This is a genomic window from Cupriavidus sp. IK-TO18, assembly GCF_015549295.1.
In the GTDB taxonomy this organism is placed as follows: domain Bacteria; phylum Pseudomonadota; class Gammaproteobacteria; order Burkholderiales; family Burkholderiaceae; genus Cupriavidus; species Cupriavidus oxalaticus_A.
The window spans coordinates 1-57,671 of record NZ_JADGMP010000042.1; the positions used below are offsets into that span (position 1 = coordinate 1).

47 protein-coding genes and 8 pseudogenes (1 of these 55 running past the window's edge) are annotated in these 57,671 nt (G+C 61.3%); 35 read left to right on the forward strand and 20 right to left on the reverse strand.

Translation table 11 applies throughout. From position 1 onward, the window contains the following. The 4 genes and pseudogenes from IPF36_RS30130 to IPF36_RS30145 all read right to left on the reverse strand — a co-directional run. Positions 1-323 (reverse strand): annotated as a pseudogene (locus IPF36_RS30130) (ABC transporter substrate-binding protein); the annotation flags it as partial. Positions 324-396: 73 nt separating this feature from the next. Beyond that, complete coding sequence (locus IPF36_RS30135; RefSeq protein WP_133092902.1) at positions 397-1,686, reverse strand: FAD-binding oxidoreductase; 1,290 nt, start codon at positions 1,684-1,686, stop codon at positions 397-399. Between the two features lie 31 nt (positions 1,687-1,717). After that, positions 1,718-2,383: a haloacid dehalogenase type II gene (locus tag IPF36_RS30140; RefSeq protein ID WP_133092903.1), complete on the reverse strand. Its 666-nt coding sequence runs from the start codon at positions 2,381-2,383 to the stop codon at positions 1,718-1,720. Between the two features lie 231 nt (positions 2,384-2,614). Continuing rightward, on the reverse strand, positions 2,615-4,096 hold the full coding sequence (locus IPF36_RS30145) for an aldehyde dehydrogenase family protein (RefSeq protein ID WP_195431850.1): 1,482 nt from the start codon (positions 4,094-4,096) through the stop codon (positions 2,615-2,617). Between the two features lie 505 nt (positions 4,097-4,601). Here IPF36_RS30145 and IPF36_RS30150 point away from each other — a divergent pair. Genes IPF36_RS30150 through IPF36_RS30160 form a run of 3 tightly spaced genes read left to right on the forward strand, consistent with a single transcriptional unit; the run spans position 4,602 to position 7,536 of the window. Beyond that, complete coding sequence (locus IPF36_RS30150; RefSeq protein ID WP_133092905.1) at positions 4,602-4,976, forward strand: (2Fe-2S)-binding protein; 375 nt, start codon at positions 4,602-4,604, stop codon at positions 4,974-4,976. Then, positions 4,973-6,373, forward strand: a complete 1,401-nt coding sequence (locus IPF36_RS30155; RefSeq protein WP_133092906.1) for an NAD(P)/FAD-dependent oxidoreductase — start codon at positions 4,973-4,975, stop codon at positions 6,371-6,373. The genes IPF36_RS30150 and IPF36_RS30155 overlap by 4 nt, the downstream gene beginning before the upstream one ends. Next, positions 6,370-7,536 carry an FAD-binding oxidoreductase gene (locus IPF36_RS30160; protein WP_133092907.1) on the forward strand — a complete coding sequence of 389 codons (1,167 nt, stop codon included), beginning with the start codon at positions 6,370-6,372 and terminating at the stop codon, positions 7,534-7,536. The genes IPF36_RS30155 and IPF36_RS30160 overlap by 4 nt, the downstream gene beginning before the upstream one ends. Before the next feature lie 108 nt (positions 7,537-7,644). Here the strand turns inward: IPF36_RS30160 and IPF36_RS30165 are convergent, their stop codons facing one another. The 3 genes from IPF36_RS30165 to IPF36_RS30175 form a co-directional block, all read right to left on the reverse strand. After that, positions 7,645-9,066: an aspartate ammonia-lyase gene (locus IPF36_RS30165; RefSeq protein WP_195431851.1), complete on the reverse strand. Its 1,422-nt coding sequence runs from the start codon at positions 9,064-9,066 to the stop codon at positions 7,645-7,647. 123 nt (positions 9,067-9,189) lie between these two features. Beyond that, a complete protein-coding gene (locus tag IPF36_RS30170; protein ID WP_133092909.1) occupies positions 9,190-9,543 on the reverse strand; it encodes a cupin domain-containing protein in 354 nt (117 codons plus the stop codon). 34 nt (positions 9,544-9,577) lie between these two features. Next, entirely contained in the window at positions 9,578-10,759 is a 1,182-nt protein-coding gene (locus IPF36_RS30175) for an amidohydrolase (protein WP_133092910.1), read from the reverse strand. A gap of 383 nt (positions 10,760-11,142) precedes the next feature. Between IPF36_RS30175 and IPF36_RS30180 the strand changes: the two genes are divergently transcribed. Both IPF36_RS30180 and IPF36_RS30185 read left to right on the forward strand, forming a co-directional pair. Then, positions 11,143-13,266, forward strand: coding sequence for a TonB-dependent siderophore receptor (locus tag IPF36_RS30180; RefSeq protein WP_195431853.1), 2,124 nt, complete (start codon positions 11,143-11,145; stop codon positions 13,264-13,266). A 215-nt stretch (positions 13,267-13,481) separates the two neighbouring features. After that, positions 13,482-14,591 carry a tartrate dehydrogenase gene (locus IPF36_RS30185; RefSeq protein WP_133092912.1) on the forward strand — a complete coding sequence of 370 codons (1,110 nt, stop codon included), beginning with the start codon at positions 13,482-13,484 and terminating at the stop codon, positions 14,589-14,591. A 17-nt stretch (positions 14,592-14,608) separates the two neighbouring features. Here IPF36_RS30185 and IPF36_RS30190 read toward each other — a convergent pair whose 3' ends face one another. Next, a complete protein-coding gene (locus IPF36_RS30190; protein ID WP_195431855.1) occupies positions 14,609-18,022 on the reverse strand; it encodes an adenylate/guanylate cyclase domain-containing protein in 3,414 nt (1,137 codons plus the stop codon). Positions 18,023-18,407: 385 nt separating this feature from the next. On the opposite strand from IPF36_RS30190, the gene IPF36_RS30195 reads away from it, so the two are divergent. From IPF36_RS30195 to IPF36_RS30210, 4 genes are read left to right on the forward strand one after another with little or no spacing between them, the layout of a single operon-like run. Further along, on the forward strand, positions 18,408-19,103 hold the full coding sequence (locus IPF36_RS30195; protein ID WP_133093005.1) for a haloacid dehalogenase type II: 696 nt from the start codon (positions 18,408-18,410) through the stop codon (positions 19,101-19,103). A gap of 8 nt (positions 19,104-19,111) precedes the next feature. Beyond that, positions 19,112-20,167 carry a phosphotransferase gene (locus tag IPF36_RS30200; protein WP_195431857.1) on the forward strand — a complete coding sequence of 352 codons (1,056 nt, stop codon included), beginning with the start codon at positions 19,112-19,114 and terminating at the stop codon, positions 20,165-20,167. Between the two features lie 4 nt (positions 20,168-20,171). Continuing rightward, positions 20,172-21,527 carry an aspartate aminotransferase family protein gene (locus tag IPF36_RS30205; RefSeq protein ID WP_195431859.1) on the forward strand — a complete coding sequence of 452 codons (1,356 nt, stop codon included), beginning with the start codon at positions 20,172-20,174 and terminating at the stop codon, positions 21,525-21,527. A gap of 27 nt (positions 21,528-21,554) precedes the next feature. After that, positions 21,555-22,058 carry an Lrp/AsnC family transcriptional regulator gene (locus IPF36_RS30210; protein ID WP_133092916.1) on the forward strand — a complete coding sequence of 168 codons (504 nt, stop codon included), beginning with the start codon at positions 21,555-21,557 and terminating at the stop codon, positions 22,056-22,058. 140 nt (positions 22,059-22,198) lie between these two features. Here IPF36_RS30210 and IPF36_RS30215 read toward each other — a convergent pair whose 3' ends face one another. Beyond that, on the reverse strand, positions 22,199-23,119 hold the full coding sequence (locus IPF36_RS30215) for a LysR family transcriptional regulator (RefSeq protein ID WP_195431861.1): 921 nt from the start codon (positions 23,117-23,119) through the stop codon (positions 22,199-22,201). Between the two features lie 353 nt (positions 23,120-23,472). Here IPF36_RS30215 and IPF36_RS30220 point away from each other — a divergent pair, with 353 nt between their 5' ends. The 12 genes and pseudogenes from IPF36_RS30220 (at position 23,473) to IPF36_RS30270 (ending at position 31,734) form a co-directional block, all read left to right on the forward strand. Then, positions 23,473-24,750, forward strand: coding sequence for an FAD-binding oxidoreductase (locus IPF36_RS30220; RefSeq protein WP_195431863.1), 1,278 nt, complete (start codon positions 23,473-23,475; stop codon positions 24,748-24,750). Positions 24,751-24,845: 95 nt separating this feature from the next. After that, positions 24,846-25,838 carry an ornithine cyclodeaminase family protein gene (locus tag IPF36_RS30225; RefSeq protein ID WP_195431865.1) on the forward strand — a complete coding sequence of 331 codons (993 nt, stop codon included), beginning with the start codon at positions 24,846-24,848 and terminating at the stop codon, positions 25,836-25,838. Positions 25,839-25,872: 34 nt separating this feature from the next. After that, complete coding sequence (locus tag IPF36_RS30230; protein ID WP_133092920.1) at positions 25,873-26,844, forward strand: threonine/serine dehydratase; 972 nt, start codon at positions 25,873-25,875, stop codon at positions 26,842-26,844. A 519-nt stretch (positions 26,845-27,363) separates the two neighbouring features. Then, complete coding sequence (locus IPF36_RS30235; RefSeq protein WP_133092921.1) at positions 27,364-27,804, forward strand: Hsp20/alpha crystallin family protein; 441 nt, start codon at positions 27,364-27,366, stop codon at positions 27,802-27,804. Between the two features lie 15 nt (positions 27,805-27,819). After that, positions 27,820-28,227 carry an Hsp20/alpha crystallin family protein gene (locus IPF36_RS30240; protein WP_195431867.1) on the forward strand — a complete coding sequence of 136 codons (408 nt, stop codon included), beginning with the start codon at positions 27,820-27,822 and terminating at the stop codon, positions 28,225-28,227. Position 28,228: 1 nt separating this feature from the next. Further along, positions 28,229-28,393, forward strand: coding sequence for an Hsp20/alpha crystallin family protein (locus tag IPF36_RS30245; RefSeq protein ID WP_243736773.1), 165 nt, complete (start codon positions 28,229-28,231; stop codon positions 28,391-28,393). 98 nt (positions 28,394-28,491) lie between these two features. Continuing rightward, positions 28,492-28,872: a hypothetical protein gene (locus IPF36_RS30250; RefSeq protein WP_133092923.1), complete on the forward strand. Its 381-nt coding sequence runs from the start codon at positions 28,492-28,494 to the stop codon at positions 28,870-28,872. 148 nt (positions 28,873-29,020) lie between these two features. Then, positions 29,021-29,307, forward strand: a pseudogene (locus IPF36_RS30255) (co-chaperone GroES). A 41-nt stretch (positions 29,308-29,348) separates the two neighbouring features. Beyond that, positions 29,349-29,999, forward strand: a pseudogene (locus IPF36_RS30260) (TCP-1/cpn60 chaperonin family protein); the annotation flags it as partial. Continuing rightward, positions 29,998-30,903: pseudogene (locus IPF36_RS30265) on the forward strand (Hsp70 family protein); the annotation flags it as partial. The pseudogenes IPF36_RS30260 and IPF36_RS30265, both read left to right, overlap by 2 nt. A 60-nt stretch (positions 30,904-30,963) precedes the next feature. Next, positions 30,964-31,225 (forward strand): annotated as a pseudogene (locus tag IPF36_RS34895) (integrase); the annotation flags it as partial. Positions 31,226-31,305: 80 nt separating this feature from the next. After that, on the forward strand, positions 31,306-31,734 hold the full coding sequence (locus IPF36_RS30270) for a hypothetical protein (protein ID WP_133092925.1): 429 nt from the start codon (positions 31,306-31,308) through the stop codon (positions 31,732-31,734). A 25-nt stretch (positions 31,735-31,759) separates the two neighbouring features. Here IPF36_RS30270 and IPF36_RS34900 read toward each other — a convergent pair. Further along, positions 31,760-31,926 (reverse strand): annotated as a pseudogene (locus IPF36_RS34900) (type II toxin-antitoxin system VapB family antitoxin). A gap of 275 nt (positions 31,927-32,201) precedes the next feature. Here IPF36_RS34900 and IPF36_RS30275 point away from each other — a divergent pair. The 3 genes from IPF36_RS30275 to IPF36_RS30285 all read left to right on the forward strand — a co-directional run bounded on the left by IPF36_RS30275 (position 32,202) and on the right by IPF36_RS30285 (position 37,145). Further along, positions 32,202-33,464 carry an adenylate/guanylate cyclase domain-containing protein gene (locus IPF36_RS30275; RefSeq protein WP_195431869.1) on the forward strand — a complete coding sequence of 421 codons (1,263 nt, stop codon included), beginning with the start codon at positions 32,202-32,204 and terminating at the stop codon, positions 33,462-33,464. 757 nt (positions 33,465-34,221) lie between these two features. After that, the gene (locus IPF36_RS30280; RefSeq protein ID WP_133092927.1) at positions 34,222-35,775 is read left to right on the forward strand and encodes a phage integrase family protein; all 1,554 of its coding nucleotides are present in this window, start codon (positions 34,222-34,224) and stop codon (positions 35,773-35,775) included. 461 nt (positions 35,776-36,236) lie between these two features. Continuing rightward, entirely contained in the window at positions 36,237-37,145 is a 909-nt protein-coding gene (locus IPF36_RS30285; protein WP_255519950.1) for a site-specific integrase, read from the forward strand. 913 nt (positions 37,146-38,058) lie between these two features. Here the strand turns inward: IPF36_RS30285 and IPF36_RS30290 are convergent. Next, a complete protein-coding gene (locus IPF36_RS30290; protein WP_195431873.1) occupies positions 38,059-39,030 on the reverse strand; it encodes a ParB/RepB/Spo0J family partition protein in 972 nt (323 codons plus the stop codon). Continuing rightward, on the reverse strand, positions 39,027-40,238 hold the full coding sequence (locus IPF36_RS30295) for a ParA family protein (RefSeq protein WP_133092930.1): 1,212 nt from the start codon (positions 40,236-40,238) through the stop codon (positions 39,027-39,029). The genes IPF36_RS30290 and IPF36_RS30295 overlap by 4 nt, the downstream gene beginning before the upstream one ends. A gap of 1,335 nt (positions 40,239-41,573) precedes the next feature. On the opposite strand from IPF36_RS30295, the gene IPF36_RS30300 reads away from it, so the two are divergent. From IPF36_RS30300 to IPF36_RS30310, 3 genes are all read left to right on the forward strand, one after another. Continuing rightward, positions 41,574-42,971 carry a replication initiation protein gene (locus IPF36_RS30300; protein ID WP_133092931.1) on the forward strand — a complete coding sequence of 466 codons (1,398 nt, stop codon included), beginning with the start codon at positions 41,574-41,576 and terminating at the stop codon, positions 42,969-42,971. A gap of 583 nt (positions 42,972-43,554) precedes the next feature. Further along, positions 43,555-43,887 carry a YqjD family protein gene (locus IPF36_RS30305; RefSeq protein WP_195431874.1) on the forward strand — a complete coding sequence of 111 codons (333 nt, stop codon included), beginning with the start codon at positions 43,555-43,557 and terminating at the stop codon, positions 43,885-43,887. A gap of 236 nt (positions 43,888-44,123) precedes the next feature. Next, positions 44,124-44,522, forward strand: a complete 399-nt coding sequence (locus IPF36_RS30310; RefSeq protein WP_133092933.1) for a TraR/DksA family transcriptional regulator — start codon at positions 44,124-44,126, stop codon at positions 44,520-44,522. Between the two features lies 1 nt (position 44,523). Here the strand turns inward: IPF36_RS30310 and IPF36_RS30315 are convergent, their stop codons facing one another. From IPF36_RS30315 to IPF36_RS30330, 3 genes and pseudogenes are all read right to left on the reverse strand, one after another. Continuing rightward, positions 44,524-44,778 (reverse strand): hypothetical protein, encoded by a 255-nt coding sequence (locus IPF36_RS30315; protein WP_133092934.1) that lies wholly within the window; start codon positions 44,776-44,778, stop codon positions 44,524-44,526. 881 nt (positions 44,779-45,659) lie between these two features. Next, positions 45,660-45,855, reverse strand: a pseudogene (locus tag IPF36_RS30325) (tyrosine-type recombinase/integrase); the annotation flags it as partial. Positions 45,856-45,988: 133 nt separating this feature from the next. Then, a complete protein-coding gene (locus IPF36_RS30330; RefSeq protein WP_133092935.1) occupies positions 45,989-46,903 on the reverse strand; it encodes a LysR family transcriptional regulator in 915 nt (304 codons plus the stop codon). Positions 46,904-47,066: 163 nt separating this feature from the next. Here IPF36_RS30330 and IPF36_RS30335 point away from each other — a divergent pair, with 163 nt between their 5' ends. From IPF36_RS30335 to IPF36_RS30350, 4 genes and pseudogenes are all read left to right on the forward strand, one after another. Continuing rightward, positions 47,067-48,149 (forward strand): alkene reductase, encoded by a 1,083-nt coding sequence (locus IPF36_RS30335; protein WP_133092936.1) that lies wholly within the window; start codon positions 47,067-47,069, stop codon positions 48,147-48,149. A gap of 100 nt (positions 48,150-48,249) precedes the next feature. After that, positions 48,250-48,630, forward strand: a pseudogene (locus tag IPF36_RS30340) (transposase); the annotation flags it as partial. 29 nt (positions 48,631-48,659) lie between these two features. Then, the gene (gene tnpB / locus IPF36_RS35190) at positions 48,660-48,800 is read left to right on the forward strand and encodes an IS66 family insertion sequence element accessory protein TnpB (protein ID WP_218959756.1); all 141 of its coding nucleotides are present in this window, start codon (positions 48,660-48,662) and stop codon (positions 48,798-48,800) included. Positions 48,801-48,831: 31 nt separating this feature from the next. Continuing rightward, positions 48,832-49,188: a hypothetical protein gene (locus IPF36_RS30350; protein ID WP_195431875.1), complete on the forward strand. Its 357-nt coding sequence runs from the start codon at positions 48,832-48,834 to the stop codon at positions 49,186-49,188. A gap of 194 nt (positions 49,189-49,382) precedes the next feature. Here IPF36_RS30350 and IPF36_RS30355 read toward each other — a convergent pair whose 3' ends face one another. Next, a complete protein-coding gene (locus IPF36_RS30355; protein ID WP_195431877.1) occupies positions 49,383-49,877 on the reverse strand; it encodes a hypothetical protein in 495 nt (164 codons plus the stop codon). Next, entirely contained in the window at positions 49,855-50,064 is a 210-nt protein-coding gene (locus tag IPF36_RS30360) for a hypothetical protein (RefSeq protein WP_195431878.1), read from the reverse strand. Before IPF36_RS30360 ends, IPF36_RS30355 begins: the two co-directional genes overlap by 23 nt. Before the next feature lie 266 nt (positions 50,065-50,330). On the opposite strand from IPF36_RS30360, the gene IPF36_RS30365 reads away from it, so the two are divergent. Then, a complete protein-coding gene (locus IPF36_RS30365) occupies positions 50,331-50,543 on the forward strand; it encodes a hypothetical protein (RefSeq protein WP_133092944.1) in 213 nt (70 codons plus the stop codon). 86 nt (positions 50,544-50,629) lie between these two features. Here IPF36_RS30365 and IPF36_RS30370 read toward each other — a convergent pair whose 3' ends face one another. Both IPF36_RS30370 and IPF36_RS30375 read right to left on the reverse strand, forming a co-directional pair. Beyond that, positions 50,630-51,211: an NAD(P)H-dependent oxidoreductase gene (locus tag IPF36_RS30370; RefSeq protein ID WP_195431879.1), complete on the reverse strand. Its 582-nt coding sequence runs from the start codon at positions 51,209-51,211 to the stop codon at positions 50,630-50,632. Positions 51,212-51,252: 41 nt separating this feature from the next. Continuing rightward, positions 51,253-52,740, reverse strand: coding sequence for a carboxylesterase/lipase family protein (locus tag IPF36_RS30375; protein WP_133092946.1), 1,488 nt, complete (start codon positions 52,738-52,740; stop codon positions 51,253-51,255). Between the two features lie 402 nt (positions 52,741-53,142). On the opposite strand from IPF36_RS30375, the gene IPF36_RS30380 reads away from it, so the two are divergent. After that, positions 53,143-54,198, forward strand: coding sequence for a medium chain dehydrogenase/reductase family protein (locus IPF36_RS30380; RefSeq protein WP_133092947.1), 1,056 nt, complete (start codon positions 53,143-53,145; stop codon positions 54,196-54,198). 211 nt (positions 54,199-54,409) lie between these two features. Here IPF36_RS30380 and IPF36_RS30385 read toward each other — a convergent pair whose 3' ends face one another. Continuing rightward, entirely contained in the window at positions 54,410-54,976 is a 567-nt protein-coding gene (locus IPF36_RS30385) for a YSC84-related protein (RefSeq protein ID WP_195431880.1), read from the reverse strand. Between the two features lie 464 nt (positions 54,977-55,440). Between IPF36_RS30385 and IPF36_RS30390 the strand changes: the two genes are divergently transcribed. After that, positions 55,441-56,754, forward strand: a complete 1,314-nt coding sequence (locus IPF36_RS30390; protein ID WP_195431881.1) for an LssY C-terminal domain-containing protein — start codon at positions 55,441-55,443, stop codon at positions 56,752-56,754. After that, a protein-coding gene (locus IPF36_RS30395) for an LssY C-terminal domain-containing protein (RefSeq protein ID WP_195431882.1) crosses the window boundary here: on the forward strand, positions 56,751-57,671 show its 5' portion. It continues 351 nt past the right edge of the window; the window shows 921 of its 1,272 coding nt (coding positions 1-921); the start codon lies at positions 56,751-56,753; the stop codon falls past the right edge of the window. The genes IPF36_RS30390 and IPF36_RS30395 overlap by 4 nt, the downstream gene beginning before the upstream one ends.

A 57,671-nucleotide genomic window follows, 5' to 3' on the forward strand; every position in this document is an offset into this window, starting at 1 on the left:
CTTCGGTCCAGCGAAGTCAGTCCGTTGTACACCATGTTGCAGCGCACATAGTCGTTCTGATTCGATTGCTTCGCCGGATCGAGCGTATCGGAGGCGGCTGCCGTGCCCACCGCCACGCGGATGCGCCCGCCGCGCTTGGGGGTCTGCGCATGCGCGTCGAGCGCCGCGCCGGCCAGGCCGCCGGCCAGCGTGGCCTGCATGCCCCCCGCCAGCAGCATCTTCAGGACATCGCGCCGGGTGGCGCCGCCTTTGAGCGCTTCCATCATGCAAAGGCTTTCACCGGGACCGACAAAGTTTTCCAACTGGTTACGGCTATCGCTCATGGTTGTACTCCTGTGTATCGATTAGGAAAGGCATGCAAGTCGCGTTGTTGAATACAGGATCGGTTGGTATGGCTTAAGCCAGCCGATCCTTGAGCTGGTAGTACAGGCCAACGGCGGGCAAGAACCATGGCGCGCCGAAGTGTCCGGGAATGGCGGGCCATTCGCGCTCGCGCCATGGGTTGGCGGCTGCGTCGCCGGCCATCACAGCAGCCATGCGCTCACCCATGTAGACGGACATTTGAGTGCCGTGGCCGCTGTAACCCATCGAATAGAAGAGACCGTCACGCTCGCCGGCATGTGGCAGGCGGTCCTGGGTCATGTCAACCAGCCCGCCCCAGCAATAGTCCAGCCGGACATCGGCCAGCTGAGGAAAGATTTCGGCGAGGCCGGCACGCAGGATTTCGCCGCTGGCGGCGTCCTGCTGCGGACTGGAAACTGCAAAGCGCGCCCTGCCGCCGAAGACCAGCCGCTGGTCGGGGGTGAGACGGAAATAATGGTGGATGTTTGCCACCGTGACGTAGGTGCGGCGCTTGGCCAGCAGTGCAGTGGCGCGCTCTGCCCCCAGCGGCTCCGTGGTCACGATAAAGCTGCCGATCGGCACGATGCGCCGGCGCAGCCAGCCAAAGCTGCCATAGCCGCCATGGCGCGTCGCGCCGGTGGCAAGCAGCACCTGCCGGGCCAGCACGGTGCCGCGCGTGGTGTGCAGGCGGTGTACCTGGCCATGCATGCGCTCAACGCGCTGTACACACGTGCCGGTATGAATCTGTGCGCCATGGCGCTGCGCGGCCACGGCCAGGCCTTGGGCAAAGCGGCCCATATGCATCTGGCCGCTGCGTTTGTAGAGCAGGCCGCCGTGGAAGCGTTCGCTCTGGACCTCGGCACGCACGCGGTGCGCGTCGAGTATTTCCACATCGGTATCCACGCCATCGGCGATAAGCCTGTCCGCGCTGCGGCGCAGCGCATCCATCTGATGCGCACGGGTCGCGAGCTTGAGCTTGCCGTTGCGCTCGAAGTCGCAAGCGATGCCCTCGTCGCGGATGATGCGCGCCACCGTGTCGACCGCATCGTCGTAGGCGTGGTACCAGTCACGGGCCCGCTGCGCGCCAACCCTGGCAGCAACGTCGGCGTAATCCACCGCAAGGCCATTGTTGACATGTCCGCCGTTGCGCCCGGAAGCCTCCGGCGCAACGGTGGACCCCGCCTCAAGCACCACGACGCTCGCGCCCCGCCTGGCCAGCGCCAGCGCTGCCGACAGCCCGGTGAAGCCGCCGCCGACGATGGCGACATCGACCTGGGGCGGCAGATCGTACGCATTCAGAGCCAGCGGAGGCACTGAATCTTTCCAATAGGAATCGAGCTTCATAGTGATGTACGGGAGGGTCCGCTGAGGGTTTTCAGAGACCAACGACGGCAGGCAGGCCACCGATGTCCTGGATCTCGGTGTAGCGGTAAGCCGCGTTGCCCGGGCCGTGGCCGCGATTCACGAACACCTTGTTCACGATGCCGAGGTCATCGGCCGACATCAGGTCGTAGCGCAGGCTCGACGACACGTGCAGCACGTCTTCAGGATTGCAGCCCAGCGAGTCCAGCATGTACTCGAAGGCCTTCAGCCGCGGCTTGTAGGCCTGCGCCTGCTGCGCTGTGTAGACGCGGTGGAACGGCGCGCCCAGCTTCGCCACGTTCTTCTGGATCTGGTCGTCCGAGGCGTTCGACAGGATCACCAGCGGAATCTCCTTGGCCACCTTGGCCAGGCCCGCCGGTACATCTTCGTGCGGGCCCCAGGTCGGCACCGCGTCGTAGTACGACTGGCCATCGCTGTCCAGGTACTGGATCTTCCACTTCTTGCACAGGCGGCGCACGGCGTTCTTCAGCACCACTTCATACGGCTGCCAGTCGCCCAGCACCTCGTCGAAGCGATAGGCGCTGAAGTCGGCGATGAATTGCTCCATTTGCTCAGGGGCAATCCGATCGGCGAACAGCTCGCGCGTCATCTCGCCCATGCGGAATCGCGTGAGCGTGCCATAGCAGTCAAAAGTCACGTACTTGGGTCGGAAGGTCATGTTTTCTGATCCTCAGGGGTTACCGGTCCTCGACCGGGGTGGAACTGCGCGTTGACCGCCGCAGATGACAGCGTGATTGCGGGGGATTAGAGCATGCGAGCTCTTTACGGTTATTGGGAAATTCAGCCGCGTCACGCGGCGAAAATGCGGTTATTTAAGTTGCGACGGCAGGTCGTGCGGCCTGCACCGCGGCTGTGCGTCCACAGGCCCCTGTCCTGCCGGCATGCATGGCTACCGCGGCTCGGAAAAATCGATCAGCACGCTCTTGAAGCGCAGGTTCGCCTCGACCGCCTGCCGGCCAAGATCCTTGCCGATGCCCGACTGGTGGTAGCCTCCGGTCGGAATCACAAAGTCGGCGCTGCGCCCATAACGGTTGATCCATACCGTGCCGGCCGAGATGCCGCGCATCGCCCGTAACGCCCGCCCGATGTCCGCCGTATGCACGCCCGCGGCGAGGCCGTAGTTCGCGTGCCCGGCCAGCTCCAGGCCTTCTTCTTCATCGCCGAAGGTCTGCACGGTCAGCACGGGGCCGAATATCTCCTCCTGCACGGCAGCGTTGTCTGCGGCCACACCGGAGATCAGCGTGGGCTGGAAGTACGCGCCGCCCGGGCCACCGTCGAACAGGCCGCCGCCGCAGCGCAATTCCGCGCCGGTCTGCCTGGACCGCTCGACGATGTCCAGGATGCGCGACGCCTGCCCTGCCGAGATGATGGGTGCCAGCGTGGTTGCGTCGTCCCAGGTCGCACCCGGGCGCAGGGCTGCGAAGCGCGCCACGATGCGCTCGACCAGCGCCTTGGCGACGCCCCGCTGCACAATCAGGCGCGAACCGGCGACGCACACTTGCCCGGCATTTCCGGTAATGGCCCCGGCGATAATGCCGGCCAGCCGGTCCAGGTCGGGTGCATCGTCGAATACCAGTTGCGGGCTTTTTCCGCCCAACTCCAAGGTCACGGGCTTGGGCCCATGCACCGCGCAAGCAGCCATGATCGACGCCCCGGTGCGCGTCGATCCCGTGAAGGTCATTTTGGCAACCAGCGGGTGGCGCGTGAGCGCATCGCCGGTGGTTTGTCCGTCGCCCTGGACCACGTTGAACATGCCCGGCGGCACACCAGCTTCGATAGCGAGTTCCGCCAGCCTCACCGCCGAGAACGGCGTCAGTTCCGACGGCTTCAGCACGACCGCATTGCCTGCGGCAAGTGCTGCGCCAACCTTCCACGACACCATCACCAGCGGGAAATTCCACGGCGTAATGGCGCCAACGACCCCGTACGGCTCGGCCACCACCATGCCCAGATGGTCGGGCCGGGTGGCGGCTACGTCTCCACCAAGCTTGTCCGCGTATTCGGCAAAGAAGCGCAGGCCCTCGGCCGTGAATGGCACGTCCCAGGCACCGGCATCGCGGACCGGCCGTGTCGAGCACACCGCTTCGAGAGGCGCAAGTCCCCGCACGTCGGCTTCGATCAGGTCCGCCCAGCGGCGCAGCACGCGGGCCCGCTCGCGCGGTGCACGGCGCGCCCAGTCACTGGTGCGCCACGCCCGCCACGCGTCTTGCACCGCGGCATCGACCGTGGCAGCATCGGCCAGCGGCAGCTCGGCATGCACCCGGTTGTCGGAGGGTCGGCGCACCGGGATCCGGCCTGCGTCGGTCACTAGGCGGCCACCGATGAAATGGCCCGCGGGCACAGGGATCGTCTGGGGATCGAATACTTGCACGGGATGTAGGGCGCCTGGGGTTGGCACCGTGGTTGATTCATGGCTTCCATGCTAGACGCGAAGCCTCAGAATTTGTCCCTGTTGCGGTCTGCGCCACCGCATCGAATTTCAAAGCTGCCCCCCCACGCGAACGAATCTTCCAATCCCCGGAGAAACCCTGAGGCGCGGCCCGGCACGACGACATGGAAAACAAGCCTGATATGGCGCTCCAGCCGCATCGATCGATGCGAGGCGGCTCACAACCGTCCAATCCAACACCGAACAATCTGCTGTCATGGCGGAGATAACAGCAGCGTCATTCGTGCGTTCCGCAAATGCAGCACCATGCCATGCGACTGCAGCCCTAAGCTTGTGAAAGCTTCCCGCCGTTTTCGCCACGCACGCATGGAAGCCTGCCGTCATGCAGCAATGATGATTGACCGACGACGCGCTGTCCCGGTCCGACGTCCGCGCGGCAACGACATGACAGCCGCCGCGCCATAACCGCCGTTACCGGATCAACGCCATGCCCGACACCTCCCATTCTCCGCCGCCTCGCTTTATGCGCCTGGCAGAGTCCGATCGCCCCACTATCACCCTGCGCATCGACGGCCACAGCGCCACCGCGCTGGCCGGCGACACCTTGCTGGTCGCGTTGCTGATGAACGGCCGGCGCGTGCGCGACAGCGAGTTCGGCGACGGCCCGCGCGCCGGCTTCTGCCTGATGGGCGCCTGCCAGGACTGCTGGGTCTGGACGCCCGCCGGCCAGCGCCTGCGCGCCTGCTCCACCCCGGCCGAGGCCGGCATGGAGGTGCTGACCCGGCCGCCCGCACAGCACTGGCCGGCCACGCCCGACCTGCAGGAATCGCTCGCCCGCCACCGCCAGGGAGCCGCCGCATGAGCGCCCTGTCCGCATCGCCACGCATCGTCGTGGTCGGAACCGGCCCCGCCGGCGTGCGCGCGGCCCAGGCGCTGGTCCAGGCCGGACTGCGCCCCACGGTGGTCGACGAGGGCCGCCGCGACGGCGGCCAGATCTATCGCCGCCAGCCCGAGGGCTTCAAGCGCTCCTACGCCAAGCTCTATGGCAGCGAGGCCCACAAGGCCCAGGCCCTGCACCGCGACTTCGACGCGTTGCGCGACCGCATCGACTATCGCCCCGACACGCTCGCGTGGAACCTGACCGAAGGCGAGCTGCACGTCGTGCGCGACGGCGAACCGAAGACCTTGCCCTTCGATGCGCTGCTGGTGTGCGCCGGCGCGACCGATCGCCTCATGCCGGTGCCCGGCTGGCACCGCGCCGGCTGCTACAGCCTCGGCGCCTCGCAGATCGCGCTCAAGGCGCAGGCGTGCGCCATCGGCTCGCAAGTCGTCTTCCTCGGCAGCGGGCCGCTGCTTTACCTGGTGGCCAACCAGTACGTGCAGGCCGGCGCGCGCGTGGCCGCGGTGCTCGACACCGCGCCCGCCACCAGGTCGTGGGCCGCCATCGCCGGGCTGCTGGCGCGTCCGCGCCTGGCCCTGCGCGGCCTCGGCCTGATCCGCGCCCTGCGCGCAGCCGGCGTGCCGGTGCTGCAGGGCGTGACGCCGCTGGCCATCGACGGCGATGACAGCCTTGGCGTGCAGGGCGTCACCGCGCGCGATGCGAGTGGGCGCGAGCAGCGCTTTGCCTGCGACGCCGTCGGCCTGGGCTGGCATCTGCGTGCCGAGACGCAGCTGGCCGACCTCGCGCGCTGCGAGTTCGCCTTCGAGCCCGTGAGCCGCCAGTGGCTGCCGCGCATCGACCAGGACGGGCGCAGCAGCACCCGCGGCGTCTACCTCGCCGGCGATGGCGCCCGCATCCTCGGTGCCGATGGCGCCGAAGCCGCGGGCCGGCTCGCCGCGCTGGCGGCGCTGGCCGACCTCGGCCACGCGCGCGGGCGCGAGCTGTACACCGCCGAGTCCGCCGCCCTGCGCCGCACACTCGGCAAGATGGACCGCTTCCGCCAGGGGCTGGCGCGCGCCTTCCCGTGGCCGCACGCGCAGGCCGCCGCTCTGCCCGATGACACAGTGGTGTGCCGCTGCGAGGCCGTGACGGTGGGCGAGCTGCGCCGCTGCGTGACCGAGCTCGACAGCCAGGAACTGAACCGCGCCAAGGCCTTCAGCCGTGTCGGCATGGGCCGCTGCCAGGGCCGCTTCTGCGGCCATGCCGCGGCCGAGATCGTGGCGCAGCGCTGCGCCATCCCGGTCGAACAAGTCGGTCGCCTGCGCTCGCAGGCACCGGTCAAGCCATTGATGATGAATACCAGCGAGGTGAAGGCATGAGCAGCACGGCAACCCAGAACCAGGACGCCGATGTGCTGATCCTCGGCGGCGGCCTGATGGGCACCACCACCGCCTTCTTCCTGCGCCAGCGCGGCCTCTCGGTGATCCTGCTCGAGCGCGAGCTGGTCGGCCGCCAGGCCAGCGGCACCAACTTCGGCAATGTGCGCCGCCAGGGCCGCGCGCTGCACCAGATGCCGCTGGCCAACCGCGCGCGCGCCGTCTGGGGCCGCGTCAGGGAACTGCTGGGCGAGGATCTCGAGTTCGTCCCATACGGCCATCTGCGCGTGTGTTACACCGAACAGCAGGCCGCCGTGCTCGAGCAGCATGCGCACGACGTGAAGCCGCTCGGCCTTGACCTGCAGCTCTACACCGCCGGGCAGCTGCGCCAGCGCTGGGGCATCTTTGCGCCCGCCATCGTGGCGGGCTCGTATTCGCCGCAGGATGGCCATGCCAACCCGCGCCTGGCCGGCCCCGCTTTCGCGCGCGCCGCCCGCCGGGCCGGCGCGCACATCGTCGAGCATGCCGAGGTGATGCAGGTCGAGCGCAACCCCGATGGCTTCGTTGCCCACACCGCCGACGGCCGGCGCTTTCGCGCGCCGCAGCTGCTGGTGGCGTGCGGCGCCTGGTCCAACCGCATCGCCGCGCAGTTCGGCGAAGCCGTGCCGATGGAAGCACGGGGCCCGCAAATGGGCGTGACCGAGCCGCTGCCCTATGCGATCGGCCCCTCCATCGGCATCTCGTCGCCGATCGAATACGAGGGCCTGTACTTCCGCCAGATCTCGCGCGGCAATATCGTCTTCGGCGGCGGGCTCAAGGGACCGGCGCATATCGACCGCATTCGCGCTTACGTCAGGCCCGACAACGTGCTGCGACAGCTCCGCGAGCTGCGCCGCTTCGTGCCGGCCTTCGAGCACGTGCAGCTGATCCGCGTCTGGAGCGGCATCGAAGGCTACACCTCCGACTGGCAGCCGGTGATGGGGCCCAGCGCCACGGTGCCCGGACTGCACTACGCCTTCGGCTTCAACGGCGAGGGCTTCGCCATCGGCCCTGGTGTGGGCGAGACCATGGCCGAGCTCATCGCCACCGGCCAGACCTCGATCCCGCTCGAACCTTATGCCGTCGGACGCTTTGCCAGCGCTGAGGCCCTCCAGGTCAGCGGCTGACCGAGCCTACGTTCCATAAGCTGCGGCAGCATGCTGTGCCGCAGCTGATACGCCCGATCGGAATGCGTCGTGGCGGAGCCGGCGAATCGCGGCTCCGCATGGCTTTGCTTAGCTCGTCAATGCGCTACGGGGCGCCACCATATTCTCCGGCCGTAGAATCTCCGCCAGAAGCGCATTGCTCACGAGCTGTTCCGACTGAACCAGCTCTACCACGGTTCGACCGGTTTCCTGCGCGAGGCGCGCGATTCGCGTAGCGTTCTCATATCCGATATACGGATTCAGCGCTGTCACAATACCGATCGAACGCTGGACCAGCGCGGAGCATTGCTCGGGGTTGGCGGTAATCCCTTCGATGCATTCATGGTCCAGCATGCGCACGGCGCGCGACAATAGCCGAATGGAGTCGTAGAGCTTGTAGGCGATGAGCGGCTCCATCGCGTTGAGCTGCAATTGACCCGCTTCGGCCGCCAGGGTCAGCGCGGCATCGTTGCCGGCGATCTCATAAGCGACCTGGTTCATCGCTTCCGGAATGACCGGGTTGACTTTGCCCGGCATGATCGAGCTGCCGGGCTGGCGCGCAGGCAGATTGATTTCCGCGATGCCGGTCCGCGGGCCGCTTGAAAGCAGGCGCAGGTCATTGCTGATCTTCGACAGACGGAGTGCCGTCTTCTTGACGAGACCCGATAGCAGCACGAAGTCGCCCATGTCCGAGGTCGCGGCGATCAAGTTGGGCGCGGCGCGAACAGGAAACCCGGACAGCGCAGCCAGCTCTTCGATTGCAATGGCCTGATAGCGCGGGTCCGCATTGATGCCGGTGCCGATCGCCGTACCGCCGAGATTGACGGCGCACAGCGTCGCGGGAATGAGCGTACGCAGTTGCTCAAGGTCGGCCGAGACGGTATCGGCCATGGCCTGGAATTCCTGTCCAAGCGTCATGGGAACTGCGTCCTGGAGTTGGGTACGCCCCATCTTCAGGATGCCGCCAAACTGTTGTGCCTTGTTGGCCAGCGTGGCCGCAAGGTGGCCCAGGTTTTCCAGCAGCGGCAGATGAGCCAGGAGCAGTCCGACCCGAATGGCCGTCGGATATGCATCATTGGTCGATTGCGACAGATTGACATCGTTGTTGGGGTGCAGCCGGCCGTAGCTGCCCTTCTGCTCGCCCAGGTGCTCCAACGCGCGGTTCGCCAGCACCTCATTGGCGTTCATGTTCGTGGAGGTTCCGGCACCGCCCTGGATCATGTCAACGACGAAGGCATCGTGGAACGCCCCATCCAAGACTTCCGCGCACGCCTTGGCAATGGCGCCGTGCTTGGCGGCGTCCAGCAGGCCGAGCCGATGGTTGGCATTGGCGGCCGCATGCTTGACGATAGCCAACGCCTTGATGAAGTCCGGGTACTCGCCGATGCAACGGCCGGAAAGATGGAAGTTTTCCTTTGCGCGCAGCGTCTGCACGCCGTAGTACAAGGTGTGATCAAGAGCTCGCGTACCCAGTAGATCCTTCTCCTGGCGCGTGGGCGTAGCTGTGGTCATGATGAGGCTTATGTGATGGGTCGAAGGAAAGCGGACAGGACCTGCCGATCCGAGCGGTCAACGGCCTGACAGCCTGAGCAATAGCAGCCTGCGCCGCGCCACCATGGGTAGATTTCGTTTCGTTCAGGCCGACAACACCACGAATACCTTGCGCAGCATTTCCGTCACGTGCCATTCGCCGGTCGTGTTGGCGGGAAAAAAGAGTGTGTCACCTGCACGGATCTGCTGCGCCTCCCCGTCCGTTGGGGTGAACGTGCAAGCGCCGGCGAGGATGTGCATGACCTCGGCGTTCGCAATCTGGCGCTCGAACCGGCCCGGCGTACATTCCCAGAGACCGGCATGGCTCTCGCCGGCGCCCTCGAGGTCGATGTCGATGCCGCTGAGCTCGCAGGGCGGCTGGGTCAGAGGGCGGGCAGGCGTGCCCTGTTGTTGGAAACCTTCGGCGGTCGCCGATTGGCGAATGATAACGATGCTCATGAATGATCCAGTGTCGATAGGGTAGTTAGCCGCGTCAGTCTGGAGCCAGCGAGCGGCGGGCAACTTCGCAGAACCAGCGCACGCCCAGGGGCAGCGCGTCGTCGTTGAAGTCATAGCAAGGGTGGTGCAACGGTCGCTCTCCATCGGGCCCGGGATCGGCACGTCCCTGTCCCAGCCAAAGGTAGGCGCCAGGCTTTTGCTGCAGCATGAAGGCAAAATCCTCGGAAGTGAATGCAGCACGCGGGGCCATGCGCGCCTCCAGCCCGATGGCACGGGCCGCGTCAACGGCCAGTGCCGCTTCCTGCGGGCTGTTCACCGTGGCCGGGTAATAGCGGTCGTAATGCACTTCGACCTCGGTTCCGCTCGCCGTTGCCACGCCATGCGCCATCGCACGCAATGCAGTCTCGATCCGGCTCTGGGCTTCCATATCGAAGCTTCGCACCGTGCCGGTTATCCGCACTTCGGCCGGTAATACGTTGTGGCTGTGCCCGCCTTCGATACGCGTGACGGACAACACGGCGGATTCGGCAGGATCAATGCGACGCGCCACGATCGTGTGCAATTGCGACACGAGCTGGCTTGCGGCCAGGATGGCGTCTGCGGTGTGGTGCGGCTGCGCGGCATGGCCCCCACGCCCGCGCACCACGATATCGAACCGATCCGCCGCCGCCATGATGGCGCCAGGCAAGGTCTGGGCATGGCCGAGCGGCAAGTCCGGCCAGTTGTGCAGGGCATAGACGCTGTCGCAAGGAAATCGCTCGAACAGGCCCTCAGCGATCATGCGGCGGGCGCCCCCCTTGCCTTCCTCTGCCGGCTGGAAGATGAAATGCACCGTGCCATCGATACCGCTGCGCGCAAGCTGACGCGCGGCGCCCACAAGCATGCTGGTATGGCCGTCGTGGCCACAGCCGTGATGCTTGCCGGGCGCGTGGCTGACATAAGCCGGGCGGCCCAGTTCCACCATTGGCAATGCGTCCATATCCGCGCGCAGGCCTACGCTGCGCTTTCCCTTGCCGGCGCGCAGCGTGCCCACCACGCCCGTGCCGCCGATCCCCTCGTGCACCGTGAGACCCAGCATGCGCAATGCCTGCGCCACGATGCCTGCCGTGCGGTGCTCCTCGTAGCCAAGTTCGGGATTGGCGTGCAGGTCCCGGCGCAGCGCAATCAGGTCCGGCAGCAAGTCGGCCACGGGTTCTGCGATCTGGTTCCACCTCATGAGCCGGCCCCCGCTCCATTGGAAGGCTGAATCTGGCGAGGAATGGGATGGTTGGACAGGACTTCAAGATCCCAGAGGTCCATCGGTGCGCTCCGGTGTTACTGAATGCAGAAAGGTAAAAGGTTCAGCAGCGCCACGCGTGCTGCATCGTTGCCAGCTTAAGAGCACTCTCGCCAACGATGGTGCCGATCGCAGCGTGCCGCGCCGCATTGAATTGCGTTTTGCCAGTCCAGGTGAACAGATTGTTCGGCGTCCTGAGCCGGCTTTCCCCGGTAGCACGCAATCCGGCATGCCGCTTGATTCCCGGTCAGAGAGTAGGTGAATGAGAATCTCTATCATCTGCGCGGCTAAATTCCGGCCCTGCAGTTACTCATGCCACGCTCATGCCATCATTTCCGCCACGCGCCAGGCGCATCGCGCGCCATGCCTGTCACGTCAGCCTGTTCCTGTTCCCGCTATCCGATGGGGCGCTTGCCGAAGCGCCGGGGCTTGCGTCGACGGCCGATCTTCCCGAAGTGCGCGTCAGCGCCAATGCAGGCGGCAGCGGGTACGTTGCTGCCGAAGCCGCTGGCGCCACGCGAACTGAAACGCCGCTGCGTGAAATCCCGCAGTCAGTGCGCGTGGTTACCTCCGAGCTCATTGACGACCTGCGCGCGACACGGCTTTCGGACACCGTCGACTATGTCAGCGGAATCGCGCGCCTCAATGACTTTGGCGGGACCTGGGACAACTATGCCATCCGCGGCTTCAGCAGCACGGAGATGGGATATCTGGTCAACGGTTTTCCCGGCTCGCGTGGATACAACCCCATGCGCGACGCCGCCACGGTCGAGCGCTTTGAATTCCTGAAAGGCCCGGCCGCGGCGCTTTACGGCAGCAGTGAACCGGGCGGCTCCATCAATATCGTCACTAAGAAGCCAAGGTTCGCGCCCGCGACCTCGGCGGAACTGAGTGCCGGGACGCTCGGGTTCCGGCGCGCCACCGCCGATACCACCGGCCCCCTGAGCAAGACGCTGGCCTATCGCTTCAACATCATGGCCGAGGACAGCGCCAGCCGCAGCTCCCTGATCGACGGCCACAAGTACCTCGTGGCGCCTGCATTGGCATGGGCGCCGGACGACCGCACCCTGCTGCAATACGAAGGAGAGTTCCTGCGGTTGCGTACGCCGCTCGACCGTGGCCTCGTCAATGTGAACGGACAAATCACGCTTCCCCGCGACCGCTACCTGCAGGAGCCCAGCGACCCCAACCTTCATCTTTCCAGCGACACGCACCAGCTGACATTCGAGCGGCAGCTTTCTGCGGCCTGGCGCACGCGGATCGGGGCGAGCTACAAGGAATCGGGCTTCGAGGGATACGCCGCGGAGTTTGGCAGTCTGCTCGCCGATGGCCGTACGCTCACGCGTCGCAACAGCCTGCGGACATTGCCCTCCCGCGACACGTCTGCCCGCGCAGAGGTGGAGGGCAACTTCCATATGGCTGGCCTGGGCCACCGCATGCTTCTCGGCATCGAAGCCTCCCGCCTGTTCATGGGCATGGATATCGCCCACTCCAGCCTCGCGGCCAACGCGTATGCGATCGACATCTATGAGCCGGTGTACGGGCAAGCGAAGCCGGCGGTCTCGCCAGGCATATCGACGCGCGAAAACCAGCGCAACCTGGGCGTCTATCTGCAGGACGAGGTGTCGATCGACGAGCGTTGGAAGCTGCTTGCCGGCGTCAGGTTCGATAACTACCACCAGTCAGTGGACAACCTCCTTTCCGCGGCAGCGACCCGACAGCGCCAGAGTGCCGTGTCGCCCCGGATCGGGCTGACGTGGCTCCCGACCGCGCAGTTTTCCGCGTACGTGTCCTTCGGAAAATCGTTCCGTCCGAACAGCGGCGTGGATGAGGCCGGCAACGCCTTTGATCCGCAGTACGCCCGCTCGGTGGAGGCAGGGCTGAAGTGGCAGTCCCACGACGAACGGCTAGGGGCAACCCTTGCCCTCTTCGACATCCGCAAGCACAACGTCCTGACGCGCAGCCCCACCAATCCCAACTTCAACATCGCCACGGGCCAGGCCGCGAGCCGCGGGCTGGAGGTCGATGCATTCGGCAACCTGGACGAGCACTGGCGCATCAGCGGCAGTCTTGCACTGGTGAACGCCAGGGTCACCGAGGACAATGCCATCGCGCCCGGCACCCGGCTGGCCAATATCCCGAGGATCAGTGCGAGTCTGCTCGCCATTCGTGAAGATGCCATGCCGAAGTTCGGCGGCCGCTATGGTATCGGCACCGGCATCGTCTACGTCGGCAACCGATCCGGAAATGCCACCGACACGTACTCGCTGCCCGCCTACGCCACCGTGAAGCTTGTCACGTACTGGCAGCTCGATCGCCGCACGCGCCTTTTCCTGGACGTTCACAACGTGTTCGACAAGACCTACTATCCCGCCTCGTGGGGCAACCTCGCCGTAGTGCCGGGACTGGGGCGCCAGTTTGTCGCCGGACTGCGGTACCGGTTCTGACAGCGGGGCAATGTCGTCCATGGGACCACATGCCGGCCGGCATGCAGCCGCCGCCACGCACAGCATGCCGGGCATGGCGATGAATACGGGATTTCCTTCTGCCGCCCACCCGGTATACGCAATGTGCCGTCGAAATCCAACCACTACAATTTCGGTCACTACTCGCGGCCCTGGTAGCGACCATGGCGCTGTTTCGTTACTTCACAGGACTCGTCATGACGACCCAGACATACAATATCGCCGTGATCCCGGGCGATGGCATTGGCAAGGAAGTCATGCCAGAAGGCTTGCGCGTACTCCGTGCCGCCGCAAGCCGCTTTGGCATTGACCTGAACTTCACCCATGTCGAGTGGGCAAGTTGTGATTACTACGCGGCCACCGGAAAGATGCTGCCGGATGACTGGAAAGCGCAACTGGCGGGCATGGATGCCATCTACTTCGGCGCAGTGGGCTGGCCCGATATCGTGCCGGACCATATCTCGTTGTGGGGCTCGCTGCTGAAGTTCCGCCGCGAGTTCGACCAGTACATCAACCTGCGCCCCGCCCGCCTGTTCGAGGGCGTACCGTGCCCACTGGCCGGCAGGAAGCCGGGCGATATCGACACGATCATCGTGCGCGAGAATACCGAGGGCGAATACTCGTCGGTCGGCGGCGTGATGTATGAAGGTACCGAACGCGAAGTCGTCATGCAGCAGTCCGTCTTCTCACGGCATGGGACGGACCGCGCGCTGCGCTTCGCATTCGACCTGGCCCGTCAGCGGCCGCGCAAGCGCGTTACCGTGGCGACCAAGAGCAACGGCATTGCCATCAGCATGCCGTGGTGGGACCGCCGGGCATCCGCCATCGCGGACGAATATCCGGATGTCGGCTGGGAAAAGCAGCACATCGACATCCTGTGCGCCCGCTTCGTGTTGCAGCCGCAGCGCTTCGATGTGGTGGTGGCGTCCAACCTGTTTGGCGATATCCTGTCCGACCTGGGTCCGGCCTGCACCGGTACGCTGGGACTGGCGCCTTCGGCCAACCTGAATCCCGAGCGCACGTTCCCTTCGCTGTTCGAGCCGGTGCATGGCTCGGCCCCCGATATCTATGGCAAGAACATTGCCAACCCCATCGGCATGATCTGGTCAGGCGCCATGATGCTCGACTTCCTCGACACGGACAACGATGCCGGAAGGAAAGCGCACGACGCCATTCTTGCTGCCATCGAGCACGTCCTGATTCACGGCCCTCGCACTGCAGACCTGGGCGGTAATGCCTCCACCACCGAGATGGGTGAAGCCATTGCCAGCGTCGTGGAACGCATCGGCCTGACCGGGCAGGCATAGGGCTCGCGTAGCCGGCCTCAGGACAACTCTTCACGCAATTGTCTTTCCCGATGCCGGTCAGCGGAATCCGTGTCCTCCGTGCAGAGGCCGCTCACGCGCGCCAGCAACAGCCGCGCCGCGTCGTCCTTGCCCTGACGATGCCAAAGCTCGGCAAGGCTTATCGCACATCGAAGCTCGATGGAACTGGCACCCTCCCCACGGGCCAGTTCCATCGCCGTGGTGAAACACGCCTCGGCTTCGCGGTCTGCCTTGGATGACGAAGCACCTCGCGGACCCCTCTTCTGCACCAGGACCTCGCCCTTGAGCCGGAGCAACGCAGGCTCGTCAAAGCGTTCTCCGGTGTGCCCTGCCAGGGCCAGGGCCTCGGCCAGCACACGCAGCGCAGGCTCGTCTTGCGCGGAGCGTCGATACGCATCCGCCAGCAGTCCCAGCAGTGAGGGCCGTCCCAATACCGCGCCGGCGTCCTCCAGATCATCGAAGCCGCGGCGCATCAGGTCAATCCCTGCTTCAGCCTTGCCCGTTGCGGCCAGTGCCCAACCACGCAGTATCGATCCCCAGCTTCGGTACAGCTGGAACCCATGCTCTTCTGATAGTGCGATAGCCGCCTTCGCGCACTCCAGCACACGTTGCGCATCACAACGGCGCTGGTGCAGCTCGGCCGCGAAGATGAGGCTCACGGCCAGGCCGAACGGATCGGCGGCCCGGCGTGCCAGCGCGAGCGCCTCCTCGCTTCGGTTCAGAGCTTGCTGCGGCAGGCCGAGGTACCAGAGCACCCAGCTCAGCGAGCTGCGCATGTGGACCGCCGGGTTCCGCGCGTAGCGCAGCAGGTGGCCATAGGCGTGCTGGTCGGGACGGTGCAGCGCCAGCGCTTGCTCCAGGTATGTACGGGCCATTCGGATATCGCCGCGCCGGAACCGTGTAACGCCCAGCACGCGCTGCGCCTCCGCCCGCTGCTCCGAGTCTCCACTGTCTTCGGCGAGTTGGTGCAGGCCTTCAGCCAGGGATTGTGCCGTCAAGAGCTTGCCGCGCAACAGATAGAAGGACCAGAGCCCCAATTGGGCGGAAAAACGCTGCGGCGTCTCCGCTCCTTGCTCGCACAAAGTCAGCGCCCGCGTGTAGATTGTCTCGACTTCCGGTGCCCCATGGCCCCGTGCCGTGATGCATGCAATGCCGAGGTTCAGCAGCAGGCCCAGTTCGTCACGTGCGCGCTCGGGGTTCTCTGGCAGCGTCTTAAGCAAGTCGAGCGCCGCATTGAGATGGCGCATTGCCTCGCGCTGCGCGGAATGCTGCGCGGCGTGCTGCCCGGCAAGACCGAGGTATTCGATCGCCTTGCGGGTATTGCCACTTCGGCTGTAGTGGTGTGCCAGTTCGCTGCAGTAATCCATCAGGCTGCCGGGGAACAGCGTTTCCAGGGCTTGGGCGGTGCGCTCGTGTAGCGCGCTGCGCCTGTCACTCAGCAGCGAACTGGCGGCAACTTCCTGCGTCAGCGCGTGCTTGAACACATACTCCACCTCCGGAAACGCCGGGCGCTCGTAAATGAAATCTCCGGCCTGAAGATCGGCGAGCATCGCATGGAGAGCACTGTCCGCCAGCGCCGTGACGTGCCGGACCAGGCTCAAGGCAAATTCCTTGCCGATGATAGCGAGCGTCTGCAGCAATTCCTTTTGAGCCGGCGGCAGGCGGTCGATGCGGGCGGCAAGCACGCCTTGCACGGTGGTAGGCATATGCAGTGACACGACACGGTCGTCCAGCCGGAAGTTACCCCGTTCTCCGTGCAGGACGTTCTCCTCGATGAGGGTTGTGACGACCTCCTCCATGAAGAAGGGATTGCCTTCGGTCTTCAACTGGATTTCGCGCTTCAGTGGCTCGAGCGAAGGATGGTCACCCAACATCGCGCTAAGGAAGCCTTGCGCATCGGCCTGGCCCAGGGGCTCCAGCTTCAGCTTGACGTGGCATTGCATGCCCCCGTCATGCGCGTATTCGGGGCGGTAATTGACGAGCAGCAGCATGCTTGCCCGGGGCACATGATCAGCCAGGATACCGAGAAAGGCCTCTGATTCACTGTCGAGCCATTGAAGATCATCGAACAGCACCATCAGCGGCTGGATCTCGCTCTCGCGCACAAGCAGCCGTACCAGCGCATCGAAAGTTCGTTGGCGCCGTACCGAAGCCTCCATCATCGGAAGCGTCGACGCCGGATCCTTGATACCAAGCAGATAGAGCAGATAGGGAAGAACGTCGTCCGGGGCACAGGCGATCGCGATCAGCCTGGCAGTGATCTTCTCGCGAATCTGACGGTCGTCATCCTGGGCGGCAATATCGAAGTACGCCCTGATCAGGTCGATCAATGGCAGATAGGGAAACGCCTTGCCATGCGAGACCGAGAAGGTTTCGAGCACCTTGCAGCCCTGTTGCGCACGCGTCCGGAATTCGTGAAACAGGCGCGACTTGCCGACGCCTGCCTCGCCTGATACGCCAAGGACGCGTCCCTGGCCAAGCCTTGCCGACTCCAGCGCCTCCTGCATGCACTGCAATTCAGCCTGGCGGCCGACAAAACGCGACAACCCGCGATGCGCCGCGACTTGCAGCCGCGTGCGCAACATGCCGGGGCCAACAACTTCGTAAACGGCAAGCGGTTGCTGAATACCCTTTACCGATGCCGTCCCGAGGGTCCGAAACTCAAAGTAGCCCTCCGTCAGCCGATGTGTGGCTTCGCTGACAGTGATCGATGAGGGCATTGCAATGCCTTCCATCCGTGACGCGATATGGATGGTGTGGCCCACCGGATCGTAGTCAGTGCGCAGATCATCCTTCCGGATCGCCCGCACTACCACTTCGCCGGTATGGACGCCAACCCGGATCCGCAGCTGCATGCCCCTCGCTACAGGCGTCTTTTCATTATGACGGCGTATCGCAGCCTGCATCCGGAGTGCTGCGTAGAGCGCTCGAATGGGGTGGTCCTCATGCGCGATGGGCGCACCAAAAAGCGCCAGGATGCCATCGCCAAGCGATTTGGCAACGTATCCCTCATAGTGGTGAACCGCCTCCATCATCATGGCCACGACGGGGTCGATCAATCCGCGGGCATCCTCGGGATCCAGGTCCTGAATCAATGCCGTCGAGCCGGCGATATCCGCAAACAGCGCGGTAATGGTCTTGCGTTCGCCAGCGGTTTGCCCCCTTGCTTCCATCGCCGCCTGTTCGGCGAGAATGCGCTCGGCCAGGTGCGCCGGCGTATAGAAAGCGGGCGCAGCCCCACGGTGCTGACCGGTAGGGCCGTCAGGCAGCAGCACCCCGCAAAGGCCGCAGAATTTCGCCGCGGCCCCCGACTCATGGCCGCATTGCGGGCAGATTCGCGCAAGGCTCTCTCCGCACGCCTCGCAGAAGCGCCCGCCTGCGGGGTTATCGAATCCGCACTTGATGCAGCGCATATCCCCTCTGACCACCTGGCCCGACAACAGTCATTAGAGACCACAGGACAGGCGTCTCGCAAGTTTCCAGAGGCTGATCGGGAGATTGGAAGCTGTGCAGAAAACCACCAAGGGAACTGGGCTGCTGCGCGAGCGGCCTTCGTTCGCGGCATGACATGTTTGCGCCGGTCTCGCAGTGTCGCAAGAGACTCAATATGCCCCTGTCCTCAGGCCCTGCCTTAATGAGCCGCCCGACAAAGTTGGATCTGAACGCTCGACGTAGGAAATATCAGGCGTGCTCGAGATTCAAGTGGAAACTGCCTGGTTCTCTCCGCAAAAAAGCATCTCCTTAGCACTGATACCAATAAACTTATTTGTACTTGTCCACCTGCAGAGAATCACCCAAATGATATACAAACCGAAATTCATCAGCTTCGATTGTTACGGTACTCTCATTAACTTCGAAATGGGGCCGACAGCCAAGAAGATTTTCGAAGATCGCGTTCCGACTGATCGGATGCAGGCATTTCTTGACAGCTTCCGATTTTACCGCCTCGATGAAGTATTAGGCGAGTGGAAACCTTTCTTTGACGTTATTGAAAATTCCATTCAACGGGCGTGCCAGGCACACGGCGTTGAATATCGCTCATCTGATGCGGTCGCCTTGTACGACGCGGTCCCAACTTGGCAGCCCCATCCGAACGTAGTTGAGGTGCTTGAGGCAATTGCTCCGCACATCCCGCTGGTGATTCTCTCGAATTCGATGGTCGATTTGATTCCGCATAGCGTCGCGCACCTCAAGGCGCCCTTCCACGCCGTTTACACCGCCGAGGAAGCAGGCGCCTACAAACCGCGGGCCCAGATGTTCGAATATATGTTCGATCAACTCGGTTGCGGACCAGACCAGATGATGCACGTCTCGTCGAGCTTTCGTTATGACCTCATGACGGCGTCCGATCTGGGATTCATGGCCAAAGCGTTCATCGATCGGGGCCACGAGCCCACCTCCGATAGCTATGGTGTCAACAGGTTGACCGATGTTCGCCAACTTCCCGGTTTGCTTGGACTTGAATGCCTGCTTCCCACCGCGATGGTGAAATGAGACGCAGGATGCCGGAGAATCGCCCGATTACGGCAGCGGCGTTGAGCACAGCGGCGCCCAGCCTTGTTCTAGACGAAGTGGGAGCCTTGGTCAATCGTCTCTACGGTATCGATGGCAGTGTCAAATCATTGGCCGGTGAACGAGACCAGAATTGTTGCATAGAGACGGCGGACGGCACTCGTTACGTTGTCAAGATCAGCAATCCATCCGAGCCGGTTTCAGTGGTCGATTTCCAGATCGCTGCGCTGGAACACATCGCGCGTGTATCGCCCGACCAGCCAGTGCCCCGAGTCGTGCGGACGCTTAGCGGACGTACGCGCGACACTGTGGCATTGGCCGATGGGCTTCAAACCACCGTGCGGATGCTTACCTATCTCGACGGCGTCCAGATTCGGGAGACTCCCCGGACCGCCGCACAGCGTCGGGCCATGGGGACAGTGCTCGCCAAGCTAAACCTCGCGTTGCGCGATTTCACGCATCCTTCCGCGATGCACAATCTGCTCTGGAATGTTTCGGCGGCGCACCGGCTGAGAGCCAAGCTCGATGGCATCGTGGACGCCCCGCGTCGCGCGCTCGCTGAGTCGTTCATGTCGCGCTTCACCGACCATGTCCTGCCGCGTCTCGCCTCGGTGAGGGCGCAGGTAATCCACAACGACTACCATCTCTACAACGTTCTGGTCGCACCCGACGATCATGAACGCATTTTGGGGATTATCGACTTCGGCGACATGCTTCATGCGCCGCTGGTCGGCGAGGTCGCTACGGCGGCGGCCTTTCATATGACTGGCAACCCCGATCCCTTCGAGGGGCCTGCGCAGTTCGTCGGGGCCTATCACGCGACGCTGCCGCTTACCGAAATCGAGCAAGAGATCATCACTGATCTCATGGCGACACGCCACCTGATCACAGCGCTGATTTCGGAATGGCGCGCCGCGCGCTACCCCGAGAACCGGGCCTACATCATGCGCCACAATCCCGCAGCATGGGAAGCGCTCTCTCAGATGGCCGCTCTTTCCCGCAATGAGGCGCGCGACCGACTACTAACCGAAGTACGAAAAGGATAAGTGAATGAAAAGTACCACTGACCTCAACATGGTCAACGCCTATATCCCCGGACGTGCCAACGTGGGACCTGTCACTGCGGCGATGATCGATCGGCGCGATGCATTGCTCGGCCCGGCATATAGGCTGATGTACGAGCATCCGCTTCACATCGTGCGCGGCGAAGGCGTGTGGCTGATCGATCCGGAAGGTCGCCGTTACCTCGACGTTTACAACAACGTCGCGTCACTTGGACATTGTCACCCCGCGGTGACCGAGGCGATATGCAGGCAAGTGCAGACGCTGGCGACCAACACCCGCTATCTGCACGACACGATTCTTGAGCTCGCCGAACGCCTGCTCGCGAGCGTGCCTGAGACTAACCTTGCCCATCTCATGTTGACCTGCACGGGCAGCGAGGCAAACGACCTTGCCTATCGCATCGCAAAGGTGCGCACCGGTGGCACGGGCGTGATCGTGACCGAAACCGCCTATCATGGCTTTACCGACGCAGTGTCGCAATTCTCGCCATCACTCGGCGTGACAGTCGATCTCGGCGCCCACGTTCGCCTGGTTCCAGCACCGCGTCTCTATCATGCTGAGGGTGCTGACCTCTCAGAACGCTTCACGCGCGATGTCGAGGCGGCGATCGCCGATCTTCGGCGTCACGGCATCAAGCCTGCGGCACTGATTGTCGATTCCCTGTTCACGAGCGACGGCATCCTTCCTGAACCAGCGGGCTTTTTGAAGGGCGCGGTCGACGCGATCAAGCGGGCTGGCGGCCTTTTCATCGCCGACGAGGTCCAGCCAGGCTTCGGCCGGACCGGCGAGCATATGTGGGGCTTTCAGCGTCACCGTGTCATCCCCGACATCGTCACCCTCGGCAAGCCGATGGGCAATGGACAACCTGTCGCGGGACTGCTGGCCACCGCTGACGCGCTGGCAGAATTCGGAAAGAACTCAAGATACTTCAACACATTCGCCGGCAATACCGTATCGTGTGCGGCTGCGCTGGCAGTCTTGGATACGATCGAGAAGGAAAGCCTGGTGCAGCATGCCGCCAGGGTAGGCAACATCCTGCGTAACGGCATCGCCGATCTCGCCAGCCGACACGAGGCCATTGGTGACGTGCGTGGCGTGGGCCTGTTCGTCGGTGTGGAACTTGTCTCGGACCGCGCATCGCGAACGCCCGATCGCGAGCTCACCACCCGGGTAGTCAATCGAATGCGCGACAAGGGAGTCTTGCTCAGCGCCTGTGCGATGGGGCACAATGTTCTCAAGATTCGACCGCCACTGGTGCTATCCTCGGAACAAGCCGGCATCGTCATCGAAACGCTCGACGAAGCGCTAACACAGTGCAATCGGCAAAACGGAGGTAACTAGGGCCGACACTGACGGTAGTATCGACTCATGCGAGCTTCAGCTTCCCTCGACCAGTTTGACATCAAGATTCTTGTGCATCTTCAGCGCGAGGGACGCTGTTCGAATGTCGACCTGGCCGCAGCCATTGGCCTCAGTGAAAGCCCATGTCTTCTCCGCACGAAACGGCTTCAGGAGACCGGCGTTATCCGTGGCTACCGTGCGGAGGTCGCACTGGAGAAGCTGGGCAGCCACGTAATCGTGTTTTCCGAGGTCACTATCAGCAGCCATCGGCCCCAAGACTTCCGCAAATTTGAAGCAGGGGTTGGGAAGTACCACGAAATCGTCGAATGCTACAACGTCAGTGGCGGTTACGATTACCTTCTGAAAGTCATCGCACCTAATATCGCTTATTTTCAGGCGCTCATGGAGCAGTTGTTGAAAGACGATATCGGGATCGAAAAATTTTCCAGCCGGATCGTATTGCGCAAGCCGCTTGAGCAACGGGGGTATCCGCTGCGAATTATTGCAACCGGAAGGCCGGACTGGGATTAATGAAATCCGCACTGCCCATAAAAATCTCGCGCTGGTGCCGACGTAGTGGTCGCCGGCGCGATGCGTAGTTGGCGACACTCCCTACCAGGACGGCCAACTTTAGGAGGCGCTTGCGGTCTTCTGTTGATTAAAACGTGACGTCATTTGCGCCAAGGTGCAGGGCTGAAGGCCCGCTTGGCCGCATCGAGAAACAAGCGTTGGCGGACTGTTAAGCCCTGACGCGTCGGCGTCAGGGCCATCACTGGCGCAGGTTCTAGCCGCCAAGCGGGCAACAGTCGCTTCAGCTTACCCTCGGCGATCAACGGTGCGGCATCCCATTCCGAGCGCTCCACAATGCCCAGGCCGTCCATCGCCCAGTCCCTGACCACGGTGCCGTCGTTTGACGATAATGTGCTATCCAGCCGGATCGTAACGACTTTGCGCCCACGCTTTGCCCCAGTTTCCTGTTGAGTGAAACGCAGGCGGGTGACGTATTCGTCGTTCTCGCGCAATGTCAGAAATTCGTACTGTGTGAGTTGGGATGGATGATCGAGTTTCGACAGCCGAAGGGCAAGGGCCGGACTCGCGCACAGGAACCGGTCGTTCGGGGCGAGGTAATGACCTATCCAGGAAGACCCCTTGACGTTGCCGATCGACACGACCGCGTCGGCGCCCGAGGCTGCCGCGAGTGGGCTTTCCGCCAGGATGAGGGAAATCGCAAGATTTGGGTGCGAGCGATGCAAATCACGAACCAGCGGCGCGACATAGACGCGACCAAACCCGAAGGGCGCCACAACGCGCAAATGGCCGCTCACACCGCTGTTATCGCCCGCGACGCGTGAGGGAATCGACTCGATTCGCTCCAGGATTTCAATCGCTTCCTGAACAAGCTGCTGGCCTTCGGTGGTGAGTGAAATACCTCTGGCGGCGCGAATGACGAGGCGAAACCCCATCCGTTCTTCTATCCGCTGAAGACGCACCGTAACAGCAGGGGGAGTCAGATTTAACAGTCTCGACGCCGCGGCGAGCGATTGTGACGAGCCCAGCGCACACAGCATGCGCAAGTCTTCCACTTCAAGCATTGATGGACCTTTAACGACCTTTAACGAAGGGTTTCGTTCCATATTAAACAGGATGGCGTTCTTTTTTCTATGGCACCGCGTGAGCAGGCAAGGGACCATTCCTGCGAAAGACTCTTCCTACGCTGGGGGTGCCGCCTCACACCATGCAGACCATTAAGCTTGACTTAACGGTGGCTTAATTGAGTTTTCAGCCACACAAGCTTAAGAGGGCCGATAATCCTGACGTGCGATGAAACGCCGGTCGGCGCGCTCTGGCTAGTCCGCGAGTTTAGCGCCCCCACCCAGGCTGAACCGAGCAACGGAACGGATCGTGTTGAGCCTGCGACAATTACAAGTCCGCCGGGGAGTCTCTAATGCATTTTAGTTCTTACTGGCTGGACACCTCCGAGCCGTTCGTCAGCAGATCGCCTGACGTGCCGGATGGAAGTTGCGACGTGGTAGTGGTTGGCGCGGGCATAACGGGTACCGCTGCGGCATTGGCGCTTGCCAAGAAAGGCGCACGCGTCATGGTATGCGAAGCGGAGACCGTTGGTCATGCGGCGTCGGGACGAAATGGCGGCATGTGCAATAACGGCTTTGCGCAAGATTATGCTTCACTCTCGCAGCGGATCGGCACCGAACTGGCCAACCGGCTATACCTGGCCTTCGACGCGGGCGTCGATACGGTCGAGCGGCTGGTCAGGGAAGAGTCAATCGATTGCGATTTCGTCCGCACGGGTAAGCTCAAACTCGCAGCAAAGCCCGAGCACTACGACAAGCTCGCGCGAAGCCAGGCGTTGCTCGCAGCGAGCGTCGACCCTGATACGCGCCTTTTGACAAAGGCGGAGCTTTGCGACGAAATCGGCTCGAACCACTATCACGGCGGGTTGATCTTCGAAAAGAGTGCTGGGATGCACGTCGGTCGCTATGTTCGTGGTCTCGCGAAGGCTGCGGAATCTCGCGGAGCGTACATTCTGGAGCGTACCCCGGTTTTAGGTTTGCAGAGAGGATCTCGGTGCGGATACGTGGTCAGAACGCCGCGGGGGGAAATATGCGCGCCGCAGGTGCTGCTGGCGAGCGGTATCTCCCAGATAGGACCGCTCGGCTGGATCCGGCGTAGGATCGTGCCGGTTGGGGCCTTCCTCATCGTCACCGAACCCTTGCCGCAGGAACTGCTAGACCGGCTGCTACCAACCCGCCGGATGGCCACTGACACCAAGAATTTCGTCAACTTCTTTCGTGTCACCCCCGATAACCGCATGTTATTTGGCGGTCGTGCACGCTTCGCGACGTCGAACCTCAGTTCGGACGAGAAAAGCGGACTGATCTTGCGCCAGCAAATGGCAACCGTGTATCCCGAACTGACCGACGTACGGATCGACTATTGCTGGGGCGGCATGGTAGACATGACGGCCAATCGCTTGCCTCGCGCGGGCCAGCGAGACGGTGTCTACTATTCGATGGGCTATAGCGGCCACGGCACCCAGATGGCCACCCTGATGGGCACGCTGATGGCGGAGATCATGGACGGACGCGCCGATCTCAACCCTTGGAAAGACTTCGACTGGCCCGCCATCCCCGGACACTTTGGAAAACCATGGTTTTTGCCCCTGGTGGGCGCATGGTATCGCCTCAAGGACGGGCTGCAATGAATTCAGCTGCTCGTCAGCTTTTGCTAACGGAAGACGATTATTCTTTGCCGACGTCCGCACCGATATGACGATCGAAAATAATGGAGATGAATTAAATGAAAACACTGCTGCTTAAGAAAGAGGAAGTAAGCAGACTGATTTGCATGAGGGAAGTCATAGGTACTGTGGAAGAAGCATACAGGGCCTTTAGCGGCAATCAGGTAGTTCAACCAGGTTATATCGGAATACACCTCCCGCCACCTGGCGGCGAAATCGATTTCAAGCTTGGGTATTGCAAATCCAACGAAATCATCTCCATGAAGGCATCTTCTGGAGGTTTCATTGACAACCCGGAATCTCACGGCATTCCCAGCGGAATGGGGACTATTCTTCTATTTGATGCGAGAAGCTGTGCGTTGATTTGCGTTATGGAGGGCAGCTTGATCACCGGCCTCAGAACTGGAGCGTCCGGCGCTGTTTCCGTGAAAGTATTGGCAAGAAAGAACGCGAAAAGCATCACCTCTATTGGCACAGGAAATCAGGCGAGGATGCAAATTCGCGCCATCAAAGAGATCATGAACGTTGAAGTGATCCATGCATGGGACAGCAACCCGGATACGCTATCTAAATATAAAACTGATATTGAGACCGAACTCGGCATTCCTGTAGTGATGGCAGATTCCAAAAAAGAAGCTGTTAAGCAGGCTGATATTCTGATTACCACGACCCGCGGTAAAGGATCGTTGGTGGAAGCTGACTGGGTAAAACCGGGCACACACATTGTTGCGATCGGCACAGATCAACAAGGCAAGCAGGAACTGGATCCAGAGTTATTCAGAAATGCAAAAATAGTCAATGATTCAATTGAGCAATGCATCGAAAAAGGAGAAACATGGCACCCGCTGAATAGCAATATTATCACCAAGGACGATATTCACGGGGAAATTGGCGAGATATTGCTGGGCAGAAAGCCGGGAAGAGAAAACGATCAAGAGATCACGATTTTCGACTCGACGGGAATGGCCGTACAGGACAATACTACCTCAACAAAGATCTATCAAAATGCAATAGAAAGCCAGACCGGGACTTTTTTTGAGTTCTTTGAGTAAGAAAGTTATTAAACGCGGAAAATCAATAAGTACCATGTTCGACCACCCTACCATTCATGACATTCGAGACGCCCAAGAGCGGCTGAAGCCCTTCATCAGACATACGCCGTTACTGCGTGCGGAAAAGATCGAAACCGCTTTTGGCTATCAGGTATATCTGAAACCAGAGATGCTGCAAATTACTGGAGCCTTTAAAATTCGAGGTGCACTGAACAAGTCACTATCGTTAACGAAAGATGAGATAGCCAACGGCATCATAGCCACATCGTCGGGCAATCATGCCCAGGGGCTTGCCTATGCCGCAAGGATGCTTGGCGTTAAATCGATACTGGTACTTCCGGTTACCACACCGAAAATTAAAATTGCCAACACAAAAGCCTTAGGGGCCGAAGTTATTCTTTTCGATGGCGATACGGCTGCCAGATGGAAGCGGGTTTATGAAATTGCTGAAGAATGCAACTATGCAGTTGTCCACGCTTTTGAGGACCCTCTGGTAATGGCCGGCCAAGGAACAATCGGCTGTGAAATATTGGAGGATCTGGAAGAGGTAGACACGGTAATTGTTCCCATGGGTGGCGGAGGCCTCATTTCAGGAATCGCTACCGCCATCAAAGAAACCGCCCCATCAGTGCGCGTCATAGGCGCGGAGCCTGCCCTAACACCAAAGTATTTTTACAGCAGAAAGAATAAAGAGCGCACATCACTTCCTTTAAAAAATACTATTGCGGACGGACTAAGGATAAGTGTCCCGGGCCAGAATCCATATCCCATTATTGAAAAATATGTGGACGAGATCGTTCTGGTAGAAGACGAACTTATAGTTGCCGGCATGCGCATGCTTGCAAAAGATGCAAAATTGATTGCTGAGCCCGCTGCTTCGATTGGTATCGGGGCTTTGTTGGGCGGCAACATTCAATTTAAACCGCATGAGAAAGTTTGCGTGGTTTTGACTGGAGGCAACTGGGACTTAGGCGATTTATCCCAGATATACAAATTTACTGAGTGAAATTGGTCGCTCATGAATTATTATTAATTATGCTAGGTGGTAGGAAGGAAAATTTTCAACCATCGGCGGGCTTAGCTGTTGTGCGCGCTCTCGAATGCCAAAGCACGCCGGCGTCGCCGACCGGCCTGTAACCGGCGTCGAAAGCCGCGGGTACATAGAAGCGAGGTCAAAGGCGTGATTGCGAAAGCAAGCGTCAGGTACGGCCCTTACCCCAACGCCAGGCGGCGCGACAAATGCGCTCCATGCGGCACATGGATGTGGCGCGTGTAACGGAAGCAACCCCGGTGATGCAATGTAAGGGAATCTGCCCAACCGTGACCGGGGCAGCCGATGTCCTTTCGCGGAACGGCGCAAGCTGGCCCCCTTGAAATTTGGGTGGCCAATTACTATTTTATTTTCGCTCAGGCAGTCGCGACCGTTGCGCGCTGCGTGTTTCTGTTTGTTTGCCAGCAGCTTGGCAGGTGGATGGGAGCGCGTATGCCCCTTCGCCTCCTCGCTGCATCGAAGGAGGATACGACCATGAGTGATCTATTCTTTGGGACCGACCTTTTCAGCGAACTCGACCGCATGCAGAGGCAGATGGCGAGTTTGTTCGGCGGGTTCCCATCCAGCATCCGCTCCGGCCGTTTCGGGGCATTTCCCCCCGTCAATATCGGCGCCACGGACGATTCCATCGAGATTGTCGCGTTCGCACCGGGGCTCAAGCCAGACAAATTCGAGGTGTCGATCGACAAGGGCTTGCTGACCATCAGCGGCGAGCGCGAAGCGGCGCAAGCGGAGGATGATCCGGAGGTCCGGCTGTACGCGCAAGAGCGATTCACAGGCACGTTCCGGCGTGTGGTCGAATTGCCACAGAGCGCCGACCCCGACAAAGTCCAGGCGCGCTATGCCAACGGCTGCCTGTCTATCAGTGTCGGCAAGCGCGAAGCCTCAAAGCCCCGGGCGATCACGGTCCAGTAACGTGAGGAGAATGCCATGAACGAGACTACCCAAGTGACTGAGCGCAACCAGAACGCGGTGACAAAAGGCCAGGAGGACAGGTCCACGTCGACGATGACCCTGCTTCCCGCGGTCGACATCGTCGAGGACAGCAACGGCGTCACCCTCTGGGCCGATCTTCCGGGTGTGACCAAGGACAAGCTTGAGGTGAATGTCCACGACGGCAACCTCCATATCGAGGCGGAAGCGGTCGTGCCAATGCCCCAAGGCCTGCGGGTGCAACACGCGGAGATTCGGCAGCCTCACTTCGCCCGCGCTTTCTCGCTAAGTGCCGACCTTGACGCGTCGAAGATCGAGGCGAACCTGCAGGACGGCGTGCTCAAGCTGACGATCCCGCGTCGCGACGAAGCGCGTCCGCGCCGCATTGCAGTCAACGTGGCGTGAGTTGCCGCCGCAGGGTACCGGTGGCGTCTGCAAGGGCGCCACCGCAGTACCCAATGGCATCGACCTCGATCACATCGATGCGAAGTTCGACAGAGGCGTATTGACGCTGCGTCTACCCAAGACCGGCTCGTCACAATCTACGGTGAAGAAGATCGAGGTGAAGTGAGCGGAAGATGACGAGCTGCGTCAAGGGAATAGATTCGCGTGAAATCGCAGGACTGGCCTCTATTTTCGCGGCAAACACTTCCCGAGATGGAGACTTCGATGGAATTCGATTCTGAGTGGGTGACGCTAGGCAGGCATCGGGTGCGGCTCAAGTGCACGCGCGGCTTTCCTACCGAGCGGACGCGGCGCGTAGCGGAGTTGGTCACAGTCGCGATCGATAACAACCTCAGCGCGCGGGCCCGTTTGGTCGACGTCACGGCGCAAGGCGATGCTTACGTGATCAGCATCGGCACGACGTTCGAAAAGGACAGAGTGGCGGCCCCCCACCTGGAAGTGGCACTGGCCACGATGTTCGGCTTAGCGCCCGAGCAGATCACGATTGACGTTGTGGTCGTCAGTCAGGCAGAGGTGGATGTGCATTTTGGCGTATATGAGCGAATGCTGGCAGAGAAGCTCGGCACCGTGCCGGCCATTCAGTGAAGCGCCAGGATCGGTTCCTGGCCAATAATGCTTGTGGCTTGAATCCAGACGCCGGCGTTGACACGTGAATGCCCTGAACGGCCGCCCGGACACGACCCGATCGGCCGGACAAGCTCATGATCACAGTGATGGGACGAGGAGCAAGGCTATGAACATCCGTCCACTACACGATCGCGTCATCGTCAAACGCTTGGACGCAGAACACAAGACGGCCAGCGGTATTGTCATCCCCGATACCGCCGCCGAAAAGCCGGACCAGGGCGAAGCCCTGGCTGTCGGCCCCGGCAAGCGCCTGGCGACGGCCATGTCAGCGCGCCGAGCGTGAAGGTTGGCGAGCGCGTGCTATTTGGCAAGTATGCGGGCACCACCGTCAAGCTTGAAGGCGAGGAGGTACTGGTGATGCGTGACGAGGATATTCTGTGCGTCGTTGAATAGAGGAAGGAACAGAAGACTGGCGTCTCGCGAGGAGTCTCATCATGCCAGCCAAGGAGATCCAATTTCAGGAGTCCGCGCGCCGCCGCGTCGTGGCGGGAGTCAACCTGCTGGCCAACGCCGTCAAGGTCACGCTCGGCCCCAAGGGGCGCAATGTGGTCCTCGAACGATCGTTCGGGCCCCCGCTGATCACCAAGGATGGGGTGTCGGTCGCCAAGGAAATCGAGCTGCGCGACAAGTTCGAGAACATGGGGGCCCAGTTGGTCAAGCAGGTTGCGGCCAAGACATCCGACGTGGCCGGCGACGGCACCACGACCGCCACCGTGCTGGCCCAGGCGATGGTTCAGGCGGGCATGAAGGACGTGGTGGCGGGCCTGAATCCGATTGATCTGAAGCGCGGCATGGACCTGGCGGTGAGCGCGGTCGTCGAGGCGCTGCGCAAGCTGAGCCGGCCCTGCACTACGAGCAAGGAGATCGGCCAGATCGGCGCGATCTCCGCCAACGCTGATGAGGCGATCGGCAAGATCATCGCTGACGCGATGGCCAAGGTCGGCAAGGACGGGGCCATCACGATCGAAGACGGCAAGTCGCTGGAGAGCGAGCTGGAGGTCGTCGAAGGCATGCAGTGCGATCGCGGTTATCTGGCCTCGTACTTCATCAACCAGCCCGAGAAGCAATCCGTCATGCTCGAAGACCCGTATGCCCAGAGTGCAGGAGAAAGTCAGAGCGTTCTTCGGCCGCGAGCCGCGCAAGGACGTCAACCCCGACGAAGCGGTGGCGGTGGGGGCGGCGATCCAGGGCGCGGTGCTCGCCGGTGATCGCAAGGACGTGCTGCTGCTTGACGTCACGCCGCTTTCGCTGGGAATCGAGACCCTCGGTGGCGTGATGAGCAAGATGATCACCAAGAACACCACCATCCCGACCAAGTTTTCTCAGATCTTTTCTACGGCCGACGACAACCAGGCGGCGGTGACCATCAAGGTCTACCAAGGCGAACGCGAGATTGTTACGGGCAACAAGATGCTGGGCGAGTTCAACCTGGAGGGCATTGCACCGGCGCCGCGCGGCATGCCGCAGATCGAGGTGACGTTTGACATCGACGCCAATGGCATCCTGCACGTGTCGGCGCAGGACAAGGCTACTGGCAAGGAGAACCGGATCACCATCAAAGCCAACTCCGGCCTGTCTGAAGGCGAGATCCAGCACATGGTAAAGGACGCCGAGGCTCATGCTGACGAAGACCGTCGACAGCGGGAGTTGGTCGATGCGCGCAACCACGGCGACGCGCTGGCACACAGTTCGCGCAAGGCGCTGACCGAATACGGCGAGAAGCTGGACGCGGACGAGAAGGAGAAGATCGAATCCGCAATCAAGGACCTTGAGGCGGCACTGAAGACCTCCGACAAGGCCGAGATCGACGCCAAGGCGCAGGCCCTGGCCACGGCCTCGCTGAACCTCGGCGAAAAGATCTATGCGGACGTTCAGGTTCAGCCGGACACTGGCTCCGGTCGCGCCGCAGACGCGAAAGACGTGAGCGCCGAAAAGAGTGACAAGGACGTGGAGGATGTGGAATTCAAAGAAGCGGGCGCCAAGCAGTAATAGAGCTTCGTTCTCAACCCCTGGCGTCGCCCGACGGACCGCTTTTATTACACTTCACGGCTGGTGCTGCCCGTGATTGGAAGCGACGAGAGCGCTGTCGCGCGGTGCGCTGCACCTGATCCTCAAAGAGGTGTTCGGCATGGCCGCGGCGCGCCTGCGGGCGCGCGGGCCGGAATGGGAACCGCAAGCCGCCGTGCTGGCCAGCGTCTCGGCGCTCTGGCCGCGTCACTCCGCCGGCTCGCACATGACCGACCGGCAGGTTGACCTGCGCTTTGTGCGCGACAACTTTGGGCACAGCTCGCTGTCGACGACGAGCGGCTACCATCGTGCATGGGCCCTTTTGACCAGCTGTCGCCGGATATCCCTGGGCCCGTTCAACTCGCAACCCATTGGAGTACAGGCATGGTCGCAGTCAAATACGACGATCTTTCCATGTCCTTCGAGTTCGTTAGCTGCGCGGCGCCGACGGCGCACAACGCCTATGTCTCACTCGATACCGGCAAAATCTATTGGACATCTGAATTCAATGACGACTTCGACGAGGAGATTCCTGACGACATTGAAACTTCGGACCGCTACGTTGCAATACCGCATAAGACCGAGCTCGGTCTTGGAAGACGTCTCGCCCTCCAGTTTGTCGCCCAAGAATTGCCTGAGCGTTACGATCAGGTTGAAGAATTCTTCCGACGGCCAGGGGCTTACGCGCGCTTTAAGGATCTGGCGGAGCGCGAAGGCATTCTCGAGATCTGGTATTCCTTTGAAGCCGACTGTGTCGAAAGAGCTCTGAGGCAATGGTGTGCCGAAAACGGGCTGGAGGTTCTGGAGTCGTAGGCGCCGCTTAGACATGCCGAAAGAATCATTCGATGTCCTGCCGGCGACGCGGCGCCCCCTTGATGCCCGGTTGGCTACCGCCAAGATTCGCGAGTCGTTTCGCAGCTTCACGCTGGATCAAGGCCTTTAGTGCCTCGCGCACGAGTGCCGTTTTCTCCTCCAGGCCCTATAGGCTTGAGCCTTGGCGATCAGGTCGTCTTACCAAACCTTCCCAGCCTTTCCGAGCCTTCCGCTTTTCAGCCCACCAATATGATCAAAGCGGCATATTGGACTTTGCGGTAGTCCGCCTCGGAACGTGAACTGACCACGGTCAGGTGCCTTTCGCACAACGCTTGACTCTGCTGTTTTGAAGCCCCTAGCTGGCTTTCCATGGGGACCGCCGACAAACTATGGTTCAAGAGGTAGTCACGGTCTGGACGAAAACGGGCTCGCGCTCGTCGCGGTGCCCGAGGCGCAAGAGGTGAAGCATGGCTACCATTCACCGACGGCATTTCTTCACCCCCATGGAACTCCGGGTGCGAGATGTCACGCTTTCTGTGAGCGACGATTTCCAGACCCAGCGGGACAAGCTCGCGCGCATCATGCTGGACGCGATGTACCAGTTCGTGGGCCTGCTGGATGCGCACGGCACGATGCTCGAAATCAATCGTGCCGCGCTCGAGGCGATTGGCATAAGGATGGACGACATTCGAGGGAAGCCGTTTTGGGAGGCACGCTGGTGGGTGGGCTCACCAGAGACCCAAGCGTTGCTGCGAGAAATGATCCAACGCGCAAGCCAGGGCGAATTTGTCCGTTGCGACTTCGAAAACTACGTCAAGGGCGAGAGCGAGAGCGAGGAGACGATCATTGTCGACTTCTCGCTGCTGCCAATCAGGGATTCGAACGGAAACGTTGTATTCCTGCTCCCGGAAGGACGCAACATCACCGAGAAGAAGCACGCAGAAGCCGTGCTGGCGCGGAAGAATGAGGAACTGCAGGCAAGCTGGGAATTGATCCGCCGCCAGCACGACGAACTCCAGAGCCTCTACGACAGGCTTCAGGCCGAGCAGAAATTGTCGGAGCGGCTGTTGCTCAATCTGCTGCCCTGCTCGATCGCTGAACGGCTGAAAGCGCGTCCAGATCTTGTCGCCAGCGGCGATCCGGAACTCATCGCCGACAGCTTTCCGGACGTGACGGTCCTCTTTGCGGACATCGTGGCCTTCACGCGGTTTTCGGCGGGCATGAGCCCCGAGCAGCTGGTGGCCGTCCTCAATGAGATCTTTACCGAGTTTGACACCGTTGCCGACCTCCGCGGCCTCGAGAAGATCAAAACCATCGGCGACGCCTATATGGCGGCCGCGGGGCTGCCGGAGCCGGCACCTGATCACGCGGTGCGGGCTGCGCAGATGGCGTTGGACATGACAGAGGCCTTCATGCACTTCAACCAGCGCACCGGCTTCGACCTGCAGATGCGCATTGGCATCCATAGCGGACCAGTGGTCGCCGGTGTCATCGGCAAGCGCAAGTTCATCTACGACTTGTGGGGTGCCGCCGTCAACATCGCAAGCCGGATGGAGTCCCACGGCGTGGCCGGACGGGTGCAGGTCACCGACGCGACCAGGCGCCTGCTGGGCGACTCGTTCCTGTTCGAAGAGCGCGGCGCAATCGAGGCGAAAGGGATCGGCACGCTGCAAACGTGGTTCCTGACGGGCCGCAACCCGGCTTGCCGGGCTGGGGCGATGGTGAGGTGAGGTAAGTCGAAAGGCAAGAGAGCTCTCACTCCAGAGGGATCGAGGACCTGATGCCAACGTAGTTCTGCAGAACTTCTAGCCTACTTCCCAGTTAAGAGCCACGGTCCCGCGGGTGATGATCCTCGGCACTGGCGGTCGCATGATGAGCGCGGTTCGCACGAAATGCTGGTCTTCAACACTTCAACAATTGATGTGCCGCGGCCACCGACGCCGTGGCCGCCATCGCCCTACAGGGCATCAAGGCATAGCTCCTCCGAGGCATTGCAGCGGCGTGAGCTTCGCAACAAGTGCCAATGCCACCATCTCCGCAAGCTGGGAAGGCAAGGCCGCTTCACCTTCGAAACGGAATGATCCTGGCGCGCACGAGCCAATGCCCGACGGAAGGGCTTGCGAGCTGTATATCCATAGCGGTCTGTGCCAGGCACCCCGGTGGGTGCCCTCCTCGCCATTATCCAGCCCCTCGATAGGACCATGAGCGGCTGGTTTTGACTTTCGCGCACCAGCAAGCGCGCGATCGCCTCGGAGGTGCGCTGTCGCCTGATGGCCGGATCCATCGTCGGCAATGCCGAACCGGGCTCAACGACACTCAACAGACAACTGCTTTGGACCAAACGAGGACAGGCCGCGCAAGGTCAGCCGAAAGGCGTAGCGTTGGGCACAAAAATAATTTACATTGCGCTTTAGTCAGCATTTTCGTCCGGCTCTGGGTGACTACTGTTGAATATTGTTATAGATCAAGCGCTTAGCGCAGTTTGCGATGGTTAGCGATCCCAGCCTCAACGCCGTCACCAAGCTCACCCGCACCGAATTTGCCGTAGTCCGTGCCTATGCACAAGGCATGCGGCCGGTGGACATCGCCAACCGCTACTTGGTGGACCCGGATGAGGATGAGCACCTGAGCGAGGCCCAGGCGATCCAGCGCATCCTGGCATTGCGCGACCGCCTGGTGCAGTTCGCCCTACAGCACGGTCAGCCCGAAATCGCCAGCATGTTTGAAGCGCTGCGGGCGCGGTCGGATGTTGGCATGACCCGGCGGGTAGACGCTGTGTCGGCGCTTGAGCAGCTTGGGCAGAGCTACCCCCAGCCACAGCACGAGGTCTCGCTTTGGTTCAAGCCGAGCCTGGCGCGCCGGCTGGCGGCGGCCAATATCCGGCGGATTGAGGATCTGACGTCCTTGGCGAATCGGCGCGGCAGCAGCTGGTGGCGCGCTGTACCACGTATCGGCGCGCAGTCGGCGGAGGTCATCACGCACTGGCTGGTGCGCCAACGAGCTGCCATGGGCGCTGCGGCAGTCAATACCTATGTGCTTCCGCCTGCCGCCCATGCCCGTCGCGACGCCTTGGTGCCGCTCACCTTGGCCCCCGGTATGCCATATCCGGTGCCACTCGAGCATATGCTGGCGCCAGCGGCAAATTCCGCAGCAGGGCGGACGCTCGGCGACGATCTGGCGTTCGTACGCGCCTGGCTAAAGGACCGGGCGCCACATACCCACAACAGCTATCGGCGTGAGGCAGAGCGGCTGCTGTTGTGGAATGCGTCGCGAAAGAAGACGTTGAATGCGTTGGAGGTCTGCGACCTTGAGGCATATGAGGAATTTCTGGCGGACCCGCAGCCGGCGGCGTTCTGGTGCGGCCCGAGCGGGGCGCGCGACAGAATGCACTGGCGGCCTTTCGAAGGCCCGCTGGGGACCAGTTCGGTGGCGGCAGCCTTGCGGGTAGTTCGGGCACTGCTTCGCGCATTGGCTAAGTGCGGGCATCTGACGAACGCCCCGCTCATTCCAAGGCAAGCGCCCGCCACGGCACCCACGGCGCTGCGCCTACCGTCCCACCAAGCCGCCGTGGAGGCCTTTCTGGCTTGGCTGGGAGAAGCGGGACAGGGTCCGCGACATCGCGCTGCGCTGGTTGCAGCCCAACTGATGCGCAGTTGCGGCGTGCCACTGAGCGAGCTGGCGGTGCTGCGCTGCGCCAGCTTACATTCCAGCGGTAGCGGCACGATATTGCAACGCCAAGGTTCGCGCCGGCTGGCGGTGACCATCGATATCTCCGTCCAACAGGCGTTACAGGCGCATTGGGCCGACCGCGGCTGGGCAGACATGATGCCACCGGCGCAAGCAGCGCTATTAGCCCCGACGGAACGACCGGACACCACGCGCGGGCGCAATAAGAGCCTGGAAGGCGTGGTGGCCGGCTATTCGGCCAGCGGCCTTGATCAGCTGCTTCGAAGCTTGTGGCGCCGCTTCTGCGATCAATGTGGACTTCCTTGGGAGGGTTTTTCACCCGGACAGCTTCGTAGCCGCGTAGGAAAAGCTTAATCCTCGACCGCTGTGCACCGAGAGTAGCCGACTCCAGGGTCGCATTCATTCATTTACCATTATCATAATAATGGTATTGCAATGAATATAATAGGAGGCCTTGGTTCAACCCCTAACCTGGGGCGGCATGGCTGTGCTTGTTGCCTATCAATGCGTGTATGACATCCGACCGATCTGTCCCGGCCGCCTTGCCGCATGAGCCGTCTCTTGTACCGAACGCGCTAGCTAGGCCATTGCTGCCCGCCGCGGCCACCGATGCGCAATGGGCCCGAGCCTGGCTCGACGCGAAATCGGCTGCAGGGTTGGGACTGAGGGCTACCACGCTTGCTCAGTACGAACTCGAGGCGCGACGTCTCTTGTGGTATGCCAATGACATTGGCCGGCCTCTGGCAGCTTGGCAGGTCTCGGATGCCAGTGACTACCTTGCCTTCCTTGCTAACCCGCCAGCGTCTGCGGTCAGCATGGGCCGGGCACGCCGGACTAGCCCGAATTGGCGGCCGCTCCAAGGGCCACTATCGGAGGCTTCACGGCGCCAGAGTGCAATCATTGTCGGCATCTTGTTCGACTGGCTGGTGCGGGTCGGCGCACTGCGAATCAACCCATTCGCCACAGTGCCGCGAGCGCGTGTCGCGACAGGACTTGGTTCTCAGCGACGCTTTCTGGAACTCGAACAAATCGATGCCGTATTCGAGGCGATAGAGCGCAGGGCGGCATTTACGGAGTCGGCACGGCTACACAAGGCTAGGGACCGCTGGCTCGTTGCGCTCCTATTTCTGACTGGGTTGCGCGCCTCGGAAGTCATCGCGCTCACCTGGGCGGACTTCGAATGCCTGGTTGGGCGTTCCGGCCCATTCTGGACGGTACGGATCCGACAGGCTAAAGGAGGCGACGATCAGCTGGTGCCGTGCGACAACGTCATGGAAGAACTGGCACGGTTTCGGCGGCTTGTTGGACTACCGCCAACGCCTAGCTCGTCGGATAGCATGGCTGTCATCCCAGCTCTTGGCGGTGGACGACAGCCCTCCAGGCACCAAGGTCCCAAACCTACTGAACGCCAGGAAAAGCTAGACCGCCGATTGGGTACGCGCCAGGCGATTTACATAATCGTTCGCACGGCGTTTGACGAGGCAGCCCACCGCCTGACGTCCGAAGGACGGACCGAGGATGCTGCTCGGCTTCGCACGGCGTCGACTCACTGGTTGCGGCATTCGCACGCCACACATCTGCTACGCGCCGGCGTACCCGTTACCGACGTGCAGCGCGCACTAAGGCATCGCGATATCAATACGACCCGCAGATATACCCACGAAGCGCTGGAGGATGTGGCGCATGCCCTGGCTGGAAAAATTTCCGGCGGAAGGGAATCGTAAGCCCCGAAGCGGCAAAGGCAATGTCCTACGCAATTAGGAACCCGCACGCGGTCCGCGCCCATTCGTCGTGGTTCTGTCCCAAGTTGGGAAAGTCGGGCATCCGCGCGAGGTACTCCCAAGTCGGGAAGTCGGGCGTCCAGTCCAGGCACCGTCCCAAGTCGGCACGGTCTGGCACCCGGTCGAGATACCGTCCCAAGTTGGGAAGGTCTGGCCCCTAGTCGAGATACCGTCCCAAGTTGGGAAGGTCTGGCCCCTAGTCGAGATACCGTCCCAGGTTGGGAACGTCTGGCCCCTAGTCCAGGTATCGTCCCAAGTCGGGACCTGGCACCAGATCGAGGTACCGTCCCAAGTTGGGAAGGTCTGGCCCCTAGTCGAGGTACCGTCCCAAGTTGGGAAGGTCTGAGTCCCCTAGTCGAGGTACCGTCCCAAGTTGGGAAGGTCTGGTCCCCTAGTCGAGGTATCGTCCCAAGTTGGGAAGGTCTGGTCCCCTAGTCGAGGTATCGTCCCAAGTTGGGAAGGTCGGGCCCCTAGTCGAGGTATCGTCCCAAGTTGGGAAGGTCGGGCGCACAGGCGAGGTACCGTCCCAAGTTGGGAAAGTCCGGCATCCGCGCGAGGTACCGTCCCAAGTCGGGAAGTCGGGCGCCCAGGCGGGTACCGTCCTAGGTCGGGAAGTCGGGCGCCCAGGCGAGGTCCCATCCCAGATTGGGAAGGCTCGGCGTCCAGTCGAGATACCGTTCCCAGTTGGGAAGGTCAGTCTTCCAGCAGAGGCACCGTCCCAAGTTGGGAAGGCCTGCGCCCACTCGAAGGACGGTCCCAACTTGGAATCTGCGCGCAGCCAACGCGCCCGGAAGGGGTACTCCCGACACCAGGGCGAAAAAAAACCCGCTAAGCAAGCGGGCTTTTCAGTTTGATATTACTTGGGCTGGTGGTGGAATGTCTCGCTGATGAGCTCTCGAATTTGCGTCTCAAGCGCTTGCGACATCGCACCGGCTTTAATCTTCACGGTAAAACCGTTGACGTCCTTCGTAATAGACCCGGCCTGCTCTTTCCCCGAAAAAAACTTGTCAATGCTTCGCTCACTCGAGGAGCTAGGCTCCGAGGTCCGTCGTGTTGCCAGCGCCTTGATGGCTCCTGCGGCTTTACCCTGGTCCATCTTGCCAGACGCCACGAGCGGCCATATCTCCTTCGCGGCATCGCTACCAGCTTCCCCGTACTTGCGGATCGTCGTCACGATCGCCTCCGCAGCGCTTCCGCCGAGCAACCGGGGCTGAAGGTCGAGGTCCTTCACGACGAAGTCTGGCAGCTGTGCAAAGCTAAGGAACCGGTAGAGACCGCTTTTGGAAAGACCCAGCGCCTCTGCCAGGCGTACCCGCGAGGGAAACTCCTTCTCCGACTGCCGGATAGACAGGGCAATTTCATAGTCGGACAGATCGTCGCGGCTGATATTTTCGACCATGGCGAGCACCGCCATGTCGGCATCAGAACACTCCACGACAACTGCTTTGACAGTATCCAGACCAAGCATTTTGTGAGAGCGCCACCGCCGCTCACCTGCCACGATCTGGTAACCCGTCTCGGCGCGGCGCACCACAATAGGTTGCATGAGTCCGACTTCACGAATCGACTCTGCGAGCTCCGACAGCTTGACTTCGTTGAACACGCGCCGAGGCTGCCATGGATTCGGGACGATGTCCGCAACAGCGAGTTGCGACGCGACGCCAGCGGCCTCCAACTCCTGGACACGGAGTTGCGCAACGGCCAATGCCCCGGTCAGGCCCGGTGCCGTCTGGGTACGGTCGTTGCGCTTGACCTCGTCTTGCTTAATCGCCGAGGTCTTTCGGATGCCCGCCGTCTTGGCCAGCAGCTGCTCTCGCATATTGCTCATTGCGCGTTCCTCCACTTTTCCGCATAGATATCATCCAGCCACCGGCAGTAATCAAAAATGGGCTGGCGCACGCGCTGCAGCGACTTGGATGCGCTATGCGTGCTGCTCACGTCAAACACTGTCGAGAATGCCAGCGCACCGGTGCTCATTACCGAGCTCGCAGGCACCTCAATCGGATGCAACCACTTTTCATAGGCACTCTCGGCCCAGGCACGCACAATCGGCGCGGACGAGGTGCGCCCATAGTCAACCTTGGATAGCAGCAACGAGACGAAGTCATATTTCTTGTCCGCCTCATACTTGATGAAGCTCTTGGAGACGTCTGAGAACAGACGCCAGAACGACAGAGAGCTGATGAAGTCAAGGTTCTCCGGGACCATCGGCATGACCATCGCATCTGCCGCGAGCAACGCGTTCAAATTCATGTACGAGAGCGATGGCGACGTATCCATCAGGATGTAGTCATAATGCTTGCGCAGCGGCTCTAATCCCTCCCGGAGCACCGTCCAGAAACGGAAGCCAGGTTTGATTTTCTGCATAGCGGGCAGATGAAACTCTGCCCCAATCAGTTCCGTGTGCGCGGGAATCAAATCCAGGCCATCCCAATAGGTAGACTGGATGCTACCCATCAGTCCCCCTTCGATCTGCTGGTCATAGATAAAGGGCAAGACCGTGTCTTCCGGCGTGACATCTTTTTCCGCATACAAGCCGCACAATTCCGAGAGCGAGGCTTGGGGATCCAGATCGACCACGAGGACTTTCCGACCGCGCAATGTCAGCCCTTGGGCAAGACACATGGTCGTGGTGGTCTTTGCGGACCCACCTTTTAGCTGGGCCGTGATAATGATTTTCCCTTCAGGCTCACGCGTTCCTGTGACCAGAGGCGTCTGATAGATGTCAGAAACCTTCTGCACCCAGATGCGTGCCTCCTCCAGCGTGAAGGTTCTGGTACGCCCTGTACCCGCGGCTTTTCCAGGCGGCAGGTCGCCGTCACCCTTGGTCGCGAGATACTGGACTTGGGAGTGAGAGATGTTGCACAACTCTGCAATCTCCCCCGTTTTGAAAATCGGCGCGGTTTTTCTCGGCCGAGGCGCGAGAATAGTTTCGCGAAGTTCGTCCGTGAAAATGGTGACCCTTTCCGCGAACTGGGATATCTGCTCTAGCGGTACAGTTCGGTCGACTGCAGGAAGTTGGCTCGTTTTCACCATTTTGAGGTTTTTCCGGAAAATTCGAGAAAGCTCAGAATACAGGAAATGCTTGAGTTATGGCGCATAAGCCGCTGATCTTCAACGAAAGTTTCGGGAAAAACAACAAATTTGATTAATTTTTGGGCAGCTTGGGGATGTCTTGGAAGGCACGTCCTGCCTAACCACGTCCGTGAGCAGGTGCGCTTCCTATAACCGACAGCACAAATGACCTCACCTTCCTCCCGGAATCCGCATTCCACAGGGGCAAAGGTGAGGTCATTTGTGCAGTTCCATAGAACAGGTGAGGTCTCCTGGAAAGGTTTCAGCACAACGAACCTCACCTTCCCTCAGTGCCCCGAGAAGGTAGGGCAGCGCCGAGCGTTACTGCACAATCAACCTCACCTACAACTCGAGCTCGCCCAGGTGTGCCCTCAGAACCAGCTATATCCCGGAGTGACGGTTATACAGATTCGCAAAAGTGCGAATGAAGATGGGTCATCGCGACTGTGAGGGCATTTCGGGGCGGCCAACTGCCTTACTGCAGGCGTCAAGCGGGCACAATAACCCTCACCATGCCCAACTTCGTGTCATCGGCTGTCACCAAGGTGAGATTCATTGTGCAAAGCGGCATGGATCGTCGTCGCACAAATAACCTCACCTTAGCGTCTTGCACAAATAACCTCACCTAGGCGTCAAGGTCCTAATCGGCGCAGTGTCGAGTCAAGGAACTGGCGCTACTCCTCAGACTGATTCGCCAAGCAGTGCAGGTGCTCTGCAAGATCTCTCGGGTCCGCTTGTCGCCCGCTTCCATGATTGAACCAGCGACGCATAAATGGGTACTCTACCTTGGCCACCTCCCGAGGACTTCGCGCGGCGCTTCGATACGCGAGTGGTTGCGTGCTGTGGGTTGGATGTTTTTGAAGTAAACAACCTAACCCACAAACAGAGAAACTCGATGTTCTTATAAATCAGAGACTTAACCTTCAAAAGGTGCGGTTCAATGTGTCAAAGGTGAGGTTCTCTGTGTTGTCATGGTGAGGTTTACTGTGTGGGGACGGTGAGGTCTATTGCGCGCGTTGGTGAGGTTCCTTGTGCTGATACTTCGAAGGTGAGATGTATTGTGCGGCACCTGTGGAAAAGTCCGATCCGGCTAAGCAGTTCATGGGCGTGGCGCCTCAAACGGTAAACATGGGTGAGGTTCGTTGTGCGCCAGGTGAGGTTTGTTGTGCGCCTCAAATTCCGTTCGGCCGAACTCGCGACGCCAATGGGTGATGGTGAGGTTTGTTGTGTTGACAGGACCTCACCATCACATGCTAGAGTGCCCGAGCACAAAAAAACGAGCGGGGAAAGACGAGTATGTCGACGGACAATCCGGTGGAGGTCAACGCGAGGACGACGCCTCGCCAGATGGCGCTGGCATTGTTCGAGGATATGTTCGACCTCGGGATGCCCATCAGCGAGGCCAACCGCGAAATCGGCTATCAGCGCAATAACTTCTTCACCGAAATCGTCAACATGGGGTTAGCGGCACGACGGTTTCTAGATGCCGCCTATTTCATCGTCGCGCAAGATCCCGAGATTCCTGACCAATACGATGTCGAGCTGAACTACTTCAAGTGGTTGATGCGCTATGACAGCCGTAACCTCAAGCATCTTCGAACCATCGCGGACGAAGCACAGAACGCCAAGATCCGGGTCACCAATACCCCATCGGACCGTGAGCCCGATGAGAACGATATCTGGATCCAGGTTCAGCTCATCGGCATGGTGGCCATGCACCGCGGACGCATCCGCTTCGATGTCCACCATAGCCTGATTCCCCATATTCGAGACCCCCGCAAGTCTCACTGGCTCAGCCTTCGCATCTCAACGGCTTTCACCCGCAGTCTCGCCCGCGCGATCTATGACAAGGTCTTGCCAAGCGTGCCCAACGGGCGTACGGACTGGATCAGGCTTGAGGAAATGCGCACCTGGCCAGGCAAGATGGGGGCGAACGCGAACATCTTCAAATACTTCAAGCGCGACTGGTTGGAGCCGGCGGTCCGCGAAATCAATGAGATCTCGGACATCGAACTCAGCTATGAGACCAAGACGGAGTCGACGTCCTCCAAGAAAGTCGATCGGATTCGCTTTCTCCTGAAACGCAAGGACACCGCCGACGCCGTAATGGCAAGCCTGTCCGATGCCAGCCAGATCTATAAGATACTGAAGGACGAGTTCAACCTCTCCACACGCCAGTTCGGCGAGATCTCCGAGAATCGCGAGACATGGAACGACGATCGCATCCTGCAGGCAATCGAGTACACGCGGTTCAAACTCAATCGCGGCCAGATCAAGAAGAGTCCCGCCGGCTATTTGATGAAAGCCCTACGCGACAACTGGAGGATGTCCGACGCTGAACGGACGATGGTTCAGGTGCAGACCAAGCTGCTTGTCGAGGAAGAGCAGAAGGAAGCCGCGAAGATCGCGGTCAAGACAAGCGTGGAGCGCAGTGTCGCCTCGCGTGATGACGAGACCCGCGCTCGCATGAACGAAGAGTCGCGCCAGGGCCGCGAGCACTTCGGTGCGGCCGATACCAAAGCGCGACAGGAGTTTGCACGGGCATGGCTGGCCTCGCGCGAGGGCAAGCTCGTGCTGAAGCGGATGAAGCTGGACGCCTCGTCCGTGTCAGAAGACGTGATCTTGGCCAACTCGGAGTTGGCATGGTATCTGGGCCAATTCGTATTTGGGCGCATGGCCGCGTCACGTGCCTGAGGGTCGCCGATTTCCTACTTTGCCGTAACTATTGCCTGCCACGGAACAGGTTGGTGGTAGACCTCCGAGACAATGCAGGCCCTCCCATGAATCGTGGGGCGCCGCCGCCACGCGGATCTCTTAGCCCCAGTATGCGAATCCCGGCGCAGTTTTATCAGGGCGAGCCAGTCACTATCGCATTCCCCATAGGAAGACGTCGAACGGGCCGCCGCGCAAATCGTCGAGCGGGCGGTGGAGCAGGTCGATTTACCCCATGGCAACGATCCGGATGATGACGATGCTCCCGATGCCGCCAAGCATCGCTGTCATCGTGGACCACGTTCTGCTCCCTGACCGGATGTATGCCGCACGGCACGCCAGCCAGACAGGCCAGCGATAAGCCATCCCAGCGGCAAGAGGCCTTCGAGGCGTAAGCGCGACGATACTTCCGGGCATTGGTTGCCGGCTCCTCTTGTCTCCTTGCGGGCCGCTGCATCGCGGCTTGCTGTTTGTCATGGCGGACTGTCAAGCCAATCCTATATTGGACAAAATGCCGATCGTGCTGCGCGATGCACCGCGATGATCTCGCTAACAGGAGGGAAAGATGAACGAAATCCAATCCGATCTATCCATGCGCAAGGACGCATTGGTACGCGACGTCGATACGCTGATGGCCGACGTACAGGCACTGCTTCATGATGTCAAAGCCGAGACTGGCGTAGGAGCCAGCCTTGAGCGCCACGCGCTCAAGGCCCGGCAGCGCGCGCTGCAGGAGCGCCTCGTTTCGCTGCGCGAAGACAGCCGCGCCAAAGTCTCCGAGTGGGCGACAACAACCGATCGCTACGTTCACGAGCATCCCTGGCAAAGCATGGGGACCGTGGCCGCCATCGCGGCAACCACAGGCGCTATCGTCGCGCTGGCTGCCAGCCACCGTTAGGGATTCGTGACTGCGGCGCCGGCGCGGCCGTGGCACCTGATAGTCCCGCATGGGGCACATGGTGTTGGCCATGCCGGCAAACGATACCAGCCCCTTGCGGAAGCCTCCGATCTGAGGGGTGACACATCTGGGCGGCAATACGGCAACTGTATCTGCCAAATCCGCCTGCCCTTGCGCGATACGCTGTGCGATCTGCCTGCGTGCGACCCGCAAGATGTTTATGGGGGAGGCCAGTCGTGAAAGGACTGACAAAGGAAGAATTGGGGAAGCTGGCGGCACAAATGGACGCTGAAGAGTCGCGTATCCGTGCTATCGCCGGAACTGCGGATTCGCCAGTGGTGACGCCAACACAACGTGAACACCTTGATGATGGTGAAGTGGCAGACGTAAAGACCGTGCAGCGCCAGGGCGACGCCATGCTGAAACACTATCGTATGCAACTGGCCGACATTGAGGCCGCCCAGTCACGGATGAGGAGCGGTCAGTATGGCGTCTGTGTCGACTGTCAGCAGGCCATCCCATTCCCACGCTTGCTCGCGTGCCCAACGGCCATGCGCTGCACGCCATGCCAGAATCTCCACGAACAGCCCATCACCGCCAGGCGCTGTAGTCACGACTATTCATCGCCGAGCTGACTTACTCGTTCCTGAGATCAATGCCGAAACCGCCAGCCAGTTCACAATCGATGATCCCGGCGGCGTAGGCAAAAAGCCAGTCCTCTGCTTCCTGCGGCGTTGCGGGCGGGCGGGCCCAGTCGGGCGTAAAGCGGATCCCCATGTCCTCGTTGCGTGTGGAGATCTGGACGCGCCCGTTTGGCTTGCCCTGCTCAATCACGTCCGGCACGAACAAGGTAACGTGAAATCCCTTGTAAGAGCGCTTTTTTTCGAGCATTTCAGCCTCCGGCAATTTACGCAGGTCCGTGGCTGAGCTCCTGTGGCCGGGGTGGTCCCCAGCACTTTACGAATCGCCCGAGCGCTGGACATTCTTAAGCTCACGATATAGCGAGGCGCTGCTAATGCCTAGTAATGTCGCGTCCTGTACCGAGTTTCAGCAACAGGAACATCGGGATCATAGTGGAGCGGGCAGCCGATTTTGACCTAAACTGAAAAGTTCCGTCGCGCGCTTAGCGGCCGCTTTGGCGCTATGTAAATTCGCTGGTAGGCGCGGGCGAATGACAATGGGACGGGCAACACACTGTCATCTGCTGTCTGAATTGGCATGCGCCGCGTTCAATGCGCGCGTGCCCCCAGCCTGGCCGCGCTGGGCACGTCGGCCGTGCAAGTCGATGAACGGGTGGTGGCTGCCGGCCGGAGTGCAGTGGCTGCGAGAAGCCGACCAACTGCCAGAATCCGGCTTGCGCCGCGAAGCGGGAGAGGTCGAATTGACCGGCAACTTCCTTTCCACCTTCGGTTGCTGGCTGCGCAACCGATCAACAGATGCCGGCCGCTCGCGGGCCTGGCTCGATTGGCAACTGCGCTGCGCAGAGCCCCTGGCCTTGCACCGTCCTGGCAATACCGGAGCCCGGCCGGGATGGACACGATCCCCCACGCCTTGATGGCGCGCAGGTAGCACAGTTGCACAAGAGGTTCGCTTAGTCGAAGGCTCTGTCACCGAGAAGTCCTGTCGGGTCGATCGAAAGCCATCCTCGCTCACCGAAATGGATGCAACGAGGGGCGCTGCAAAGCGCGACGCGCGTGCAATTTGCACACGACTGAGCATGCGCGCTCGTTTAGAACAGTATCGTGAACGAGACTATCCGACGTTGATTGTCTCTACCCGAACAGTACTCGAGTCACGCGGAAGTCGACATTCTGTTCGAGCAGGTGGGTGGCGAAGCTGTGTCGCAGCATATGCATGGATAAGCGCTTATCAATCTGTGCATCCTGGGCGGCGGCATGGATGGCGCGATTGAGTTTGACGGACACTGATCGGCTCGATCGGATTGAGGCCCGGGAACAGCCAGGCACCGGCGAGCCCGCTTCCTACCCCTATGCGCTGGCCAATACGGCCCTTCAGTTCAGAGGGAGCAGCGCAATAGGAGGAGCAGTGCCCATCCCGACGTCCACGAGTATCAAATCGATGCAACGACCTGCATTGCGGCTCACTTCGTCTTGCGATGCGCGGCTTCGCGAGCGACTTCGGTGACCAGTTCACGCAACCACTGGTGCGCAGCATCATGGCGGTAGCGAACATGCCAGGCCATATCCACCGGGAATGTCCCGAGGTCCACTGGCGCGGCCAGGACCTTCAGCCGCACATCGCTCGCAAGGTGGCGACAGATCAGGGCAGGTAGCGTCGCGCAGTAGTCCGTCGCGGCAACAAGTTCTGGAATGGCCATGAAGTGCGTGACCGATATCGCTACCTCGCGGCGAAGGCCGTGGCGCTGAAGTGTCTGGAAAAGGCCTGCGCGAAGGCGGCCGGGTGGCAAAACATTGACGTGCTTGAGCTGCTCGTACTGCTGCTTGGACATTCGCTTGTGTACATGCGGATGGTCAGACCGCACCACGCACGCAAGGCCGTCTTCCATCAGGGGCTGCACCACAAGGTTGTCGGGCGGGTCGACAATGCGGCCCAGCACCAACGCCGTCGCGCCGGAGCCTACGCCGGTCTCGGCCAAGTCCGTGCCGAACGGCACCAGCCGCAGCCGAATTCCCGGTGCTCGCTCACTCAATCGCGTGACAATTCCAGGCAACAGCACGAACTCGACGTAGCTGCTCGGCGCCAGTATGAACAGACGTTCCGCCTTGGTCGGGTCAAAGCCCTGCTGACCCAGTACCAGCTCATCCAGTTGGCCGACCGCAGCGGCGATGCCAGGCGCGAGCGATTCGGCCTTCTCCGTCGGCTGCATGCCGTACCGCTCGCGAATGAACAGGGGGTCCTGCAGCAAGTCCCGCAGTCTCGCCAGGGCATTGGATAGCGCCGGTTGCGTCATCCCTAGTCTCTCGGCTGCACGCGTGACGTTTCGCTCTTCCATGAGCGTCAGGAATACGGGCAAGAGGTTGAGGTCGTAGCGCATCCAGATATATTGGCAGGGATATAACTAGAATCCAATAAATAAATTGGATGAATGGAACGGCCGCGCACATACTGCATTGCAACGAGGGGTTGCTCTCCTATCTGGCAGACGGGGTTGCAGCACTTCTTCCATACCGCATTCGCACACAGCCACTGGAGCCGCCATGCTTACCGAACCTCTTTTCTCCGCCTCCCGCCTGGGCGCTATCGATGTCCGCAACCGCATTGCCATGGCGCCGCTTACACGGTCGCGCGCGGGCATGGACGGTGTCCAGACGCCGCTGGCCATCGATTACTACGCACAGAGGGCGTCGGCGGGCTTGATCATCACCGAGGCAACCAACATCTCTCGCCAGGGCCGTGGCTACGCTTACACGCCCGGCATCTACACCGATGCGCACGTGGACGCCTGGGCACCCGTGACAGACGCCGTCCATGCCGCGGGTGGCCGCATCGTGATGCAGTTGTGGCATGTGGGGCGCATGTCACATGTGAGCTTGCAGGAAGGCGGCGCTGCGCCCGTGGCGCCCTCCGCCATCCAGGCCAGCGGCAGCGTCTTTACGGAAGCCGGACACCTGCCGCCGTCGATGCCGCGCGCGCTCGCCACCGAGGAGATCGCCGGCATTGTGGAAGACTACCGAAAGGCCGCGCGTCGCGCGAAGGACGCCGGGTTCGATGGCGTGGAAGTGCACGCAGCCAACGGCTACCTCCTGGAGCAATTCCTGCGCGACAGCACGAACCACCGCGACGACTGCTATGGCGGCTCCATCGAGAACCGCGCGCGCTTGTCGTTGGAAGTGGTGGAAGCTGTCGCCCAGGTTTGGGGAGCCGATCGTGTTGGGCTTCGCCTTTCCCCCCTTTCGACCGCAGTCGGGGACACGCCGCTGGACAGCACGCCGATGGAAACGCACGGCTACCTGGTTCGCCGGCTCGGCGAGATGGGACTGGCTTACCTGCATGTCGTCGAGGGACAGCTACACGGCCGCAGCAGCGCCGCGACGTTCGACGTGCAAGGCCTTCGCGCGGCCTTTGGCGGCGCCTACATCGCCAACAACGGATACGACCGACAGCGCGCTCTAAACGCGACCGCTTCCGGTCACGCAGACATGATCGCCTTTGGCAAGCCCTTCATTGGAAATCCCGACCTTGTCGAGCGATTGCAATTGGACGTGCCTTTGTATGAGGCACCAGCGGCTACCTTCTTTGGGGGCGGTGCGGAAGGTTACACCATGCTGGAACGGGCCTAAGCGGGGCCAGCATGCGGCTGGCCGGCGCCTTACGACCGAGGGTGTGTGAAAACGTTTCGATCACCTAGACTGGGTCAACGCATTCAGATTGGGGGACCGGATGAAGCGATTCATAGAGGGAGAAGACCGCAACCAAGCTACGCTGCTTCCAGAATGCCTCGATGATTTCATCGCCGAGGATAACCCCACCAGGATCATCGACGCGTTCGTTGAAGAGTTGGATCTCGAGTCGCCAGGGTTCGAAGGTGCCAATCCTTCGACTACCGGTCGCCCCTCATATCATCCTGCTGTCCTGTTGAAGATATACATCTATGGCTACCTGAATCGGGTCCAGTCTAGTCGCCGCCTGGAGCGCGAATGCCAGCGCAATATTGAACTGATGTGGCTCACCGGCCGTTTGGCGCCGGACTTCAAGACGATTGCAGACTTCCGCCGGGATAACAGCACAGGCATTCGCAATGTCTGCCGTCGTTTCGTAGTCGCAACGGCTTCTGGCTACTGCTAAAGCGATTGGAAGCGGACCGGTTTGCCTGGCCACGCGAGGCGGCTGTGGCTACGCTGACGGTCGAACAGTTGCACTGGCTGCTCGAGGGAATCGACATCGAGGCGATCCGCCGGCACCCGCACCGAGAATACCATCGCGCTGCGTGAACGCTGCTTGGCGGCAGCGGTCTAACCCGCCATGCCATCCACGCCCGTCACCAAGCTGCCGCAGGTGGAACTGGTCTATCGCTACCAGGGGCAGGAAATGCAGCTCGTGCGCGATGCGGTGGCGGAGGGCACGCAGGGCGTGGTCATCGGCTTCACCGGCAATGGCAACGCCAGCCCCGACCACGAAGCCCTGATTCGGGAGTTCGGCAGCAAGGGGAGTCCGGTTGTCCGCAGCTCCCGTGCGGTGAGCGGCATCGTAACGCCCAAGCTGTCGGGCAGCATGGCCACCGGCAGCCTGTCTGCGCAGAAGGCACGCATCCTGTTGATGCTCGCGCTGACCCAGACCAGCGACCTGGGGCAGATCTCAGAGTTCTTCGCGCAACAATGAATTCCGGGGCAAGCGCATGACTACGACGCTGGATCTGATTATCGAAGGCGGCACCGTCATCGACGGTACTGGCGCACCCCGTCGCCGCCTGGACGTGGGTATCGCGGGGGACCGCATCATTCGCCTTGGCGATCTGTCGGGTGTCCCGGCAGCCAGACGCTTCGATGCGTCCGGGCACATCGTGGCCCCCGGCTTCATCGATGTGCATACGCACGATGACCGGCTCCTGCTCGATGCGCCGGAAGGTCCGCATCCGAAGCTGTCGCAAGGCGTAACGCATCGTGATGATGCCCTGGGCATTGGTCAGCGGCGCGCCGACCGCGATCACTTCGGCGGTGTCCGCCGCCCTGGCAGGCGGGTAATAAAGCCCGGTGGGCAAACAGTGACAGGCCGGCTGCCCTGGGATCGGCCTTGGACCATGTCACCCGGACATCATCGGACTGTGCAATCCTCGCCGGCAGCAGCATGGTTGACGATGCGTTGTAAGGGTAGCCGTCCAGGCAGACCGACTGCTTCCTGCCGGCAGCTTCGATCATGGCCAGCGTTTCCACGGATCGCCCGTGATTGGCCTTGCCGACCAGCTTGTGGTGGGACAGTACGGTCTCGATGCCGAGCGCCTGGCCGATCTGCAGCGCTTCGGTCAATGCGTCGACGATGGCGTCGCCCTCATCCCGGATATGAGTCGCCAAAACTCTCGTACCGCCAGGCGCCTGTCCCGAGCAGGTCGAGCGGCGCTGGCGGCGTCCCGGCCGATTGCAGCGGCGCCAGGCTGATCCCGCAATTGCCGGTGATGACGGTCGAATGCCCGACCAGACAGGCGGCATTGACCGCCGGCCCGGACGCCTCCAGATCGTCCAGATAGCGTGATACGCCCATTCCATTCCATTCCATTCAATGGTCTGGCAGCCATAGGGTATGGGTGATCCCAAGCGCTGACGCCGTAGCGAGGCGGCTGCGCAAAGAGCAGGCGAAATCTTGCACGAGTGCGCTGACGCTGCTCCGTGGATCAAGTACCAGATGACCCGCCTAGGGTTGACCTACGAATATCTCATGATGGCAGGCTGTTTCGCGGTGCCCGGCGTGGCTAGAGGCCCTGCCTTAGGAGGCATCCCGATTCCGGGCCGCCGGTCGTCACGCCTGGGATGGCGCTGACGATCTGCCAAATTAGATGCAGCGCGCCGTCAACGACCGCTGACAAGCAACTTCCGCCACCTGCCACATTGCTTTCACACGCCGACTTCGCCGACCTCGCTGGCTATGAAGTGCCTGTTCACGCAGACATTCCTCATCAAGAAGTTATCTTCCTCGACGAGACCGACCCCATGTCCTCTCCGATGAAGGAAACCACCGGTTGAATCCGCACCGATGAACGGACGGTGGCAGGGAGCCACCACAACGACGGCAACTGCCCAGGAGCGCGCATGTGTCTGCCAAGTTCCGGTCAGTTCCCGTGCGCACCATGTGCACGCATGCTTTCCAGCCACCGGGTACGTGTCCTCTCGTTGGCAAAGGTAAGCCCATACAGGTTCTCGCGGATCGGCTTTATCCCGGCGAAACTCAGCATACTTCGCTCGAAGCCGCGGACTCCGTATGCGCCAAAGTACCAGCGATACAGCAGCGCCGGCATTCCCATGGTCACGATGATGCGTGCCGAGCGGCCGGCGAGCAGTCGTCTGGGGAATCCTTTCTCCTTGTAATCCATGGCAAATCCGGGCCGAAAGATGTGTTCGAGAAAACCCTTGAATAGCGCCGGCATGGTTCCGTGCCATAGCGGAAACAGGAAAACCCAATGCTCCGCCCAGCGCATGTCCTCCCTTGGCCGCTCCAATGCTGGAGGCAGTGTGCCAGTCTCGAACTCAGCCTGCGTGCGAAGCAGCGGGAAGTCGAGCTTCGCCACCTCGATGCGCCGTACGCCGTGTCCTGCCGTGGTCGCGCCTTGAGCGTAGGCGTCCGCCAGCGCATGCAGCAAGCGCTGGCCCGATGGGTCTGGATACCCCTGGATGATCACGATGCGCTTGGACATGTTGCGGGCGAAGCTGTTCGGAAGGCCAGCGGTACGACGCACTAAGGCACGCCGTGCCAGAGGGCAAGCCTCACGGCCAACGGGTCGTCTACCACGGCAGACGGCGTGTCGAAGCGCATCGTTGACCTGTGGACCGGATCGTAGGTGGGCCAGCCGCAATCGCCGTTGACCGCGAACGCAACCCAGGCCCGGTGCATCGCGTCGGCGAGCGACTGTGGCGGTGTTGGGCCGACCAGCGCCTCTGCTCCGGGGCCCAGAGTATCGAAGATGAAGGGTATCTCCACCCCATGCGCCGCGCCCAGACGACCTCCCAACTGCGGCGAACGCCAGGCGAACTCATACATGTACGTCGAAATCCGGGCATTCGCCGCGTGGGCGTCTGCGAGTCGAACGGCAGGGATGCGCCAGTACCAATCCGTCTGGATCTCCGAGAACAGCTCACCGGCGGTGGCCGTGGGGTGTGCTGCGCGGTAGCCGCTCAGGCCTCCGGCCGACAGGCCGTACGCGGCCACCAGCGCCAGGAGGGAGGCCTCGGTAATGCGATCTATGGCTCCGCTGGGGACCAGGAAGAGCCGGGTCTCCTCGGTATTCGAACCGACCAACAGTGCTGTGTTAGCGGCCGCTCCCGCGCGAATGGCGTCGATTGGGGGGGCAGGAAGAATTGCTCCATCGACCGTAGGGGCCCACGGGAGGCTGCTAAGCGCAACCTCCCCCCAGAAAGCCGGGTCCGTATCGGCAGTCAGTTCCTCGCGCAATTGCACCTGTGCCTGCAGAACCTGCGCGGGCGTGGTTGAGGCAATCGCCTCCCTGGTGGGATCGACCTTCAGTAGCGCCGCCAGCCTGTGGCCAATGCGTTTCGCCGTGGCGGCCGAAGTGACATGGGGTGTGTTTCCGCTTTCCACGATGGCCCGCCGAAACAACCCTTGCGCGCGTGGCACGGTAAGGAGGGTTGCGACGCTCATCCCGCCGGCCGACTGCCCAAAAATAGTGACTTGGCCTGGGTCCCCGCCAAATGCATCAATGTTCTGCTGCACCCACTCGAGCGCGGCGATCTGGTCAAGTAGTCCGAGATTGGCGAGACCGTCGCCGAGATACAGGAAGCCCTCCGCGCCCACCCTGTAGTTGATCGTGACGCACACCACCCCGTCGCGCGCGAAGTGGCGGCCGTCATAGATAGGGGTAGCCCCGGTTGCATGGAACTCGAACATCCCACCGGGAATCCAGACCAACACCGGGCGCCCGGGTGCTCCGGGTTCAGGCGTCCAGATGTTGAGGGTTAGGCAATCCTCGCCGCCGCCAACGAGTTCTCCGAGTGCCTCCGCGATGCCGGGCGGGTACGCAATCTGTGGCGATTTCGGTCCAAACGAGAGCGCATCCCGCACGCCGGGCCAGGGTGCTGCGGATTGCGGCAGCCGCAGCCTGTTCATGCCGAACGGTGGGGCAGCATATGGGATGCCCTTGAACGCGTACACGCCATCGCAGCGGAGGCCTCGCACCTTGCCAAGACGCGTTTCGACAATCGGGTACATGGCCGGCTCCCCCGAAAGGTTGGCACTTGGATAGTGAATAGTCATGAAGGGCCGTGGCTGCTTTGCGCTGCATCAAGAGAAAGCGAGTCCTGGATGTCCCCCGCTCCGACATCGGCCGCGTTTCAAGGCGGGAACCGCGCTTCGCACCGTTTTGAAAAACGGCACGCAGATTCTTGGTCCGTCGATAGATCAGTGATGCTCTTTGGTGCGTCAGATGGAATGCATTCTGTAGGCTGAATCGTCAAGGCCACCCCGTTGACTTAGGTCAACAGCGCTGGCGAGATAGCACCTAGTTTTAATGCAGAGGCTGAGTACATACGAGCGGCTAGTCTCAAGGCTTTGTCGCTATGTGTCGCCGATCTGCGACGTCGTTGTGGTACGAGACGGATACTCTCCAACGCTATGAAACACAGGCGCATCATAGTCACCAACTACGGCGGGCCCGATGCGCTTCACGTAGTGGAGGAGGAATGCCCCGAACCCAAGGTCGGCGAAGTGCGGGTGAGGGTGCTGGCAGCAGGCGTGGGCCAACCCGACCTAATGATGCGCGAGGGCTTTCACCCCGAAACGCCCCCGCTGCCTTTTACGCCCGGTTGGGATCTGGTCGGCATGGTGGATAAACTAGGCAGTGGGGTCTCCGGGGTTGAACCCGGTCAGATCATTGCAGCCTTGCCGATCAGCGGCGCATACGCCGAGTTCGTCTGCCTGGCTGAGCGCGAACTGGTTCCCGTGCCTCCGGGAGTGGACGTGGCCGAGGCTGTCAGCCTCGTACTGAACTACGTTACTGCGTACCAGATGTTGCATCGCTGCGCCAAAGTCGAGCCGGGTCAGCAGGTCTTGATTCACGGTGCGGCGGGCGGAGTTGGCTCGGCACTATTGCAGCTTGGGCGCCTCGCCGGGCTGCAAATGTACGGGACCTGTTCATCGCAAGATGCGATGGCGGTTTCTGGCCTGGGCGGCATACCCATTGACTATCAAAGGCTTGATTTCGTGGAAGAGATACGCCGCCTGACGGGTGACGGCGTAGACGTCGTCTTCGACGGCATCGGCGGCAGCAACATCTGGCGTTCCCGCGACGCTCTCCATCCCCGCGGAAAAGTCGTAGCCTATGGCCTTACTGCCTCGCTACGTGGGGGACGCCTGGCATCAGGTCGCTCGGGGCGCCGTAACCGCTTCCAGCGACTTGCGATTTTCGGTGTGTGTATTGTTGGAGGCTGGCTCCTCCCGGGCCGGAAGCGGGTGGTCCCCTACAGCATTCAATGGCTCAAGCGGATGAAACCGGCATTGTTCCGGCAGGACTTGACTGTTCTGCTGGACCTACTTCAACAAGAGAGAATCAAGCCGCTGATTGCTCGGAAATTCTCTCTTAGCGAGGCAAAACTTGCGCACGAGTTGCTCGGCGAGAAAGGCGTGGCCGGCAAAATCGTGCTCATGACCAACGAGGCGTTGATGGGGTGACCGAAGCTGTCATCGTTCTCGCGGAATTTCGACAGATGACGGTTACCTTCAAACGTCTATCAGCGCGCCCGACCAACAGCGCGAGAGAGCAAGATCATCTCAAGGCGATGCGCGCATCAATGTGTGCCGATGTCCCGCGCGGCGGCTCGATAGCTTTACCGTCGGCGCCGCGCGCTCCATAAACAATTGATCCTTTCGCACGTAGCGAGAGTCAACGAGGCTTGTAGCTGAACTTCTGGCCGCCAATGCTCGCCTCGTACATCAAGCCGCCCTTGGTCACTGTAAATGTCGCCATGCCCTTGTAATAGCCACCCGCGGTTTTGGCGTCTTTCTTGCCGGCACTCGCACGCGCAGACGTGCCCGTCGTGCTTGTCTGCGCACCCGCTGCCGCTGTGATCGCAACCGCAGAGGCATCTGCGCCAAACTCAAAGTTACCGCTGGTAAATTCCTTGAGCGCCCGTTCATCTTCGAACACGATCATCTCGCTATAGGCTTCGCCGCCAAGCTGAAGGCCCACGGTCACCTGGGTCATGGAGGTGTCGCCGATATATTTTCCCTTTTCGTACACACGGCCCTTGCCATGGGCCCCTCCTATGCCGACAGCTCCCTTGCCAATCGTAGGAAATACGGCGTAGCCGTAAGCAGATTTGAGGAGCTGGCCACTATCTCCCGCATTCCTGAACAGCTTGATCGTGTCCGTATACTCGTCCGCCCAGACAGAAGAGATCGGTAACAGCCATGACAAGACCGCGAGAATCGATACCAGACGTTTAAGCATGATTTGTTCTCCAGCATGGTTGAAATCCATTGTGTACAGCCCCCCCGTCAAACTGGCTACCTCTTTTCAATTATGCTGCCGCGACAAAGGAGTTAGCGTCGACGCGCGCGAGCTTGTTGTAGCTCGATGTCAGGATAGACGAGATAGGGCTCAGGGAAAATTTCGGGTCGTCATGACGCAGTGAGACTGAGCCACGCAAGCTGGCTGAAAACTCAGCCATTCCCGTAGCGGCGCTGCCGACCCGTCGATCGCGACGACGGGGTAGTGGAATGCCTGAACTACCAGAACTGTTCGCTCACTCAATGTGGCGACTAAAGCACACAAGGCCTTCCGTTCGAGCGTCGGCGACTATAATCATTTTTCATCACGTGAAGCTCCATTCGAAGGACTCACGCCCGCAGAGACCCGGTGCAGTGGGAATCTGCGTTAGACCCGAGCGCAGCCCATACTCGCGAGAGGCTGAGATGAAATGCAGCGGGACGCACATTCTGGCTGTCTTGTTCATCGCCTGCTCGATTGCGGGCTGTGCCGCTACACCTGCCGATATTTCAGGAAGTGATTACCGCAGTCGCGCGATGACGCGCGTCGAGGGCGCATTGCGTGTATCGGCAGCCGTTCTTTCAGCAGAGGAAAGTGCCAGGCTATATGGCGTCCCTCTGGCGCAAAAGAAGATTCAGCCGGTATGGATCGAGGTGCAGAACCATGGCGATCGCAACTACTTCCTGATGTCGCCGGGCATGGACCCGAACTTCTTTCCAGCGTCAGAGGGGGCTGAGGCATTCGCTGATGGCGCGCCGGATGACAGCTCGGCCAGGGTCGCAGCGCGCTTTGATGCGCTCGCTTTTCGCAACCCCATACCTCCCGGGCAGACGGTCTCGGGCTTCGTGCTTACCAACCTGAACGCGGCCGTCAAGTTGGTTCAACTGGACCTGGTCGCGAACAGTCACGCCACGACATTCTCCATCCTGATACCTGTCCCGGGCTTCCAGGCCGACTACAAGGCCAGTAACGTCTTCCTGCGGGAAATCTACCCGCCCGAGCAAATCGTGGACTACACGGACGACGCCGCATTTCGGGCCGCGCTCGAAGCATTGCCCTGCTGCTCGAGCAACCAAGACGGGTCGAAGAATGGCGACCCGCTCAATCTGGTAATCGTAGGCGGGCTGGACGATGCGTTTCCCGCGCTCGTGCGCCGCGGCTGGAGGCCGACCGAGCAGAAGTGGTCAGGCGCGATCATGAAGATGATCACGTCGGCCATGTCCGGCGAGCGCTATGCCAACGCACCCGTGAGCGATCTGTACGTGTTCGGACGCGCGCAGGACCTCGCTTTGCAGAAGGCGCGGGATACCATCCACCAGCGCAACCATCTGCGGCTCTGGCTCGCCCCGATACGCTACCACGGCAAATCGGTCTGGATAGGCCAGATCAGCCGCGACATTGGCGTTCGCCTTACGCTTCACTCTTCAACGCTGGTCACCCACAAGATCGATCCTGACGTCGATGAAGCGCGTGCGGCGCTCGCGGAAGACATGGCTTATTCACAAAACCTGGCCAAGGTCGGATTCGTTGCGGGCGTTGGCGCCGCGCCGCCAGACGCGCCGCGCCAGAATCTCACGACTGACCCGTACTACACGACCGGATACCGCGTGGTGCTGGTGTTCGACCGCACGCCGACACTGCTGTCGGGAATCCGTCTGTTCCCGTGGGATATGGGGGACGCGCTCAGGTTTCCCGCCCAGGCAATAAATCCAGATATGAATCCCGGAGCGAAGCCATGAGGGTGGCCCGGCACCTGCGCACGGCATTTCGACGCGGTGCCGGCACTGCATGCCTGCTGCTTGCGCTCGGCGGCTGCGCAACATGGCAGGCGCCCCCCGATGCCGGCGACGGGCCGCTGCGCGAGCGTGCCATCGGCACGATCAACCGCGACGTGCGTGTCAGTGCGACGGTGCTTGGCAAGGAGGACAGCAAGCGCATGCTGGGTACCGACGTGACAAGAATAGGCGTGCAGCCTGTCTGGGTCGAGGTCCATAACGGCATGGCGCAACCACTGTGGCTGCTGCGTTCAGGCACCGACCCGGACTATTTTTCGCCGCTCGAGGTGGCATGGTCGGTGCACACGCTGCTCGACGGAACGACCAACTCGCACATCGATGCCCACTTCAACCGTCTAGGCTTCAGGAACCCGATCCCGCCCGGGCAGACCCGTGCCGGCTTGCTGTTCACCAACCCGGATTACGAAACCAAGTTCGTCAACATCGACCTCTTCGGCGACGATACCCTGATACCTTTCGCGCTGTATCTGCAGGTGCCGGACGACGATGCCTCGACAGCGGTATCGCGGTCGCCGCTCAGTTTCCGGTACCCTGAATCCGATATCCGGAACTACACCGACCTCGCGTCGCTTCGCGCCGCACTCGAAGCGATGCCAGCCTGCGCCACGGCTGCAAGCGGCACCGTACCGGGCGATCCGTTGAACGCGGTGATCGTCGGCGATATCAATGACATCAGCTCAGCGGCGGTGCGTCGAAACTACCGGCGAAACCTGCGTCAGGCCGACCTCCCTCAGCAGGTATTCGGCCGTCAGCCGGACGTCGTCATACGCAAGGTAGCGCAGGCTGGTGCACCAGCGATCTGGGTACGCGGATGGCTCACGCCTGTCCGGTTCCAGGGGCAACCGGTCTTCGTCGCGCAA

Coding starts and splice junctions, on each gene's coding strand:
- IPF36_RS30135 (WP_133092902.1), bottom strand. CDS start 1,686: ATGAAGCTCGATTCCTATTGGAAAGATTCAGTGCCTCCGCTGGCTCTG.
- IPF36_RS30140 (WP_133092903.1), bottom strand. CDS start 2,383: ATGACCTTCCGACCCAAGTACGTGACTTTTGACTGCTATGGCACGCTC.
- IPF36_RS30150 (WP_133092905.1), top strand. CDS start 4,602: ATGCCCGACACCTCCCATTCTCCGCCGCCTCGCTTTATGCGCCTGGCA.
- IPF36_RS30155 (WP_133092906.1), top strand. CDS start 4,973: ATGAGCGCCCTGTCCGCATCGCCACGCATCGTCGTGGTCGGAACCGGC.
- IPF36_RS30160 (WP_133092907.1), top strand. CDS start 6,370: ATGAGCAGCACGGCAACCCAGAACCAGGACGCCGATGTGCTGATCCTC.
- IPF36_RS30165 (WP_195431851.1), bottom strand. CDS start 9,066: ATGACCACAGCTACGCCCACGCGCCAGGAGAAGGATCTACTGGGTACG.
- IPF36_RS30170 (WP_133092909.1), bottom strand. CDS start 9,543: ATGAGCATCGTTATCATTCGCCAATCGGCGACCGCCGAAGGTTTCCAA.
- IPF36_RS30175 (WP_133092910.1), bottom strand. CDS start 10,759: ATGAGGTGGAACCAGATCGCAGAACCCGTGGCCGACTTGCTGCCGGAC.
- IPF36_RS30180 (WP_195431853.1), top strand. CDS start 11,143: ATGCCATCATTTCCGCCACGCGCCAGGCGCATCGCGCGCCATGCCTGT.
- IPF36_RS30185 (WP_133092912.1), top strand. CDS start 13,482: ATGACGACCCAGACATACAATATCGCCGTGATCCCGGGCGATGGCATT.
- IPF36_RS30190 (WP_195431855.1), bottom strand. CDS start 18,022: ATGCGCTGCATCAAGTGCGGATTCGATAACCCCGCAGGCGGGCGCTTC.
- IPF36_RS30195 (WP_133093005.1), top strand. CDS start 18,408: ATGATATACAAACCGAAATTCATCAGCTTCGATTGTTACGGTACTCTC.
- IPF36_RS30200 (WP_195431857.1), top strand. CDS start 19,112: ATGCCGGAGAATCGCCCGATTACGGCAGCGGCGTTGAGCACAGCGGCG.
- IPF36_RS30205 (WP_195431859.1), top strand. CDS start 20,172: ATGAAAAGTACCACTGACCTCAACATGGTCAACGCCTATATCCCCGGA.
- IPF36_RS30210 (WP_133092916.1), top strand. CDS start 21,555: ATGCGAGCTTCAGCTTCCCTCGACCAGTTTGACATCAAGATTCTTGTG.
- IPF36_RS30215 (WP_195431861.1), bottom strand. CDS start 23,119: ATGCTTGAAGTGGAAGACTTGCGCATGCTGTGTGCGCTGGGCTCGTCA.
- IPF36_RS30220 (WP_195431863.1), top strand. CDS start 23,473: ATGCATTTTAGTTCTTACTGGCTGGACACCTCCGAGCCGTTCGTCAGC.
- IPF36_RS30225 (WP_195431865.1), top strand. CDS start 24,846: ATGAAAACACTGCTGCTTAAGAAAGAGGAAGTAAGCAGACTGATTTGC.
- IPF36_RS30230 (WP_133092920.1), top strand. CDS start 25,873: ATGTTCGACCACCCTACCATTCATGACATTCGAGACGCCCAAGAGCGG.
- IPF36_RS30235 (WP_133092921.1), top strand. CDS start 27,364: ATGAGTGATCTATTCTTTGGGACCGACCTTTTCAGCGAACTCGACCGC.
- IPF36_RS30240 (WP_195431867.1), top strand. CDS start 27,820: ATGAACGAGACTACCCAAGTGACTGAGCGCAACCAGAACGCGGTGACA.
- IPF36_RS30250 (WP_133092923.1), top strand. CDS start 28,492: ATGGAATTCGATTCTGAGTGGGTGACGCTAGGCAGGCATCGGGTGCGG.
- IPF36_RS30270 (WP_133092925.1), top strand. CDS start 31,306: ATGGTCGCAGTCAAATACGACGATCTTTCCATGTCCTTCGAGTTCGTT.
- IPF36_RS30275 (WP_195431869.1), top strand. CDS start 32,202: ATGGCTACCATTCACCGACGGCATTTCTTCACCCCCATGGAACTCCGG.
- IPF36_RS30280 (WP_133092927.1), top strand. CDS start 34,222: ATGGTTAGCGATCCCAGCCTCAACGCCGTCACCAAGCTCACCCGCACC.
- IPF36_RS30285 (WP_255519950.1), top strand. CDS start 36,237: ATGGGCCGGGCACGCCGGACTAGCCCGAATTGGCGGCCGCTCCAAGGG.
- IPF36_RS30290 (WP_195431873.1), bottom strand. CDS start 39,030: ATGAGCAATATGCGAGAGCAGCTGCTGGCCAAGACGGCGGGCATCCGA.
- IPF36_RS30295 (WP_133092930.1), bottom strand. CDS start 40,238: ATGGTGAAAACGAGCCAACTTCCTGCAGTCGACCGAACTGTACCGCTA.
- IPF36_RS30300 (WP_133092931.1), top strand. CDS start 41,574: ATGTCGACGGACAATCCGGTGGAGGTCAACGCGAGGACGACGCCTCGC.
- IPF36_RS30305 (WP_195431874.1), top strand. CDS start 43,555: ATGAACGAAATCCAATCCGATCTATCCATGCGCAAGGACGCATTGGTA.
- IPF36_RS30315 (WP_133092934.1), bottom strand. CDS start 44,778: ATGCTCGAAAAAAAGCGCTCTTACAAGGGATTTCACGTTACCTTGTTC.
- IPF36_RS30330 (WP_133092935.1), bottom strand. CDS start 46,903: ATGCGCTACGACCTCAACCTCTTGCCCGTATTCCTGACGCTCATGGAA.
- IPF36_RS30335 (WP_133092936.1), top strand. CDS start 47,067: ATGCTTACCGAACCTCTTTTCTCCGCCTCCCGCCTGGGCGCTATCGAT.
- IPF36_RS30350 (WP_195431875.1), top strand. CDS start 48,832: ATGCCATCCACGCCCGTCACCAAGCTGCCGCAGGTGGAACTGGTCTAT.
- IPF36_RS30360 (WP_195431878.1), bottom strand. CDS start 50,064: ATGGGCGTATCACGCTATCTGGACGATCTGGAGGCGTCCGGGCCGGCG.
- IPF36_RS30365 (WP_133092944.1), top strand. CDS start 50,331: ATGGCGCTGACGATCTGCCAAATTAGATGCAGCGCGCCGTCAACGACC.
- IPF36_RS30370 (WP_195431879.1), bottom strand. CDS start 51,211: ATGTCCAAGCGCATCGTGATCATCCAGGGGTATCCAGACCCATCGGGC.
- IPF36_RS30375 (WP_133092946.1), bottom strand. CDS start 52,740: ATGTACCCGATTGTCGAAACGCGTCTTGGCAAGGTGCGAGGCCTCCGC.
- IPF36_RS30380 (WP_133092947.1), top strand. CDS start 53,143: ATGAAACACAGGCGCATCATAGTCACCAACTACGGCGGGCCCGATGCG.
- IPF36_RS30385 (WP_195431880.1), bottom strand. CDS start 54,976: ATGCTTAAACGTCTGGTATCGATTCTCGCGGTCTTGTCATGGCTGTTA.
- IPF36_RS30390 (WP_195431881.1), top strand. CDS start 55,441: ATGAAATGCAGCGGGACGCACATTCTGGCTGTCTTGTTCATCGCCTGC.